At 75.5% G+C, this 56,326-nt stretch carries 45 protein-coding genes and 9 pseudogenes (2 of these 54 running past the window's edge); 26 read left to right on the plus strand and 28 right to left on the minus strand.

The window, feature by feature from the left end:
* A protein-coding gene (locus tag QMQ26_RS02690) for a hypothetical protein (protein WP_282204627.1) crosses the window boundary here: on the plus strand, positions 1-248 show its 3' portion. 235 nt of this gene lie to the left of the window's left edge; the window shows 248 of its 483 coding nt (coding positions 236-483); its start codon lies off the left edge, out of view; it ends in the stop codon at positions 246-248.
* 255 nt (positions 249-503) lie between these two features.
* Here the strand turns inward: QMQ26_RS02690 and QMQ26_RS02695 are convergent, their stop codons facing one another.
* The 6 genes and pseudogenes from QMQ26_RS02695 to QMQ26_RS02720 form a co-directional block, all read right to left on the minus strand.
* Positions 504-1,073, minus strand: coding sequence for a flavin reductase family protein (locus QMQ26_RS02695; RefSeq protein ID WP_282204628.1), 570 nt, complete (start codon positions 1,071-1,073; stop codon positions 504-506).
* Positions 1,074-1,078: 5 nt separating this feature from the next.
* Entirely contained in the window at positions 1,079-1,555 is a 477-nt protein-coding gene (locus QMQ26_RS02700) for an acyl-CoA thioesterase (protein ID WP_100834709.1), read from the minus strand.
* Positions 1,552-7,351, minus strand: a pseudogene (locus tag QMQ26_RS02705) (type I polyketide synthase). The gene QMQ26_RS02700 and the pseudogene QMQ26_RS02705 overlap by 4 nt, the downstream one beginning before the upstream one ends.
* 71 nt (positions 7,352-7,422) lie before the next feature.
* Positions 7,423-7,842, minus strand: coding sequence for a hypothetical protein (locus tag QMQ26_RS02710; protein ID WP_282204629.1), 420 nt, complete (start codon positions 7,840-7,842; stop codon positions 7,423-7,425).
* A 32-nt stretch (positions 7,843-7,874) separates the two neighbouring features.
* The gene (locus QMQ26_RS02715; protein WP_282204630.1) at positions 7,875-8,438 is read right to left on the minus strand and encodes a hypothetical protein; all 564 of its coding nucleotides are present in this window, start codon (positions 8,436-8,438) and stop codon (positions 7,875-7,877) included.
* Positions 8,435-10,470, minus strand: a pseudogene (locus QMQ26_RS02720) (ASPIC/UnbV domain-containing protein). The gene QMQ26_RS02715 and the pseudogene QMQ26_RS02720 overlap by 4 nt, the downstream one beginning before the upstream one ends.
* 292 nt (positions 10,471-10,762) lie before the next feature.
* Here QMQ26_RS02720 and QMQ26_RS02730 point away from each other — a divergent pair.
* From QMQ26_RS02730 to QMQ26_RS02750, 5 genes are all read left to right on the plus strand, one after another.
* Positions 10,763-12,310 carry a GMC family oxidoreductase gene (locus QMQ26_RS02730; RefSeq protein ID WP_282204633.1) on the plus strand — a complete coding sequence of 516 codons (1,548 nt, stop codon included), beginning with the start codon at positions 10,763-10,765 and terminating at the stop codon, positions 12,308-12,310.
* Between the two features lie 222 nt (positions 12,311-12,532).
* On the plus strand, positions 12,533-13,168 hold the full coding sequence (locus QMQ26_RS02735) for a carboxymuconolactone decarboxylase family protein (protein WP_100834712.1): 636 nt from the start codon (positions 12,533-12,535) through the stop codon (positions 13,166-13,168).
* Complete coding sequence (locus QMQ26_RS02740) at positions 13,165-14,043, plus strand: SDR family NAD(P)-dependent oxidoreductase (protein ID WP_199846898.1); 879 nt, start codon at positions 13,165-13,167, stop codon at positions 14,041-14,043. Before QMQ26_RS02735 ends, QMQ26_RS02740 begins: the two co-directional genes overlap by 4 nt.
* Positions 14,044-14,356: 313 nt before the next feature.
* Complete coding sequence (locus QMQ26_RS02745) at positions 14,357-15,484, plus strand: carboxymuconolactone decarboxylase family protein (protein ID WP_199846899.1); 1,128 nt, start codon at positions 14,357-14,359, stop codon at positions 15,482-15,484.
* Positions 15,485-15,863: 379 nt separating this feature from the next.
* Positions 15,864-16,613, plus strand: a complete 750-nt coding sequence (locus QMQ26_RS02750; protein WP_282204634.1) for a helix-turn-helix transcriptional regulator — start codon at positions 15,864-15,866, stop codon at positions 16,611-16,613.
* 204 nt (positions 16,614-16,817) lie between these two features.
* Here the strand turns inward: QMQ26_RS02750 and QMQ26_RS02755 are convergent, their stop codons facing one another.
* The 6 genes and pseudogenes from QMQ26_RS02755 to QMQ26_RS02775 form a co-directional block, all read right to left on the minus strand.
* Positions 16,818-17,609 carry a maleylpyruvate isomerase family mycothiol-dependent enzyme gene (locus tag QMQ26_RS02755; protein WP_282204635.1) on the minus strand — a complete coding sequence of 264 codons (792 nt, stop codon included), beginning with the start codon at positions 17,607-17,609 and terminating at the stop codon, positions 16,818-16,820.
* A 94-nt stretch (positions 17,610-17,703) separates the two neighbouring features.
* Positions 17,704-18,795, minus strand: coding sequence for an NAD-dependent epimerase/dehydratase family protein (locus QMQ26_RS02760; RefSeq protein ID WP_282204636.1), 1,092 nt, complete (start codon positions 18,793-18,795; stop codon positions 17,704-17,706).
* Positions 18,792-19,127, minus strand: coding sequence for a hypothetical protein (locus QMQ26_RS02765; protein WP_282204637.1), 336 nt, complete (start codon positions 19,125-19,127; stop codon positions 18,792-18,794). Before QMQ26_RS02765 ends, QMQ26_RS02760 begins: the two co-directional genes overlap by 4 nt.
* A gap of 66 nt (positions 19,128-19,193) precedes the next feature.
* A pseudogene (locus QMQ26_RS37885) lies at positions 19,194-19,313 on the minus strand (AarF/UbiB family protein); the annotation flags it as partial.
* Positions 19,314-19,453: 140 nt separating this feature from the next.
* A pseudogene (locus QMQ26_RS37890) lies at positions 19,454-19,963 on the minus strand (AarF/UbiB family protein); the annotation flags it as partial.
* Positions 19,964-20,254: 291 nt separating this feature from the next.
* Positions 20,255-21,052 (minus strand): TIGR03084 family metal-binding protein, encoded by a 798-nt coding sequence (locus tag QMQ26_RS02775; protein WP_100834716.1) that lies wholly within the window; start codon positions 21,050-21,052, stop codon positions 20,255-20,257.
* A gap of 506 nt (positions 21,053-21,558) precedes the next feature.
* Here QMQ26_RS02775 and QMQ26_RS02780 point away from each other — a divergent pair.
* The gene (locus QMQ26_RS02780) at positions 21,559-22,278 is read left to right on the plus strand and encodes a helix-turn-helix transcriptional regulator (RefSeq protein WP_282204639.1); all 720 of its coding nucleotides are present in this window, start codon (positions 21,559-21,561) and stop codon (positions 22,276-22,278) included.
* A gap of 307 nt (positions 22,279-22,585) precedes the next feature.
* Here the strand turns inward: QMQ26_RS02780 and QMQ26_RS02785 are convergent, their stop codons facing one another.
* Positions 22,586-23,305: a peroxiredoxin-like family protein gene (locus QMQ26_RS02785; RefSeq protein ID WP_282204640.1), complete on the minus strand. Its 720-nt coding sequence runs from the start codon at positions 23,303-23,305 to the stop codon at positions 22,586-22,588.
* A gap of 132 nt (positions 23,306-23,437) precedes the next feature.
* On the opposite strand from QMQ26_RS02785, the gene QMQ26_RS02790 reads away from it, so the two are divergent.
* Positions 23,438-24,031 (plus strand): TetR/AcrR family transcriptional regulator, encoded by a 594-nt coding sequence (locus QMQ26_RS02790; protein ID WP_282204641.1) that lies wholly within the window; start codon positions 23,438-23,440, stop codon positions 24,029-24,031.
* Between the two features lie 72 nt (positions 24,032-24,103).
* Here QMQ26_RS02790 and QMQ26_RS02795 read toward each other — a convergent pair whose 3' ends face one another.
* Positions 24,104-24,985 (minus strand): helix-turn-helix transcriptional regulator, encoded by an 882-nt coding sequence (locus QMQ26_RS02795; RefSeq protein ID WP_282204642.1) that lies wholly within the window; start codon positions 24,983-24,985, stop codon positions 24,104-24,106.
* A gap of 103 nt (positions 24,986-25,088) precedes the next feature.
* Here QMQ26_RS02795 and QMQ26_RS02800 point away from each other — a divergent pair, with 103 nt between their 5' ends.
* Positions 25,089-26,504 carry an MFS transporter gene (locus QMQ26_RS02800; protein WP_100834720.1) on the plus strand — a complete coding sequence of 472 codons (1,416 nt, stop codon included), beginning with the start codon at positions 25,089-25,091 and terminating at the stop codon, positions 26,502-26,504.
* A gap of 341 nt (positions 26,505-26,845) precedes the next feature.
* Positions 26,846-27,727, plus strand: a complete 882-nt coding sequence (locus QMQ26_RS02805) for an alpha/beta fold hydrolase (protein ID WP_100834721.1) — start codon at positions 26,846-26,848, stop codon at positions 27,725-27,727.
* A gap of 175 nt (positions 27,728-27,902) precedes the next feature.
* On the opposite strand, the gene QMQ26_RS02810 is transcribed toward QMQ26_RS02805, so the two are convergent.
* A complete protein-coding gene (locus QMQ26_RS02810; RefSeq protein ID WP_100834722.1) occupies positions 27,903-28,604 on the minus strand; it encodes a DUF899 domain-containing protein in 702 nt (233 codons plus the stop codon).
* 243 nt (positions 28,605-28,847) lie between these two features.
* On the opposite strand from QMQ26_RS02810, the gene QMQ26_RS02815 reads away from it, so the two are divergent.
* Positions 28,848-30,029: an acyl-CoA dehydrogenase family protein gene (locus QMQ26_RS02815; protein ID WP_282204643.1), complete on the plus strand. Its 1,182-nt coding sequence runs from the start codon at positions 28,848-28,850 to the stop codon at positions 30,027-30,029.
* Between the two features lie 105 nt (positions 30,030-30,134).
* Here the strand turns inward: QMQ26_RS02815 and QMQ26_RS02820 are convergent, their stop codons facing one another.
* A complete protein-coding gene (locus tag QMQ26_RS02820; RefSeq protein WP_159072951.1) occupies positions 30,135-30,935 on the minus strand; it encodes an SDR family NAD(P)-dependent oxidoreductase in 801 nt (266 codons plus the stop codon).
* A 313-nt stretch (positions 30,936-31,248) separates the two neighbouring features.
* On the opposite strand from QMQ26_RS02820, the gene QMQ26_RS02825 reads away from it, so the two are divergent.
* Together QMQ26_RS02825 and QMQ26_RS02830 are read left to right on the plus strand one after the other, a co-directional pair.
* Positions 31,249-31,797 carry an ArsR/SmtB family transcription factor gene (locus tag QMQ26_RS02825; protein ID WP_282204644.1) on the plus strand — a complete coding sequence of 183 codons (549 nt, stop codon included), beginning with the start codon at positions 31,249-31,251 and terminating at the stop codon, positions 31,795-31,797.
* Entirely contained in the window at positions 31,794-33,119 is a 1,326-nt protein-coding gene (locus QMQ26_RS02830; RefSeq protein WP_282204645.1) for an MFS transporter, read from the plus strand. Before QMQ26_RS02825 ends, QMQ26_RS02830 begins: the two co-directional genes overlap by 4 nt.
* Positions 33,120-33,146: 27 nt before the next feature.
* Here the strand turns inward: QMQ26_RS02830 and QMQ26_RS02835 are convergent.
* Positions 33,147-33,934, minus strand: a pseudogene (locus tag QMQ26_RS02835) (phosphatase PAP2 family protein).
* Positions 33,935-34,166: 232 nt separating this feature from the next.
* Between QMQ26_RS02835 and QMQ26_RS02840 the strand changes: the two are divergent.
* Positions 34,167-34,766, plus strand: a complete 600-nt coding sequence (locus tag QMQ26_RS02840) for a TetR/AcrR family transcriptional regulator (RefSeq protein WP_282206393.1) — start codon at positions 34,167-34,169, stop codon at positions 34,764-34,766.
* A gap of 100 nt (positions 34,767-34,866) precedes the next feature.
* Here the strand turns inward: QMQ26_RS02840 and QMQ26_RS02845 are convergent, their stop codons facing one another.
* The 3 genes from QMQ26_RS02845 to QMQ26_RS02855 form a co-directional block, all read right to left on the minus strand.
* Positions 34,867-35,529, minus strand: a complete 663-nt coding sequence (locus tag QMQ26_RS02845) for a fasciclin domain-containing protein (RefSeq protein WP_282204646.1) — start codon at positions 35,527-35,529, stop codon at positions 34,867-34,869.
* 74 nt (positions 35,530-35,603) lie between these two features.
* Positions 35,604-37,268, minus strand: a complete 1,665-nt coding sequence (locus QMQ26_RS02850; protein WP_282204647.1) for a molybdopterin-dependent oxidoreductase — start codon at positions 37,266-37,268, stop codon at positions 35,604-35,606.
* A gap of 88 nt (positions 37,269-37,356) precedes the next feature.
* Positions 37,357-37,974, minus strand: a complete 618-nt coding sequence (locus QMQ26_RS02855) for a TetR/AcrR family transcriptional regulator (RefSeq protein ID WP_282204648.1) — start codon at positions 37,972-37,974, stop codon at positions 37,357-37,359.
* Positions 37,975-38,044: 70 nt separating this feature from the next.
* Between QMQ26_RS02855 and QMQ26_RS02860 the strand changes: the two are divergent.
* A pseudogene (locus QMQ26_RS02860) lies at positions 38,045-38,937 on the plus strand (NADP-dependent oxidoreductase).
* Positions 38,938-38,988: 51 nt separating this feature from the next.
* Here QMQ26_RS02860 and QMQ26_RS02865 read toward each other — a convergent pair.
* Positions 38,989-39,396, minus strand: a complete 408-nt coding sequence (locus tag QMQ26_RS02865) for an SRPBCC family protein (protein ID WP_282204649.1) — start codon at positions 39,394-39,396, stop codon at positions 38,989-38,991.
* Between the two features lie 317 nt (positions 39,397-39,713).
* Between QMQ26_RS02865 and QMQ26_RS02870 the strand changes: the two genes are divergently transcribed.
* On the plus strand, positions 39,714-40,904 hold the full coding sequence (locus tag QMQ26_RS02870) for a PfkB family carbohydrate kinase (protein ID WP_282204650.1): 1,191 nt from the start codon (positions 39,714-39,716) through the stop codon (positions 40,902-40,904).
* Here the strand turns inward: QMQ26_RS02870 and QMQ26_RS02875 are convergent.
* The 3 genes and pseudogenes from QMQ26_RS02875 to QMQ26_RS02885 all read right to left on the minus strand — a co-directional run bounded on the left by QMQ26_RS02875 (position 40,841) and on the right by QMQ26_RS02885 (position 43,401).
* Positions 40,841-41,374: a TspO/MBR family protein gene (locus QMQ26_RS02875; RefSeq protein WP_282204651.1), complete on the minus strand. Its 534-nt coding sequence runs from the start codon at positions 41,372-41,374 to the stop codon at positions 40,841-40,843. The genes QMQ26_RS02870 and QMQ26_RS02875 overlap by 64 nt on opposite strands.
* A gap of 10 nt (positions 41,375-41,384) precedes the next feature.
* Positions 41,385-42,511, minus strand: a pseudogene (locus QMQ26_RS02880) (carboxylate-amine ligase).
* A 305-nt stretch (positions 42,512-42,816) separates the two neighbouring features.
* A complete protein-coding gene (locus QMQ26_RS02885) occupies positions 42,817-43,401 on the minus strand; it encodes a hemerythrin domain-containing protein (RefSeq protein WP_100834736.1) in 585 nt (194 codons plus the stop codon).
* Positions 43,402-44,456: 1,055 nt separating this feature from the next.
* Here QMQ26_RS02885 and QMQ26_RS02890 point away from each other — a divergent pair.
* Positions 44,457-44,594 (plus strand): hypothetical protein, encoded by a 138-nt coding sequence (locus QMQ26_RS02890; RefSeq protein WP_282204652.1) that lies wholly within the window; start codon positions 44,457-44,459, stop codon positions 44,592-44,594.
* A gap of 62 nt (positions 44,595-44,656) precedes the next feature.
* Here QMQ26_RS02890 and QMQ26_RS02895 read toward each other — a convergent pair whose 3' ends face one another.
* The 3 genes and pseudogenes from QMQ26_RS02895 to QMQ26_RS02905 all read right to left on the minus strand — a co-directional run bounded on the left by QMQ26_RS02895 (position 44,657) and on the right by QMQ26_RS02905 (position 48,133).
* Positions 44,657-45,151 (minus strand): SRPBCC family protein, encoded by a 495-nt coding sequence (locus QMQ26_RS02895; RefSeq protein WP_282204653.1) that lies wholly within the window; start codon positions 45,149-45,151, stop codon positions 44,657-44,659.
* A gap of 87 nt (positions 45,152-45,238) precedes the next feature.
* Positions 45,239-46,859, minus strand: a pseudogene (locus QMQ26_RS02900) (phytoene desaturase family protein).
* 257 nt (positions 46,860-47,116) lie between these two features.
* Positions 47,117-48,133 (minus strand): ROK family protein, encoded by a 1,017-nt coding sequence (locus QMQ26_RS02905; RefSeq protein WP_282204654.1) that lies wholly within the window; start codon positions 48,131-48,133, stop codon positions 47,117-47,119.
* 464 nt (positions 48,134-48,597) lie between these two features.
* On the opposite strand from QMQ26_RS02905, the gene QMQ26_RS02910 reads away from it, so the two are divergent.
* Genes QMQ26_RS02910 through QMQ26_RS37205 form a run of 3 tightly spaced genes read left to right on the plus strand, consistent with a single transcriptional unit; the run spans position 48,598 to position 51,739 of the window.
* Entirely contained in the window at positions 48,598-49,419 is an 822-nt protein-coding gene (locus QMQ26_RS02910) for a hypothetical protein (RefSeq protein WP_282204655.1), read from the plus strand.
* Positions 49,380-51,512 carry a type 1 periplasmic-binding domain-containing protein gene (locus QMQ26_RS02915; RefSeq protein WP_282204656.1) on the plus strand — a complete coding sequence of 711 codons (2,133 nt, stop codon included), beginning with the start codon at positions 49,380-49,382 and terminating at the stop codon, positions 51,510-51,512. The genes QMQ26_RS02910 and QMQ26_RS02915 overlap by 40 nt, the downstream gene beginning before the upstream one ends.
* Positions 51,513-51,568: 56 nt before the next feature.
* The gene (locus tag QMQ26_RS37205; protein ID WP_318552177.1) at positions 51,569-51,739 is read left to right on the plus strand and encodes a hypothetical protein; all 171 of its coding nucleotides are present in this window, start codon (positions 51,569-51,571) and stop codon (positions 51,737-51,739) included.
* A gap of 257 nt (positions 51,740-51,996) precedes the next feature.
* Here the strand turns inward: QMQ26_RS37205 and QMQ26_RS37210 are convergent, their stop codons facing one another.
* The gene (locus QMQ26_RS37210; RefSeq protein WP_318552178.1) at positions 51,997-52,323 is read right to left on the minus strand and encodes a hypothetical protein; all 327 of its coding nucleotides are present in this window, start codon (positions 52,321-52,323) and stop codon (positions 51,997-51,999) included.
* A 238-nt stretch (positions 52,324-52,561) separates the two neighbouring features.
* On the opposite strand from QMQ26_RS37210, the gene QMQ26_RS02925 reads away from it, so the two are divergent.
* From QMQ26_RS02925 to QMQ26_RS02950, 6 genes and pseudogenes are all read left to right on the plus strand, one after another.
* A complete protein-coding gene (locus tag QMQ26_RS02925) occupies positions 52,562-52,786 on the plus strand; it encodes a DUF6458 family protein (RefSeq protein ID WP_282204657.1) in 225 nt (74 codons plus the stop codon).
* A 153-nt stretch (positions 52,787-52,939) separates the two neighbouring features.
* Positions 52,940-54,206: pseudogene (locus QMQ26_RS02930) on the plus strand (FAD-dependent oxidoreductase).
* Between the two features lie 174 nt (positions 54,207-54,380).
* Positions 54,381-54,743: a hypothetical protein gene (locus tag QMQ26_RS02935; protein ID WP_282204658.1), complete on the plus strand. Its 363-nt coding sequence runs from the start codon at positions 54,381-54,383 to the stop codon at positions 54,741-54,743.
* Between the two features lie 166 nt (positions 54,744-54,909).
* On the plus strand, positions 54,910-55,572 hold the full coding sequence (locus tag QMQ26_RS02940; protein WP_282204659.1) for an ATP-binding cassette domain-containing protein: 663 nt from the start codon (positions 54,910-54,912) through the stop codon (positions 55,570-55,572).
* Positions 55,569-55,976: a YhgE/Pip domain-containing protein gene (locus QMQ26_RS02945; RefSeq protein WP_282204660.1), complete on the plus strand. Its 408-nt coding sequence runs from the start codon at positions 55,569-55,571 to the stop codon at positions 55,974-55,976. The genes QMQ26_RS02940 and QMQ26_RS02945 overlap by 4 nt, the downstream gene beginning before the upstream one ends.
* A 29-nt stretch (positions 55,977-56,005) precedes the next feature.
* A protein-coding gene (locus QMQ26_RS02950; RefSeq protein WP_282204661.1) for a YhgE/Pip family protein crosses the window boundary here: on the plus strand, positions 56,006-56,326 show its 5' portion. 1,185 nt of this gene lie beyond the right edge of the window; only the first 321 of its 1,506 coding nucleotides appear in the window; it begins with the start codon at positions 56,006-56,008; its stop codon lies off the right edge, out of view.

A 56,326-nucleotide genomic window follows, 5' to 3' on the forward strand; every position in this document is an offset into this window, starting at 1 on the left:
GGTACCCCGTCCTGCTCGACGTCTGGCTCCGGCGCCGCGACGACCGGCGCCAACAGGCCGAAGCGAAGGCCCTGTTCGAACGTCTGGCACAGGCCAGCCCGCAGGCACCGACCCTCCTGGTGCAGGAGTTGGGCCTGCTCGTCGCCGCCCACCTCCCCGCCCGGGGGGTCCACGAGTTCCCCCCCGACACCACGGTGGACGCCGAGGACCGGGACGCCTGGGGAGACTGGGTGGTGCCCGGGACGTGAGGCCGGCGGTGCGGAGTTGGCGAGGTCGCGGACGCCGAACAGGCTGCCGAGGGCGTCGTGGTCCCGCGGTCGTGCCGACCGCCGGACCGCGCGCACCGGCGGTCTTCCGCCCTCGGGGAGCGTCGGGTCGTTGATCCACTGCCCGGTGTGAGCGACGGCCGGTGGTGCACTCCGCCTCCGGGCAGGAGGGGGCGGGCACGCCGGACGCCCGGCCGGGGGTATCCGGCCGGGCGTCGGTGGGGAGGTGGCGCGGCGTCAGCCGGCGAGGCGGGCGAAGGCGCCGCCGTGGTAGAGCAGCGGGTCGCCGCCGGTGGAGCGGCCCGCGCCCAGGACGGTGCCGACGAAGATGGTGTGGTCACCCCCCTCGTGGGCGTCGGCGAGGCGGCACTCCAGCCACGCCTGGACGTGGTTGAGCACGGGCGCCCCGGTGTGGCGGCCGCGGGTGTGGCCGATCCCGTCGAACTCCCGGGCGCCGCGCGGGCGTCGGCGGTCGGCGAAGTGCCGGGCCACCCACTCCTGGTCGCGGGCGAGCACCGAGACCGCGAACGCCCCCTCGGCCAGCACGGCCGCGTGGACCGCGGCCGACTTCACCACGCACACCAGCACCTGCGCCGGTTCCAGCGAGACGGAGGTGAAGGAGTTGGCCGTCATGCCGCACGGCGTCTCGCCCCCGGCGGTCAGCACGGTCACCCCGGTGGGGAAGCGTCCCAGCACCCCGCGCAGCGCCCGGGGGTCGTGGACGTCGGCCTCGGGCGCCTCCGCGGGCAGCGGGGGCAGGTCGAGCGAGCCGGGCAGCGGTGCGGAGGCGGGCGGGTAGGAGGACATCGCGATCACCCCACGGTGGTGGTGCCGGTCAGGGAGGGTGCCGTCGCGGGGACGGCGTAGGGCTCCAGGGCGAGCCGCAGCGGTTCGGGCACCCGGGTCGGGCGGGTGTCGGTGTTGGGGCCGCGCATGCAGGCGACCCGCTGCTGCCCGCGGGCGACCAGGTACTCGGTGCCGTCGGGGCCGAGCTTGACGTAGTCGAAGGTGAAGGCGACCTGGGTCTGGGTGAGGTCGGCGAGGCGCATCCGGATGGACAGCTCGTCGAAGGCGGTGATCTCGGCGAAGAACTCGCAGTCCACCTTGAGGGTGAACAGCTTGAGGTCGGCGCGGATGTCGGCGAGCACCTCGGGGGCCTTCTCCAGCAGGAACATCTCCCGGCAGCGTCCCTGCCAGCGCAGGTAGTTGACGTAGTAGACGTTGCCGACCAGGTTGGTCTCCTCGAAGCCCACCAGGTGGCGGTACTCGTAGTAGTCGGGCCCGGTCACCGGGCGCCTCCCGTCAGGACGGTGAAGGCCACCGGGTCGGCGGCGCCGTCCAGGGCCGTCACGAAGCTCACGATCCGGTGCGCGCCGCCCCGGAGGGCCACCCAGCCGGGCGGCAGGCCGGAGCCGTCCGCGAGGCTGAGCGCGGCCACCGCGTGGCCGGCCTTGCGCAGGGTCTCCACCGCGCCCCAGACCCGGGTCGCGGCGGTGCTCAGCGGCTCGCCGCGCTCGGCGGCCAGCAGGTGGGCCAGCCGTTCGGCGTCGGGGCCGAGCAGGCCCGCCCACTGTTCGGCGGTCCGTTCGGCGACCCGTTCGACGTCGCAGGCCAGCGGTCGGCCGGCGTCGGCGACGACGGTGAAGGTGACGCCCGCCGCGTGCGAGGAGGAGATCCGCCGCCCGTCGGCGAGTTCGGGTCGTCCGTCGGGGCGGTGGTGCACCTCGGTGGTCCGGCCCAGGGCCCAGCTGGCGGCCTCGGCGGTGCGCCGGCGCCGGTCGGCGACGGAGCCGTCGGCGTCCTCGCCGCCGGGCAGGACCACGCAGCGCACGCGGTGGCCGAGCGCCGCCTCGACCCGCCGTTCCAGGAAGGGGCCGAGCAGGGCGGGCAGCCACGGGCCGGAGCCGTCCTGCTTGCGGACGGCCCGCAGCAGCAGGCCCTCCCACTGCTCGACCGGGGAGCCCGCCGCGTCGCGGACGTCCAGGTCGTACAGGTAGCTGTCGCCGTCGCGGGAGCGCTCGCGGGCGTCGAGGAACAGCAGCCGTCCGGTGCGGGCGGCGGCGGCCTCGGCCAGGTGCAGGCGTTCGACGCTGACCGGCAGCAGGGTGGCGTCGGGGACGCACGCCTGGATGGAGTGCATCAGCGCGTCGCGGGTGCCGGGGTCGGCGAGCAGCAGTTCGCCGGGATGGTAGCCGGCGAACCAGTCGGTGCGCGGGGTGTCGTCGATCTCGGCCAGGCAGTGCGTGGCGGCGAGGTCGCGGTAGGCGAGCAGCCGCCGGAAGCGGTCGCCCTGGAACAGCACCGGCCCGTACAGCTGGGCGGGCGTCAGCGGCACCCGGGGCACCTCGTCGGTGACGGGGGCGGGCTCGTCCTCGGGCCGGGCGGCGCCGTAGCGCAGGGTGGCCCGGAAGTGGTCGGCCTGGAAGCCGGTCTCGCCGCTGCGCAGCACCGCCTGGACGGTGTCGGGGCCGGTGGCGAGGACGGCGGTGCGCAGGGTGGTGGCGCCGGTGACGGGGACGACGATGGGGCGCAGGAACTCCATGCCCTCCAGCACCGGGGTGTCCCGGCGGCCGGTCAGCGCGGTGGCGGCCTGGGTCATGGCCTCCATGCCGAGGACGGCGGGGAAGAGCAGGTCGCCGTCGAGCAGGTGGTCGGGCAGGTAGCGGTCGCCGCCGCCGGTGAGTTCGGCGTCCGCCACCAGTTCGATGCCGGGGTAGTGGACCTGCGGGCGCTCCAGGAAGCGCAGCAGCGGCAGTTCGCGCTGTTCGAGGGTGAGGGTGGGCAGGCCGCCGGCGCGGCCCATCACCACCAGGGCGGTGTCGGTGCCGGGGGTGGCGAGCAGCCGGCCGAGCAGGGCGACGCCGTCCTCGGTCGGGATCGGTTCGATGCCCTCGCGGACCAGCGCCTCCAGGACGCCGAGCCGCTCGCCCATGCCGGAGCCGGACCAGACCGACCACTCCAGGGCCAGGCAGCGGCAGTGCGGGTGGTCCTGCTGGAAGCGGACGGTGAGGTCGGTGAGCCAGTCGTTGGCGGTGGCGTAGTCGGCCTCGCCGCGCAGGCCGGCCCGGCCGATGATGCTGCCGAAGGTGACGAACAGGCGCAGCGCGGCGGTGTCGACGGCGGCCAGGACGGCCTCCACGCCGTCGATCTTGGTGGCGAGGGTGCGCCGGAAGGAGTCCTCGTCGAGGGTGGCCAGCGACTGCGGTTCGTTGCGGCCGGCGCCGTGCAGCAGGCCGGTGACGGGGCCGAGTTCGCGGGTGATCTCGGTGACGGCGGCCTTGACCTGGTCGGCGGAGGTGACGTCGGCGCGGGCGTAGTGCACCCGCATGCCGGCGGCCGCCATCCGGGCGAGGTTGTCGGCGAGTTCGGTGTCCCGGGCGGGGTCGGAGCGGCCGATCAGGCCGATCGCGGCGCCGTTGCCGCCGGCCAGGGCGAGGGCGCACTCGGCGGTGATGCCCTTGCCGCCGCCGGTGACCAGCAGGACGTCCCGCGGGCCGAGGGCCTGCCGCCCGGGGTCGGGTTCGAGCGGGACGGGGCGCAGCACGGGGACCCGGCGGGTGCCGTCGGCGTCGTAGTGGACCTCGCTGAAGCCGGTGGTGGCGGCGGTGTCGGCGGCGATCCGGGCGGCGGCCTGCTCGGCGGCCGGGGCGGGCAGTTCCCGGTCGAGGGGCAGGGTGACGACGGTGACCGGGATGTCGGGGGCCTCCAAGTGGAGCGTCTTGGCGAGGCCGGCGGCGCCGCGGTGGTCGCCGACGGCGACGAGCCGGGTGCCGGCCGCGCGGCGGGCCGGGTCGAGGGCGGCGCGGGCGGCGGCGAGCATCAGGCCGAGGTGGCGCTGGTCGCAGTCGCGGGGCAGGGCGAGCAGGACGCCGCCGCCGGGGGCGGTGGCGGTGAGCCGCTCGGCGAGCGGTCCGGCCAGCGGGTGCCGGTCGGTGGCGAAGACCTCCCAGCGGCCGCCGGGTCCGGCGGCGGGGGCGGGCGGCGGGGTCTCGGTGAGGTCGATCCGGAAGGGCCGCACCCAGGGGGCGACGCCGGCGGCGGCGCCGGGGCGGGTGTCCTGCGGCGACTGCTGGGCCAACTCGTCCAGCAGGTCGGCGAGTTGGCTGAGCGTGGAGGTGGCGAACGCGGTGGTGACCATGGGGGCGGAGATGCCCAGTTCCTGGGCGGCCTGGTTCATGATCTGGCCGACGGTGATGGAGCTGAGGTGCAGTTCGTCGAGCGGGTTGGCGGCCGGGTCGACCGTCTCGGCGGGCAGTTCGGCCCGCTCGGCGGCGAGCCGGATCAGCACCTCCAGGCTGGTCGCCTCCCCGGCGGCGGGCGCCGCGGCGGCGGCCGGCCGGGGCGCGGCGGCGGTGGCGGGGGTCGCTCCGGCGTGCTCCAGGACGAAGTCCTCGCCGCCCGTCTCGCAGGGGCTGGCGAAGAACCGGAACTCCTTGTCGAGCGGCAGCGGCCGGGTGAACCGGTCGGCGAACAGCCGCTCGTGGCGGACCGGCGCGCCCATCGTCCAGGCGGTGGCGGCGGTGGCGAGCAGCCCGGCCAGCGAGAGCGCGTCGGCCTCGGTGGCGACCGCGGGCACGGCGGGCAGCACCTCGGCGGCCAGCGTCCGCAGGATCTGGCCGGGGCCGACCTCGATCAGCAGGTCGACCTGCCCGTCCATGGCGCGCAGCGCGTCGGTGAAGCGCACCGGCTGGACGACCTGGCGGGTGAGCAGGTCCACCACGTCGGTGTCGGCGGGCAGCGGCGCGCCGGTGACGGTGGAGACCAGGCCGGGGCCGACCGGGCCGAAGCGCTCCCCGGCGAGGTGTTCGGCGAGTCCGGCGGCGGCCGGGGCGACGGCCGGGGAGTGGAAGGCGTGCGAGACGTTGACCCGGCCGACGCCGATGCCCTGCCGGGCGGCCAGCGCGCAGACCCGGTCCACGGCGTCGACGGGTCCGGAGACGACGGTCTGGGTGGGGCTGTTGAGGCCCGCGACGACGACCGGTTCGCCGACGATCAGCGCCTCGGCGAGGGCGGGGGTGGTGGCCAGGGCGGCCATGGTGCCGCCGCCGTCGCCGGCGGCGGCCATGATCCGGCCGCGGGCGGCGGCGGCGCGCAGCACGGTGTCCTCGTCCATGGCGCCCGCCAGTGCAGGGCGGTGAGTTCGCCGAGGCTGTGGCCGGTGGCGAGGTCGGCCTGGACGCCCAGCAGGTCCAGCACCCGCAGGCCGGCCACCGAGGCGGCGACGATCCGGGGCTGGGCGACGTCGGTGGCGACCTGGTCGCCGTCGGCGGGCAGGTCGAGGTGCGCGTACAGGTCGCGGACGGCGGTGAAGCGGCGGCGCAGCGCTCCGCCGTCGCCGCGCCGGCCGGCGCCCTGGCCGGGGAAGAGGAAGCCGATCCGGGGGGCGCGGCCGGCGCTGCCGAGGAAGACGCCCTGGGCGGGGCTGAGCAGCGAGCGGGCCCCGGAGTCGAGCAGCCGGGCCAGTCCGGTGAACCGCTGGGCGGCCTGTTCGGGCGAGTCGGCCAGTACGGCGGCGCGCAGCGGCCGGTCGGCCAGGTCGCGTTGCAGGGCGGCGGCCAGGTCGCCGAGTTCGGCGTACGACAGTTGGGCGGCGAACGCGGCCAGCCGGGTCGCCTTGGCGTGCAGTTCGGCCGGGTCGGCGCCGTCCAGCAGGAGCAGTTCGGCGTCCTGCCGGGAGGCGACCAGCCGGTGGGCGACGGCGGGCACGGCGGTGCGCCGGACGCCGTCGGCGTGTTCGACGACGACGTGCGCGTTGATGCCGCCGAAGCCCATCGAGGAGATCCCGGCCCGGATCGGCGCGCCCGCGGGCCACAGTTCGGCCCGGTCGGGGACGCGCAGCGCCGGGGCGGGGCCGGTGAGTTCGGGGTGCGGGTCGACGTGGCTGGTGGCGGGCGGGATGACCTGGTGGCGGACGGCCAGGATCGCCTTGAGCAGTCCGGCGACGCCGGCGGCGGCCTTGGTGTGCCCGAAGTTGCCCTTGACGGTGCTGAGCGCGCGGGCGCGGCGGCGCCGGCGGCCCGGCGGGCCTCGGAGAAGGCGCGCAGTTCGGTGGCGTCGCCGACGGCGGTGCCGGTGCCGTGGCCCTCGAAGTAGCCGACCGTCTCGATGCCGAAGCCGGCCGCCCGGTAGGCGCGGGTCAGGGCGAGCCGGTGGCCGCTGGCCTCGGGGCGGGTGATGCCGCCCCGGCCGTCGGAGGAGTAGCCCCAGCCGGGGATGGTGGCGTAGCGGAACCGGCCCTGGGCGCGGGCGTCCTCGTCGCGCATCAGGACGACCATGCCGCAGCCCTCGCCGGGCCAGAAGCCGTTGGAGCCCTTGTCGTAGACCCGCATCTCGGCGGTGGCGAGCGCGCCGGTCTTGGCGAAGCCGATCACCTCGAACGGGTCGATGCTGAGGTCGACGCCGCCGGCCACGGCGACGTCCATCCGGCCGCCGAGCAGGGCGTCGCAGGCGGTGGAGACGGACAGCAGCGAGGAGGAGCAGGCGCCGTCGACGGTGAAGCCGCCGCCCTTGAAGTCGAAGTGGTTGCAGATCCGGCCGGCGATGGTGTTGGCCAGGCCGCCGGCCAGGGTGTCCTCGCCGATCGGCGGGAAGGCGCTCTTGTAGCGGCCCTCCAGGCCGTCCAGGAAGGCACCCAACTCGGTGTCGCCCCAGCCCTGTTCGCGCAGCGCGGCGCCGACGGTGCGGCGCACGTAGGGCCAGCGCAGGCGCATCAGGTTGGCGCGGCTGAACTCGCCGGTGAGGGTGTTGCCGATGACGACGCCGGTGTTGGCGTCGGCCAGGCCCTCGCCGAACGGGAAGCCGGCGTCCTCCAGGGCGCGGGCGGCGGTGTCCAGGGCGAGCCAGTGGGTCATGTCGGTGGCGCGGAAGGTGCTGCCCGCGACGCGGTGGCGGACCCGGTCGAACTCGAAGCCCTCGATGACGGCGGCCTTGGCGCTGTAGAAGCGGTCGGGCGCGGCGGGGTCGGGCGAGTAGTAGTCCTCGGCGCGCATCCGCACGTCGGGCAGCCGGCGGAAGGCCCGGCGGCCGGCGAGCACGTTCTGCCAGAGCTGTTCGGGGCTGTCCGCGTCGGGGTAGCGGCAGGCCATGCCGACCACCGCGATCCGTCCCCGGCCGGTCGGCTGCCCGCCGTCCCGGGCCGGTCGTCCTGCGCCGTCGCTCACGCCGCCACCGCCTCGTTGCCCATGGGCCGCTCGGGCGCGCCCGACTGACCGGAGGGGACCTCGACCGGCCCGCCCCCCTGCTTGCGCCTGTTCCGGAAGTGCGCCACCCACCAGCCGGCGCCGCGCAGGCCGCAGACGATGGTGGTGGCGAAGAACAGCGTGTAGACGACGTTGAAGAGCATCAGCACGCCGTAGACCATGGCCACCGAGGAGCCGAACATGAACTGGTTGCGGCCCTTGGACGGGGTGGTGCCCGGGTCGGTGATCATGTAGTTGGTGTAGAGGACGAAGGCGACGCCGCTCATCGGGCCGAGCGCGGAGAAGATCGCCACGTCCCAGATCCAGTGCCGCAGCAGGGCCTGGATGACGAAGCCGCCGAGCCAGCCGACGATCAGCGGGACGCGCTTGGTGAGCATGGCGTTGATGACGGTGCCGGCGGTGGTGATGATCAGCGGGATGCCGATCCGGAAGAAGGTGTTGGCGTTCTCGGTGAACTCGTACGGCGGGCGATGCTGATCCAGGAGCCGAACAGCACCAGCGCCATGGTGATGCCGAAGTTCGACGGGTTCATGAAGTGCCGCATCCGGCCGTACACCGGGGCCTGGAGGACGTGCTTGGCGGCGACGCCGATGAACACGGCGAGCAGGATCGGCAGCAGCCGGTCGTTGGCGTAGAGCAGCATGTTCGCGGCGAGCGCGGTGATGTGCGAGGGCAGCAGGAACTCGTACAGGCCGCGCGGGCCGTTGCCGAGGAAGCGCGGGGTGCGCTGCTGCGCCCAGGCGCTGATCAGCTCCAGCACGATCTCGACCACGTAGCCGAACGGGGCGCAGATCAGCGGCCAGAGCCAGGGCTGTTCGAAGCCGAGCAGGGTGTAGCCGAAGATGTTGAAGACGCTCATCGAGAGGGCGAAGTTGCGCAGGGCGAGGTAGCGCGGGTCGCGGTTGGGCTGCTTCTTGGCGGCGTGGGGGCGCACGGCGCGGGTGGCCACGCCGGAGATGTCGGTCGCGGTCATCGGGCCGCCACCTCCTGGATGTCGTCGGTCAGCATGAGGGTGTGGCTCCCGCCGAGCTGCCGGGTCTCGGTGTGCAGGCCGCCGGCGTTGTCGCGCCAGGCGAGGTCGACGGTGACCGGGCCGCTCTGGGTGCCGAGGCCGAAGCGGACGTCGAAGCTGCGGAAGCCGCCGTGGCCGCCGCCGCCGTCCAGTTGGCCGATCTGCTTCCTGCCGTCGGGGGTGGTGACGCAGACGGTGGCGCCGTAGGCGGGGGTGCCGGTGGTGGCCAGGCCCGGGCCGGCGGTGGCGTCGGTCGCGGCGGCGTCGGTCGCGGTCGCGGCGGTGCCGGTCGCGGTGGTCGCGGTGTCGGTGGCCGGGCGGTACAGGCGCAGGGTCAGGTCGTGGCCGAGGTTCGCGGACTGGTTGGCGTAGAAGGCCGGCGGGCCCCACTGGCGGGCGATGGCGAAGTCCAGGGCGCCGGTGCCGGTGGTGTCGGCGGTGGCGATGCCGCGGGTCGGGATCGGCACGTCGAGGCCGAGCTGTTTGCTGATGTTGGCGAACTTGCCGCTGTCGGTGCGGGCGTAGAAGGCCATCGTCTCGTCGCCGGCCAGGTCGTCGCCGGGGCCGACGTTCGGCCAGAGCTTCGGGTTGGAGAGCAGGTCGTCGTTGGTCATGGCCATCTCCTGCAGCCAGGGCCAGCGGTCGATGTTCCCCTTGACGAAGCCGTCGGCCTGGAGGATGTCCTGCTGCCCGCTGTTGCGGAAGTCGCCCATCTTGGCGTCCCAGCCCCAGCCGGTCCAGGCGACGCCGTGGTCGGCGGCCTCCTGGGTGAACGGGGCGATCCGGTCGGTGAGCTTGCGCTTCATCTCGGCCGGGTCCTTGGCCTGGTTGATCCAGAGGAAGTTGCTCTCCTCCAGGCCCCAGGCGACGGTGATGTTGCTGACCATCATGTCGAAGCTGCCGTTGCCGTCGACGTCGCCGAAGTCGACGCCCATGCCCTTGAAGGAGCCCTTGCCGAGCACGAAGGACTTCGGGGTGGTCGGGGTGCGCTCGCCGGTGGCCTCCTCGAACCGGATGCGGCCCGGGGTGGAGACGTTGTGCAGCAGGTGGGCGTGGCCGAAGTCGTTGGCGATGTAGACCTCGGGCAGGGCGTCGCCGGTCAGGTCGGCGCCGGCGATGGCCAGCGTCCAGCCGGTGGAGGCGTCGAAGGCGATGGCGTCCTTCTCCTCGACGAACCGAGCGTCCGGTGCGGCGCCGGCGGTCGAGGAGTGGAAGCGCAGCACGTGGTCGCCGCCGGCGTTCTTCGCGCTGGACAGTGAGTCGTTCATCTGGACGTTGCGGATGCCCTGCGGGTCGAGCACGTCGGAGTCGGGGAAGTAGTTGCCGATGATGATCGACGGGTGGCCGCTGCCGTCCAGGTCGCCGACGTACGCGGCGTCGGTGTTCCAGCGCGGGCCGTGGTAGCGGCCGTCCAGGCTCTCCGAGGCGACCAGTTCGCGCGGCACGTACGACTCGGCGGCGGGTGCGGCGGCGTCGGCCCGGGCCATGAACAGGACGGGCGTGCGGCCCCAGTAGGTGACCAGGAAGTCGTTGCGGCCGTCGCCGTTGAAGTCGCCGGGGGTGCAGCCGGTGGGCGCCATGGTGTCGTCCATCGGCAGCGGCCTGCCGTCGAGCACGAACGGGGTGAACCGGTCGGCCTCGGGGCGGTCGGGGTCCAGGTGACCACGACGGAGTCGGTGCGGGTGTCGACGATGCACATGCCGTCGGCCAGGCCGTGGCCGGTGACGTCGTTGATGGCGATGCTGGCGCCGACCGAGGAGATCCAGGCCCGGATCTTCTCGTACGCCGGATTGACCTTGCGGATGGTGTTCATCGGCCGCGACTCGTAGCCCGGCGGCATCGCGATCGGGAGTTCCTTGAACCTGTAGGCCGCTGCCGCGTCATCACCACCGGCGACCGCCACCGAGGACCGGATGACGAAGAACATCGAGGCGGCCACCAGTACGGTGACCAACCCGGGTACGAGTCTGCGGAATCGTCGTCGTGGCGACATTTCAATTCCCTCCCGTGGATGACGGAGAATCGGCCGTCCGGGGCGGCTGCAAAAGAATTCTTCACCCATCCGCCGCTATCCCGCCGCCGAACCTGACACTTGAGGATGTCCCGGGCCGTCAAAGCGTGCTTCTCTGACGTTGCCGGGGTTCGGCCCGGCCGTTCGGCGCGACGGGGGCGGGGATTTCCCGGAGTACCGGAATGAGCATTCTCGGAGAAGACCCGGCGGCGGCCCGCTGCGAAACTCGGCTGAGATCGGCCTCTTCGAATCCCCGTCTGGCGAGGTTTAATCCATGGTGCACACGTATGACGTGATAGTCGTCGGGTCCGGTTCGGCCGGCGCGGCCCTCGCGGCCCGGTTGAGCGAGGACCCCGGCCGTTCGGTGCTCCTGCTGGAGGCCGGTCCGGACTTCCCCGACCGGGCCGACATCCCGCACGAGATCACCGACGGCAACGCGATGTCGATGCACGCCCACGACTGGCGCTTCCGCGCCGAGATCCTGGACGGCCGGCGGATCATCTTCCCGCGCGGGAAGATCGCCGGCGGCTCCTCCGCGGTCGGCGCGACGATCGCCCTGCGCGGCGTCCCGGAGAACTTCGAGCGGTGGGCGGCGGCCGGGAACCCGGCCTGGACGTACGAGCAGGTGCTGCCGTACTACCGCCGGCTGGAGGACGACCTGGACTTCTCCGACCGCTACCACGGCAGCGGCGGCCCGGTGCCGATCCGCCGCTTCACGCCCGCGGAGACCACGCCGCTGCAGACCGCCTTCACCGAGGCGAGCCTGGCGGCCGGGTTCCCCGAGGTCGCCGACCACAACCACCCCGAGGCCACCGGCATCGGCCCGATCCCGTCCAACCGCCGCGACCCGCGCTTCCGGGTCTCCAGCGCGATGGCCTACCTGACGCCCGAGGTGCGGGCGCGCCCCAACCTGGCGATCCGCGGCGGCGTCCTGGTGCACGAGGTGCTGTTCGACGGCGACCGCGCGACCGGCGTGCTGGCCGCGGCCGGCGGCGGGGTGCCGGAGGAACTGCGGGCGCGCAAGGTGGTGCTGTCCGCCGGCGCGGTCAACTCCCCGACGCTGCTGATGCGTTCGGGCATCGGCCCGGCCGGGGACCTGACCCGGCTGGGCATCCGGGTGCGGCTCGACCGGCCCGGCGTCGGCGCCCACCTCCAGGACCACCCGCGCACCGGCGTCTTCCTGCGGCCCAAGGACGGCGAGGTCTCCACCGACGTGCCGTTCCTGCAGACCATGGTGCGGACCACCTCCAAGGGCTCCGCGGACTTCAACGACCTGCAGTACTACATGGTCAACCACTTCGACCTGACGCTCTTCCCCGAGCTCCAGATGCTCGCCCAGGCGCCGATGATCTTCGGCGTGATGGTGGTGGACCAGCAGCCGGAGTCGGTGGGCCGGCTGCGGCTGGCCTCCACCGACCCGGCCGCCGGACCCGACATCCGGCTCGACTTCCTCTCCACCGACCGCGACCTGGAGAAGCTGGTCGAGGGCGTGCGCACCTGCTGGGAGCTGGCCAACCACCCCGGCATCGCCTCCCGCGGCGACGGCTACATCGTGCTGAGCGACCGGCTGGTCGAGAAGGACGCGATGGTCGAGCAGTACGTCCGCACCAGCCTGGACAGCGGCTACCACCCGGTCGGCACCGCCCGGATGGGCACCGCCGAGGACGAGGGCGCGGTGGTGGACCAGCGGCTGCGGGTGCACGGCGTCGAGGGGCTGTACGTGGCCGACGCCTCGGTCATGCCGCAGATCGTCAACTGCAACACCAACCTCACCTCGACCATGATCGGCGAGCGGCTGGCGGACTGGCTGCGCGCCGAGTGACCGACCCCGCACCGCGACGGCCGCCCCGCTCCCCCGGGGCGGCCGTCGCCGTTCCCGGGCCCGGCCCGCCCAGGGCAATCTGGGAGACGAGAGCCCGGGACCGTTCCTGCCACCATGGGAAAACCGCGCCGCCGCCCGCCGGGAATGCATTTCGCGCATTCCTCCGGCATTTCGGGGAATTCCGCCGGGCGGCCGCACCGTCGAAAGGGAGGGCGATCACCCATGACCGATCCGAACGTGCTGAGCACGGTCCGCGTCCCACTGGTCGAGGAGGCCGAGGCCGAGGGCCGCACGAAGGAGCTGTACGACGCGATCAAGTCGCGGATGGGCATCCCCTTCGTCCCGGACATGTTCCGGCTGGTCTCCAGCCGCCCGGACCTGCTGGAGGTGGTGATCGCCGGCTACGGCGGGGTCTTCAACGACGGGGTGCTGCCGCGCGCGACCCGCGAGATGATCTCCGCCTGGAGCTCCCGGGTCAACGGCTGCCCCTACTGCGTGGGCACCCACAACTGGTTCCTGGCCCAGTTCGGCGGCCCGCAGGAGCTGACCGACGCGATCGAGGGCGCCGCCTCGGTCGAGGAGCTGCCGATCGACGAGCGGACCAAGGTGCTGATGCGCCTGGTCACCAAGGTCGGCACCGGCGCCTTCCGGATCACCGACGAGGACTGGGCCGCCACCGAGGCGGCCGGCTGGAGCAACGGGGAGATGCTGGAGGCGGTCTTCACCGCCGCCCTGTTCGCCTTCATCAACCGCCTGGTGGACGGCCTGGGCCTGGGCAACTCGGTGTCCCGCAGCCGGATCGCCTCCCAGCCGGAGGACGCCACCGTCTCCGCCGAGCGCCTGGCGGAGGGCAGGTGAGCGGCCGCTCGCGGGCGATCCTGCTGACCGGCGCCTCCTCCAGCACCGGCATGTCCTCCGGCACCGGCCGGGCCGCCGCCCTGCGGCTGCACCGGGCCGGCCTGCCGGTCTACGCCACCGCCCGCCGCCCCGAGGCGCTGGCCGACCTGGCCGCCGAGGGCATCCGGGTGCTGCACCTGGACGTCAACGACGAGGAGTCGATGGCCGCCGCGGTGGAGAAGATCAGCGCCGAGCACGGCGCGGTCGGCACCCTGATCAACAACGCCGCGTACAGCCTCAACGGCACCATCGGGGAGACCCCGATCGACGAGGTGCGCAGCCAGTTCGAGACCAACCTGTTCGGGCTGTGCCGGCTGACCCAGCTGGTGCTGCCCGGGATGCGGGCGCAGGGCGGCGGCCGGGTGGTCATGATGTCGTCCATCTTCGGCCAGTTCGCCACCCCCGGCCGCGGCTACTACCAGGCCACCAAGCACGCCCTGGAGGCGGTCAGCGACTCGCTGCGCCTGGAGGTGGCCCGGGACGGCATCAAGGTGGTGCTGATCGAGCCGTCCCCGGTGCTCGGCGGGTTCGTGCCGACCTCGGTCGCCGACCTCGGCATGACCGGGCAGGAGCGGACCGGCCTGTACGACGAGTTCTGGCAGTACTTCGTCGACTGGCACGGCGCCTACCGGGAGACCGAGAACCCCACCGGCCGCGGCCGGATGGCGGTGCGCGCGGAGACCGTGGCGAAGGTGATCGAGAAGGCCGTCACCAGCGACCGCCCCCGCATCCGCTACCGGATCGGGATGCCGTCCCGGCTGCTGCCGCGGATGCGCTGGACCATCGGCGACGCGTTCTTCGAGCGCTTCGTCCGGGCGTTCTTCCCGATCCCCTAGGCCGCGCCCGCCCCGGGCCCGGCCGGTCCTGCCCCGGGCCCGGCCGGTGCCGGCCCGGCGCCGGCCGGTCCTCGCCGCTCCGGCCCGCCCCGGCCCGCTCCGGGGCGGGCCGCGGGGTTCGACCGGCCCGGGCCGGGGCACAGCGCAAGGACGGAGAAGGAAGGACCCGCTCCGAATGCCACGATCGGGTGGAGCACCGACGGAAGAGACCCACGCACGAGGTCGACGAGCCGAAGGAGGACTCGCGGATGCCTGCGGGTGACGAGGCAGCGGCACACCCCGGCGGCCCGCGGGCCGGATCGGGGACGAACCCGTGAGCGGCGGACGGCGCCTCGTCCAGGCGCCGCTCCGGGGGCTCTCCCTGCTCCAGGTCCGGCACCTGTCGACCGTCGGGTTCGGCGAGGCCGCCGGCGACACCGCCCGGGTCTACCGGGAGCTGGAACGGGACTTCGGGGTGCTGGCCCCGCCGGTGGCGCTGCACGCCCCGGTGCCGGAACTGCTCGCCGCGTCCTGGACGACGCTGCGCGAGACGATGCTGGTCGCGGGGCGCGCCCCGCGGACGGCCAAGGAGGCGGTCGCGGCGGCCGTCTCGGCGGACAACCGCTGCCCGTTCTGCACCACCGTGCACGGCACCATGCTCGACTCGCTCTCGCTGCGCCCGCTGCCGGGCCGCCGGGACGGTGCCGGACGGCCGGAACGGGACGGCGGGCGGCCCGGCCCGGACGGCTCGCGGCCGGAGCCGGACGGCGGGCGTCCCGGGTCGGACGGCGGGCGACCCGGCCCGGACGCCGAGCGGCTGACCGCGTGGATCACCACCGGGGGCGCGCCGCCGTTCCCGCCCGAGCTGCTCCCGGAACTGGCCGGGACGGCGCTCTGCCTGCAGTACCTCAACCGCGTGGTCAACGTCTTCCTGGGCCCGCACCCGCTGCCGCCGAACGCCCCCGTGCGGGCGCTCGGGCCGGTGATGCGGGTGCTGGTCGGCCTGATGCGCGGCTCCGCCCGGGCGGACGCCGCGCCGGGCGCCTCGCTGTCGCTGCTGCCGCCGGCGCCGCTGCCGCCGGACCTGGCCTGGGCCGCGGCCGACCCGCGGATCGCCGACGCGCTGGCCCGCAGCGCGGCGGCCGTCGACCGGGTCGGCACCGCCCTGCTGCCCGCCCGGGTCCGGGCGGTGGTGGCCGAGGCGCTGGCCCGCTGGGACGGCGCCGACCCCGGCCTCGGCCGGGCCTGGCTGGACGCGCCACTGGCGGAACTCCCGCCGGGCGAACGCCCGGTGGGCGAACTCGCGCTGCTCACCGCGCTGGCCTCCTACCGGGTCGACGACCGGGCGGTCGCCGCCGCCCGGCAGGCCGGCGCGGGCGACCGGGAGATCCTCGCCGCCTGCGCCTGGGCGAGCGAACGGGCGGCCCGGCGCCGGGTCGGACAGCTGCTGTCCGACGGCTGAACCGGGCACCCGACCACCGGTCCGCACCGCCCGTCCACCGATCCGTACCGACCGTCCACCGCACCGAGCGCCGAACCGAGCACCGACCGACCGCCGGACGGATTTCCCGGTACCCGGGAATTCCGGCGGTCGGGCCGCGGGACCCGCTCGGCCCGGCGGTTTCTCCACGCGCCGGGAGGCGCGGTCCCACCGATGTCCGCACCCCCGGGTCCGCCTCCGGAGAACGGCACCGAACCGGCCGGAGGAGAGCTTTCGGATTCCTTCGGATTCCCCCGGAATTCTCCGGATTCCCCGGAGTTTCCCGGGCCGCCCCCCCCGAACCCGTCGACGAACTTGGAGAGACGCTGTGCAGATCGCTGTTGAACGCGCGATAGCGACCATGTGGGACAGATACGAGGAGCCGCTCTCGCTGGACGAGATCGCGAACACCGCGATCCTCAGCAAGTTCTACTTCTCCCGGGTGTTCCGCAATCTCACCGGCACCTCGCCGGGGCGGTTCCTCTCCGCCGTCCGCCTGCACCAGGCGAAGACCATGCTGCTGGAGACCGACTTCAGCGTCACCGAGATCTCCTACCGCGTCGGGTACAACAGCCTGGGCACCTTCACCAGCCGCTTCACCCGCAGCGTCAGCCTCTCCCCGGCCCGCTACCGGGCGCTGGCCCGGGCCGGGCTGACCGAGGGCGCCGGCACCGCGCAGCCGGGCGGCGAGCGCCGCAGCTGCACGGTGCAGGGCAGCATCCGCTCGCCGGAGACCGGCTGTGCGGTGCGGATCTACATCGGCGCGTTCCGCGAGCCCATCGTGCAGGGCCGACCGGTGGCCTGCGAGGTCCTGGACGGGCCCGGCCCGTTCACGCTGCGGGTGCCGGAGGGCGTCTGGTTCCTCCGGGCGGCGGTGGTCGCCGCGAGCGACTTCCCGGCGCCGCCGTGGGAGCGGCGTCCGCTGCTGGTCGCCTCGGGCCCCGAGCTGACCGTGCGGCACGGTCACGAGAACGCGCCGGTCCGGCTGGTCGCCCGTCCGCTCACCGCGCTGGACCTGCCGATCCTGCTGGCCCTGCCGGGGCTGGACTCCCCGCAGCGCCCCGGGCCGGACGGCACCGCGCTGCGGGTGCCCTCCCTGACGGGGAGGTGAGGGCCGACGGGGAGGTGCGGGCTGACCGGCCGGTGCGAGCCGACCGGGCGGTGCGGGCCGACCGGGACGCGAGGGGCCGCCGCGCGGCGAGAGGGGCGGGACCGCCGGACAGCGGTCCCGCCCCTCCGTCGTGCGCGCCCCCCTCCGGCGCGCACCCTCCCCCGCGCCGCGCCCTCCGCCGCGCCGCGGGTGGTCCCGTCCCGCTCAGCGTCCGACGAGCGGCTCCACCTCGGCCGCGGGCGGCGCGAACGGGCCCCAGGCGAACGCCTGCGCCCACTTCCCGGCCGGTTCGCCGGACCACTCCAGGTCCTCGATCTGCGGCCGGGTGCGGCGGCCGGTCAGCGAGCGGAACACGTCCACCGCCGACCCGCGCACGGTCGCGGCGGGGTCGCCCTCGCCCACCACCCAGGCCCGCCCGGGGGTCTCGATCCGCAGCGCCGGCAGCCCGCCGCCGTGCACCGCCAGGCCGAAGCCCATGGTGGACAGGTCCAGCGCGCCGTCGAAGGCGGGGTGGGCGGTCGGCTCGGCGGGCACGTCCAGGCCCAGCCGCAGGTCCAGCTCGTGCGAGAACACGTCGAGCAGCAGGATGCGTCGGCGCAGCTCCGGGGTGCGTTCCAGGGCCGCGGGCAGTGCGCCGTCCAACTCCTCCCAGCGGTCGAGCAGTTCGGCCGTCGGAGCGCCGGTCAGCGGGGCCAGGTCGATCTGGCTGTCCTCCAGGGCGACGAAGGACTCGCAGATGTGCACCAGGTGCCCGATCAGGTCCCGCACGCTCCAGTCCGGACAGGCGGGCACCCCGACGGCGGCCGGGTCCGGCAGCCCGGACGCCAGGCCGGCGATCGCCGCCCGGCTGCGCCGGTAGGCCGCGAGCTGCTCGGCGGGGTCGTGCGGGGCCGGGGCGGGCGAGGACGAGGCGTGCAGGGTCGGGGCGGGCGGGATCGGGGCGGGCGGGGTCTGGGCGGGCACGGGTGCGTCCTGCTGGGTCGGTTCCGCTGTCACGGTCGTCTCCTCGGAGTGGGGGTGGGGCGGCAGGGGCGGACACCGGAGTGGGCGCGGGGGCGGACGGCGGGGCGGGCGCGGTGCTGCGCCGCCGTCACGGTCCGGTCCGTTCGGCCGCCGAGCCCGCCTGACGGTACGTCAGAAGACCCGTCCGGTACAGCCAGTGGGCGGTTTCGGCCATCGTCTCCTCGACCGGGCGGGGCGCCGGGCCGCCGAGGGGAGCGGCCGGGGCGACGGGCGCGGCGTGGACGCAGGTGTAGGCGGCGCCGTACTCGGCCGGGATGTGCCAGGGCCACCAGCGCTGGAGGAGGTCGGCGAGCCGGGCGGCCGGGAGCATCGCCCGGCCGGGCAGCCGGACGGCGGGCAGGGCGCGGCCGGTGGCCGTGCGCAGGGCCGCCAGGTAGTCGGCGGTGGTGAGGTAGCGGTGGGGGGTGAAGACCCGGTCGGGGGTGTCGGGGGCGGTCGCGGTGGCGAGGGCGGCCAGCGCGGCGGCGGTGTCGCGCACGTCGCCGAGCGGGAAGCCGCCGGTGGGCCAGAGCGGCATCAGGCCGCGCAGGGTGTCGCGCAGCCGTCCGGTCTGGTCGCCGAGCCCGGGGTCGTGCGGGCCGAGCAGGGCGGGCGGGTAGGCGATCCGCACCGGGGCGCCCCCGTCCCGCAGCCGCCGGGCGATCCGTTCGCACTCCGCCTTGCTGGCCAGGTAGGGCTCGGCCGGGCGTCCGACGGGGCTGTCGGCGCGCAGTTCGGGGTCGGCGCTGGGGATCAGCGCGCCGACGGTCGACACGTGCACCACCGCCCCGGCGCCGGAGCGGACCGCGGCCCGCAGCACGGTCTCGGTGCCGAGCACGTTGGTGCGGGCGATGTCGGCGCGGCGGCGGCGGTCGAAGGAGTAGACCGAGGCGAGGTGGAGCACCGCGTCCGCGCCCGCGCACAGCCGGGCCGCCGCGGCCGGGTCGGTGGCGTCGCCGGTGACGGTCCGGACGGTGTCCGGGTGGACGCCGAGCGGGCCGAGCGCGGGGGCCGTCCGGGCCGGGTCGCGGACCAGCAGCCGGACCCGGGCCCCGGCGGCGGTGAGGGCGGCGACGGTGTGCGCGCCGAGGAAGCCGGTGCCCCCGGTGACGGCGACCAGCGGGCCGGCCGCTCCCCCGGCCCGTCCGGCGGGGCCGGTGCCCGGCTCCGCGGGGCTCACGCCCGGTCCTGCGGGGTGCGGGCGGCGTCCAGCTCGACGTCCTTGGCGAAGGAGGCCATCAGCACCGGGACGGCCTCGGCCTGGAAGTCGACCTCGGAGTCGAACTCCTTGATCATCCCTTCCAGCACCAGCAGCGACAGCAGCGGGAAGGCGAACTCCGCGGCGGCGAACACCCCGAAGTCGCGCTGGAGCTTGAACAGCCGGGGGGCGAACGCGGCCAGCTCGAAGTCCTTGGAGAGCGCCCCGAAGGCCTCGTCCACCAGCGCGGTCACCGCGGTCCGGAAGCCCTCGCGGTCGAGGTCGGCGGGCAGCCGGGCGGCGCTCGCCAGCACGATGTCGGCGCACCTGGGGCCGTTGCCCTGCGCCATGTTGAGGAAGAAGCCCGCGAAGGAGCGCCGGACCGGGTCGGGCAGTTGCACCACGAACCCGGCGTCCAGGACGACCACCCGGCCCTCGCCGTCCAGGCAGAGGTTGCCGGGGTGCAGGTCGCAGTGGACCAGGCCGTCGACGAAGAGCATCCGGTAGACGGCCCGGAGCACGTCGCGGACCACTTCCCGGCGGCGTTCGGGGTCATGCCCAGCGGCCGGAAGCGGCCGAGGCCGGGGACGAACTCCATGGTGAGCACGCCGGGTGCGCACAGGCCCTCGACGGGGGCCGGGATGCGCAGGTCGGTGTGGCCGCCGAGGTTGGCGCGCAGCAGGAGCAGCGCATCGCGCTCGGCGGTGAAGTCGAGCTGGTGCAGGACGGCGCCGCCGAGCTGGCCGATCATCTCCTCGGCGGGCAGGTCGCGCATGCCGGGCAGGACGCGTCCGGCCCGGGCGCCGAGCAGGGCCAGCCGCAGGTCGGCCTCCAGGACCGGACGGATGCCGTGCCGCTGCACCTTGACGGCGACCTCGGTCCCGTCGGCGAGCCGGGCCCGGTGGACGCTGGCGATGCTGCCGCAGGCCACCGGCTCCCAGTCGAACTCGGCGAAGGCGTCGGTGAGTCCGGCCCCGGCGAGGGTGCGGGCCACCGCGGCGCGGCGCGGCGGGCGCACCTCGTCGGCCAGTTCGGCCAGCGCGTCGCACCAGCGTTCGGGGAGCAGGTCGCGGCGGGTGCTGACCAGTTGTCCGGCCTTGACGAAGAACGGGCCGAGCGCGGTCAGCAGCCGCGGCGTCCGGTCGGCCATCCGGGCCCGACCGCGGCGGGTGGCCAGCAGCGGCAGGGCGGCGATCAGGTGTCCGGCGATGATGGCGGTGGTGGCGCAGGCCCGGCCGATCAGCAGCCACCCACGCGTGCGTCGTTCCGGCACGGTGCCTCCAGGTCCCTCGTGGCGGGTGGGCCGTACCGGGGTCCGTCTTCGCACCCCCGGCGCGGCCCCGCGGTGTCCGGTGCGTGCCGGGTGCCGTGGGGCGGGCGGGGGTTCGACGACGGGCCCCGGGGCCCGACAGCGAGGAAACCAGGCCGCCGGCCGGGCCTGCTATCCGCGATATTGCCCAATGCGCGCGCGGCCCCCGCCGGGCGGGCCGGGGTGGGTCTGGGCGATGCCCAGCCAGTGGTCGGCGGCGGCGCCGACGGCGCTCAGCGCGAGGTCGTCGCGGTGCCGGCGCCGGGTGACGAGCAGGCAGAAGTCGGCGGCGGGGCCGCTGATCCGCTGGTCGGCCTGCTCGGGGCCGAAGGCCCAGGAGGTGCCGGAGGGGGCGGTCAGCTCGAACCGGAACGGCTCGGCGGGCGGCTCCAGGCCGCGGACCCGGTAGGCGAGGTCCCTGGTCCTGGTGCCGAGGAAGGCGACGTGCCCGATCCGGTCGGTGAAGCGGTACGGGACGCCCAGGGCGTCGTGGACGTCCTGGCCGTGGGCGAACAGCTCCGTCAGCGCGACCGCGGCGAGCACGCCGACCGGCAGCGGGTCGGCCAGCCAGGGCACCGTCCGGTGCCGGTCCGCGGCGGCGAGCCCCCGCTCGGCGGCGGCCCGCCACTCGGCCCAGTGCCGCAGCAGCTCGGGGACGGGCTCGGCGAGGTGCCGGGCGAGCAGGGCCGCCATGCCGGCCTCGAAGTCCGCCCGGACGGGGGCGCTCTCGTCCGCGAAGGCGGCCGGGTCGCGCACCGCGAGGTCGACCAGCCGGGCGACGAGCGCCAGGTGCGCGACCTGGTGCCGGACCGTCCAGCCCGCGGCCGGGGTCGGCGCGGACCACCGGCCGGGCGGCAGGCCGGAGACCAGCCGGGCGAGTGCGGACCCCTCCGCCGCCAGGTCGGCGCGGACGTCCTGCATTGCGGTCATGTCAGCATTCCCTTCCCCGGTGAAGCGCGTTCAATCCGGTCCCGCGTTCATTTTCCGGGGACGCCCCGGGGCGGGCTTCTCCGTGCGTGCCGCCGGTAGTCGGCGGCGGGCGTTCGGGGGCGTATAGGGCACCGCCGGCGGTGGCTGAATTCCGCCGCTTGACCCAGACCGCAATCCAGGAGGTGCAATAGTCACGCATTGGCAAAACGATGTGTCTGGACCAAAGCCGGCCGAGTGCTTCGCGGCCGGTTCCGACGAGCGGTTCCGACGGGCCGGGGAGGAACGTGCCGAATAAGGGAGCCCCCGGGCCGTCCGGCCCCCGAGGCGCCAGTTCAGCGCGGACCGGGCCACCCCGTCCGCCCCGCACCCGGGGCGGTTCTGCCGTGTCCCCGTCAAGGTCCGAGCCGGACCACCGATCCAAGGCAAGGCGAGCGAGCGGACAACGAGCCCAGGTGAGGGATATCCGAATGTCGATTGCGGCGGCAATAGAGCGGAGCATAGGAACGATGTGGCAGAATCATGCAGATCCGATTTCCCTTGAGGAACTGGCCGAAATCGCTTCCTACAGCAAATTCCACTACTCCCGGATCTTCAACCAGTTGACCGGAACCTCGCCCGGCCGATTCCTCACCGCGATCCGCATCTTCATGGCCAAGCAGCATTTACTGGAGACGCAGGACAGTGTCACCGACATCACCTACCGGGTGGGCTACAACAGCCTGGGCACCTTCACCAGCCGCTTCACCCGCAGCGTCGGCGTCTCGCCGACCCGCTACCGCGCGCTGGCCCAGGACGACGACCTGCCGCCGCTCGTCCCACCGACCGCCCGCGCCGGGCACAGCCTGTCCTCCGTCACCGGGCAGCTGCACTTCCCCTTCGAGGTCGGCCCGGTCCGGGTCTACGTGGGCGCGTTCAACACCCCGATCGTGGAGGGCTACCCGCAGGCCTGCGACATCCTGGACGAGGCCCGGCCGTTCCACCTGCACGTCCCCGACGGGCTGTGGTTCATCCGGGCGGCGGCCGTGGCCACGGACGACGCCTTCCCCCGGCACCAGATCCGTCCGCCCAGACTCGTCGGCTCGGGCTGGGCGGTCAGAGCCAGGGGCGGGCGGGCCTACAGCACCGACGTCCAGTTGCGCGAGGTGACCCGGCTCGACCTGCCGATCCTGCTGGCCCTTCCGGAGCTGGACGGGGCCAGGCGCCTGAGCCGGGCCGGCACCCGCTAGAAACCACCGGACCGGTCGAACAATCACCCGGTGCCCGCCGGTTCCCCCCGTCCCGCCTCCCCGGTACCGTCCGGACACGACCGGAATCCCCGCCCCCGGTTCCCGGCACTCCGGAATGGCCTCGACGCACACTCCGTCGACCGGGCCGCCGGCCGGCCCCGCGGGCACTCGGCCGGGGCTTCCCGACCGAGTGCCCGATCACCCGGAGTTCGCCTCCGGATGCGGTCGGTCGCCGCCGGTAGGACGTGGACGATGCGACGGCGGCCGGCCGATCGCGCCGATCGGCCCCGCCGATCGCTCCCGCCGGTCAGTCCCGTCCGCCCGGCCCCTCCGCCTCCTGCGGCCCGTCGAGGCCGTCGAACTTGTCGAGCCCGTCGAGCCCGTCGAGCCCGTCGAGCGCCGCCAGGACGTCGGCCGGCTCGGCGCGGGCGGTGTAGTCGGCGTCGACGAAGGCCCAGCGGATCGTGCCCGCGCGGTCGATGACGTAGGTCGCCGGGATCGGCAGGGTGCGCGGGTGGCCCGCGTGGGAGCGGTCCAGGTCGATGCCGACCCGGACGTAGACGGCCGCGAGGTCCTCCGGCAGGTCGAAGGCGAGGCCGTACCGCCGGGCGGTGTCGCAGCCGAGGTCGCTCAGCACCTCGAAGTCCAGCCCGTTCTTCTCGGCCTGCGACAGCGACTCGTCCGGGATCTGCGGCGAGACGGCCACCAGCCGGGCGCCGCGGGCCGCGATGGCCGCGTGGTGCTGCTGGAGCGCGCGCAGGGCGATGTTGCAGTAGGGGCACCAGGCGCCCCGGTAGAAGGTCAGCACGACCGGGCCGTCGGCCAGCAGGGCGGCCAGGTCGACGCTCCGGCCGGTGGCCGAGGGCAGGGTGAAGGACGGCGCCCGCGCCCCGGCGGCCAGCGCCCGGTCGGCCTGCCCGGAGGCGGCCAGCTCCCGGGTCGCCCGCTGCATCACCTCGCTCACCTCGGTGGGCAGTTGCTCCTGGCGGCGCTCGTAGAAGGCGCGCAGTTCGGCGTTGACGCTCATCGGTCCCCTCCCGCGGTCATCCCCGTGGTCATCCTGGAACAGCCGTTCCAAGATAGCGGCAGGGGCGCTCCCCCGGTCAAGGGCGGACCCGGATATCTTGGAACCGACGGTTCGAGACGGGGTGGTGGGAACATGGCGGACGTCAAGCACTTCGATCCGGACGCGGCGCTCGACACCGTGATGCGCCTGTTCTGGCGGCAGGGCGTGACCGCCACCGGCATCCAGGACATCGTCAACGCCACCGGCCTCAACCGCTCCAGCCTGTACGCCACGTTCGGCGGCAAGCAGGAGCTCTACCGCGCCGCGCTCCAGCGCTACGCCCGGGAGCGCTCCCGGCTGCTGCTCCGCCCGCTGGAGGAGGGCGACCGCGGCCTGCCGGCCGTCCGCGAGTTCTTCGCCGGGCTGGTCGAGACCCGCTGCACCGGCGAGTTCGCCCGGTGGGGCTGCATGTTCTCCAACGCCCACGCGGGCAGCGAGAACGCCGACCCCGCGGTGCGCGCCGTCCTCGACCGGCAGCACCAGCGGCTGCGCACCGCCCTGCACACCGCCCTGGTGTCGGCGCAGCGGCAGCACCAGCTCGCCGCGCACACCGACCCGGGCCCGGCCGCCGACGTCCTGGCCCTGCTGGCCCACGGGGTGAACCTGCGCTCCCGCGCCGGGGCGGACGCCCGACAGTTGCAGGCCACCGTCACCGCGGCCATCACCGCGGTGGCCCGCCCCGCCTGACGGACCGTCACCGGGTCTCTTCCGCCGGGGAGTTCAGCCCGGGAGTTCAGCCGGTGAGTTCGGCCGGGGAGTTCAGGAGACGGCGACCCGGTGGTCCGCGCGGCCCGCGGTCAGCGCGCCCAGCAGGCGCAGCGCCGTCTCGGACGGGGAGCCCGGCTCGACGGTGAAGGCCACCACCATGAGCTCCGGCTGCTCGGTCCGCAGGACCTCCTGGAAGAGGGTGAGCTCCCCCACCTGCGGGTGGCGCAGCACGTTGGTGAACGAGTCGCAGTTGGCCACCGAGTGGTCCTCCCACAGGGCGGCGAACTCCGTTCCGGAGGACAGCAGTTCACCGACCAGCGCGCGGACCCGGCCGTCGGCCGGGAACCGGGCCGCCACCATCCGCAGGTGCGCGACCACCGAGCGGGCCTTGCCCTCCCAGTCGGCGAACAGCGCCCGGGTCGGCGGGTCGAGGAAGATCATCCGGGTCATGTTGGGCAGCCCCTCGTGCCCCGCGCGGTCGTCCCGGTCGTCGCGGTCCCCGTGGTGCGCGCCGAACACCGCGCGTGCCAGCGGGTTCCAGGCCAGCACGTCGGAGGTCGGGGAGAGCACCATGACCGGCACGTCGCCCATCATCGCCATCAACCGCTGCAACCCGTCCGGGAGTTGGCGGGCCACCCGGGCGGCGCAGCCGGCCGCCGCGCGGTTGGGGCGGGCCAGCGCGAGCAGGTGGGCCCGCTCGGCGTCGTCCAGGCGCAGCGCCCGGGCCAGCGAGTCGAGGACGGCGTCGGAGACGTTCTGCCCCAACCCCTGCTCCAGCCGGGCGTAGTAGGAGGCGCTGACCCCGGCCAGCTGGGCGAGCTCCTCCCGGCGCAGCCCCGGGACGCGGCGGCGCCCCCCGTAGCTCCCGAGCGCGGTGTCCGCCGGATGCAGCCTGGCACGACGGGACTTGAGGAATTTCCCGAGCTCATCCATGCGTCTCATTATGCTGAAAGTCGCACTGCCAAGCCTAGCCTTCGCAGTGGGACGAACAGCAGGTGTCTGGCTAGCCGGCGGGTGATCTCCCACGCTTGCTGGCATGACCACGATTCCCGACCCGCGGAACCGCATGAGCACCCGGCTCAGACTGACCCTGTTCGTGCTGCTGGGCGCGCAGTTCATGCTGTCCGTCGACTTCTCGATCCTCAACGTCGCGCTCCCCCAGATCGGTTCCGGGGTCGGGATATCCTCCGACGACCTGCCGTGGGTGGCGTCGGCCTACGCGCTGCCGGCCGCCGGCTTCACCCTGCTGTTCGGCCGGATCGCCGACCTATTCGGCCGCCGCCGGCTCTTCCTCGCGGGCATCACGCTGCTCACCGTGGCCTCGGTGCTCGGCGGCGTCTCGGACAGCGGCGGCCCGCTGCTGACCGCGCGCGTCCTGCAGGGTCTGTCGACCGCGATGGCCGCCCCGGCCGCGCTGTCCCTGCTGACCACCTCGTTCTCCGAGGGCGCGATGCGGGAGCGGGTGCTGGGCCTGAACGGCGCGCTGCTGTCCGGCGGGTTCACGGTGGGCGCCCTGGTCGGCGGCACCCTGGTCGGGCTGCTCAGCTGGCGCTGGGCCTTCCTGATCAACGTCCCGGTGGCCGTCGCCATCCTGATCGCGACGCCGCGGCTGATCGCCGACAGCCGGGCCCCGGAGAAGGTCCGGCTCGACGTGCCCGGCGCCGTCTCGGTGACGGCCGGCCTGCTCGCGTTCACCTACGGCATCATCGGCAAGAACCTGCTGGTCGCCGCCGTCGGCGTGGTGCTGCTCGGCGTGTTCTGGGCGATCGAGCTGCGCGCGCCCGCGCCGCTCGCCTCGGTGCGCATCCTCAAGCGCCCCACCGTGAAGTGGGGCAACTTCGCCGGGCTCGTCGTCTTCGCGATGGAGAGCGCGCTGATCTTCCTGATGACGCTGTACCTCCAGGACGTGCTGCACTTCGCCCCGCTGACCACCGGCCTGATCTTCGGCGTCCCCGGGCTCGCGGCGGTGGCCGCCGGTGTCATCGCGGGCCGGGTGATCGGCCGCTTCGGCACCCGGGCCGTACTGACCGTCGGCCTGTCGGTGCAGGGGCTGGCCACCGCGCCGCTGGTCCTGCTCGGCACCGACCGGGTCATGCTGGCGGTGCTGCTGCCCGCCCTGTTCATCAGCTTCTTCGGGCACGTGACCTCGATCGTCGCCTACACCGTGACCGCGACCTCCGGCCTGCCGGACTCCGAGCAGGGGCTGGCGACCGGCCTCGCCGCGCTCAGCCAGCAGGTGGCGGCCACCATCGGCATCCCGATCCTCAGCGCCGTCGCGGCCTCCCGCGCCGTGCAGCTGGACGGCATCCGGCTCGCGCTCGGCGTCGACGTGATCGTCACGCTCCTCGCGGTGGGCCTGGTGTGGGTGGGCCTGCGCCCCCGCGCCGAGGCGCCGCCCGCGACCGCGGCCGACCCCCGGGTCGAGGTCGAGGAGCAGCCCGCGGGCCGCTGACCGGCCTTACGGGGCCGGCCCGACCGGTCCGACGGGCCGGTGCACGGCGGGCCGACGGGCCGGTGCACGGCGGGCCGACGGGCCGGTGCACGGCGGGCCGACGGGCCGGTGCACGGCGGGCCGACGGGCCGGTGCACGGCGGGCCGACCCGCCGCGGGAAAAGACGGCACCCACGGAGAAGAAGGTCCGGGGGAATTGCCGGGACCATCGGAGGGCGATCGGCGGGACGGACCGGCGGATGTCTCCGCGGGGCCGTTCCGCCGCCCGCCGGCGCCGGGCGGCCGAATGCGATGCGGCCGCCGCGCGCGTTCCCTTTCCCCCGCGAGGAACGGACCCCGACCGTGACAGTGAAGAGAACCACCGTCAACGCCATCGAATTCGCCTACCTGGAACAGGGCGACGGACCACTGGCCCTGCTCATGCACGGCTTCCCGATGTCCCCGGCCACCTACCGCCACCTGATGCCCGCGCTGGCCGCGGCGGGCTACCGCGCCGTCGCCCCGTACCTGCGCGGCTTCGCGCCCTCGACGCTGCCGCCGGACGGCTCCTTCGCGATCGCCGACCTGGTGTCCGACATCAACGGCCTGCACGAGGCGCTGGGCGGCGACGGCGACGCCGTCCTGGTGGGGCACGACTTCAGCGCCCCCGCGGTGTGGGGCGCGGCGCAGGACGGGGAGCGCTGGTCGCGGGCGGTGGTCTGCGACGTGCCGCCGCTGCCGGTGTTCGGGCCGATGGTCCTGACGCCCCGGGGCACCGACGCGCTCAGCCACTTCTGGTTCTTCCAGACGGCGGTGGCCGAGCAGGTGGTCGCCGCGGACGACCTCGGCTACCTCGACTGGATCTACCGGAAGTTCACCGCGGACGGCTTCGACGCCACCGAGGACCTCAAGCACGCCAAGGACGCCCTGCGCGCGCCGGAGAACCTGGCCGCGGCGCTCGCCCTGTACCGGACGGCCTTCCCGCCCGACCGCTTCGGCACGCCGGAGTGGGTCCAGGAGCACGCCGCCGTCTGGGGCGCCCCGCCGAGCCGGCCGGTGCTCAACCTCTTCGGCTCGGAGGACCCCAGCTTCGTGATCACCGAGGCGGTGCTGGCGGACATCGTCGCGGGCCTGCCCGCGGGCTCGCACGCCGAGGTGGTCCGGGGCGCGGGCCACCTCGGGCTGGTCGAGCGGCCCGCCGAGGTCAACCGCCTGGTGCTGCGCTTCCTGGCCGGGGAACTCTGAGCGGCGGCGCACCGCGACGGCCCGGGTGGCCGGCCCGCTGCGGGCCGGCCACCCGGGCCGTCCGGTCCCGGCGGGTCCGTGCCCGTGTCCGCCGTCCGCGGACGGGCGCGCGGGCACGCGAGTGCGCGCGAACGCCCGGGGGCGCTCGCGCGTGCTCGCGGGCGGGCGGGGCCGGTCAGGAGCTGAACTTGTCCTGGCCGTTCCACCAGTTCTCGCCGGGCCCCTTGGCGCTCTCGTCGTCGTAGCGGTCGTGGTGCCGCCACCAGTCCCAGGGGCGGGCCAGGCCCTCCTCCTGCCGGCCCAGCAGGGTCATCTCCAGGTAGTTGTAGGTGTTCAGGGTGACCTCGCTGCCGCGGTCGTACACCGAGTTGGTGTGGAAGACCTCGTCGCCCTCGCGCAGGAAGGAGCTCACGCCGGGCAGTTCGCCCTTGTCGGTGGTCACGTGGAAGTCGTGGTTGAAGTCGTTGCCGTGGGAGGAGACGAAGGGGAGGTCCCAGCCCATCCGCTGCCGGAACGCCTCGATCTTGGCGATCGGCGCCCGGGCCACCATCACGAACGAGGTGTCGCGGTTGTGCAGGTGGGCCAGGTGCCCCACCGAGTCGGCCTGCATCGAGCAGCCGGGGCAGCCCTCCTCCCAGGCCGGGTCGAACATGAAGTGACGGACGATCAGCTGCCGGCGGCCCTGGAACAGGTCGAGCAGCGTGGGCGAGGCCCCGGGCGCCTCGAAGACGTACTCCTTCTCGATCCGCACCCGGGGCAGCGCGCGCCGGGACGCCGAGACCGCGTCGCGCAGGCGGGTGAGCTCCTTCTCCTGCTCCAGCAGGTCCTTCCGGGCGGCGAGCCACTCGTCCTTGGTCACGATGGGCGACAGATCCACACTGGCCTCCAGGTACGGCACCGCCGCCGGGAATCGGCGGGCGGGAACGATGCTGGGACCAAGGTGGCACGCGCGGCACGCCTTTCCTTCTCCGCGGTTGCTCAACCGGGAAAGCCCTCCGCCGGGACCAGGCAATTCAGAAGAGGACGCGTCGGCGGGCCCGGTGGAATCGTTCTCCGGTGACCACGTGAATGGGAATTCCGGTCCGGTCACCCACTCAATCGAACCGTCCAGGAGGAAATGATGTCGTCCACTGGAATACCGACCCGGGAAGAAATCGTCGAACGGGTCTCCGCGCTGGTGCCGGCCCTCCGGGAGCAGGCGGCCTGGTCGGAGGAGAACCGCCGGCTGAGCGAGGAGACCGTCTCGGCGCTCACCGAGGCCGGCGTCTTCCGGCTCCGGACGCCGGTGCGCTACGGCGGCTACGAGTGCGACACCAGCACGCTGGTGGAGGTCGCCATGGAGCTGGGCCGGGCCGACGGCGCCATCGCCTGGACCTCCTCGGTGTTCTGGATACCGACCTGGATCGCCGGCCTGTTCCCGGACGCCGCCCAGGACGAGGTCTTCACCTCCGCGGCCCCCCGGGTCTGCGGCACCAACAGCCCCACCGGCACGGCCGTGCCGACCGAGGGCGGCATCGTGCTCAACGGCTCCTGGAAGTTCGTCAGCGGGGCCTGGCACGCGGGCTGGCAGGAGATCGCCGCGATCCTGCTCCGTCCGGACGCCGAGCCCGAGCCCGTCATGGGGCTGGTCCCGATGGCGGACCTGAAGATCGTCGACGACTGGCACACCAGCGCGCTGCGCGGCACCGGCAGCGTCACCACGGTGGCGGAGGAGCTGTTCGTCCCGGAGCACCGGATCATCCCGATGGGGGCCGCGATGCGCCCGCAGGGGCTGTCCCGGGCCAACGCCGACTCCCCGGTCTGGCGGACCCCGGCCTCCCTGGTCGCGGCGGCCTCCGGCGTCGGCGTGGCGGTCGGTCTGGCCAAGGCGGCCCGGGAGGTGTTCTTCGAGCGGCTGCCCGGCCGGAAGATCACCTACACCGACTACACCGTGCAGGCCGAGGCCCCGATCACCCACCTGCGGGTCGCCGAGGCGGTCAACAGCATCGACCAGGCGGAGTTCCACGCCCGGCGCGGCGCGGCCACCGTGGACGCCAAGGCGGCCAGTGGCGAGGAGTGGAAGCTGGAGGAGCGGGCCCAGGTCCGCAACGACCAGGGCGAGGCGACCCGGCTCGCCAAGCACGCCGTCGACCTGCTGGTGAGCATCAGCGGCGGCAGCTCGATCCACCTCGACGTCCCGCTCCAGCGGATCGCCCGGGACATCCAGGCCGTCGCCCTGCACGCCCTGATCAACCCGGACACCAACACCGAGCTCTACGGCCGGGCCCTGTGCGGCCTGGAGCCCAACACGCTGTACATCTGAGGACGTCCGGGCGGCCGGATCACGGACGGCGGGCCCGTCGCTCCCCCACCGGGGGCGGCGGACCCGCCGTGCGCGGTCCGGCCGCCGTGCGCGGTCCGGCCGCCGTCAGCGGCCGACCATGCCGCCGGTCAGGTCGACCGTGGTGCCCGTGGAGACGGGGGCCAGGTCCGAGGCCAGGAACGCCGCCATGTTCCCGACGTCCGCCAGCGCGGGCCAGCGGCCCAGCAGGTTGCGGGCGGCGGAGCGCTCCTGCCAGCCCGCCTGCCGGGCGGGCAGTTCGGGCAGGCCGGTCGCCATCGTGCTCTCCATGCTGCGGGCCGCCTCCGGTGATCCGGCGGAGTGCAGGCAGAGCACCCGTACGCCCTGCGGCCCGAGTTCGGCCGCGAGGGTGCGGGCGAAGCCCTCGACCGCCGCCCAGGCCGGGCCGAACCCGGCGGTGTAGGGGTAGGGGACGCGCGCGGGCGCGGCGGTCATCATCATGATCGCGCCCCGCCCGCGCGGCACCATCCGGGCCGCCGCCGCGTTGGCGGTGACGAACTGGGCCTTGGTGAAGTCGATGATCGGCAGCGCGAAGTCCTCGAAGGACAGCTCGCCGAGGGCCGCGCCCTGGGCGCCGCCGGGCCGCCGGGTGGAGGTCGCGCAGAACGAGACGTCGAGGCCACCGGTCCGCTCGACCACGGAGTCCAGGAAGCCCTCGACCGCGTCCCGGTCGAGCGCGTCGACCTGCGCGGTGACCAGTGAGCCGCCCTCGGACTCCACGTCGTGGGCCAGTTGCTTGAGCCCGGCCTCGCCCCGGCCCGCGACGAACACCCGGGCCCCTTCGCGGGCGAAGGCCCGGGCCACCGCGCCGCCGACCGCCCCGGCGCCGTAGACGACCGCCGTCCGGTCCGTCAGCAGACTCTCCATCAGGTCTCCCCTTCCCCTGCGGCGGGACCGGACAGCACCGACCCGCGAAACTCCGGCACCGCCCGGCGGACGGGCGCACCCGGCCCACGGTAGGCACCCCCCGGACGGCCCGCGCGCCGAGCGGCCCCGCCCCCCCGGACATCACCGCAGGTCGGAAGGGTTCCCTTCCCCCCGCCCGGAGGGGTGGGCACCGGCCCGCCGGGCTGACGCACGCGCGTTCGCCCCGGTCGGCGTCCGCAGGCCGGGCGACGGATCGCGGAAGTTCGGGCGAAACCCCTTGCGCAATGGTCAAGAAACGTTGACCATTACTTCCGTGCCCACCGACGAAGATCTTCCCGAGACGTTCCACGTCACGACGGACGAGCAACTGCGCGCCGTCTCCAACCTCACCCGCCACCGGATCATGGCCGTGCTCCGCTTCGAACCCGCCACCATCACCCAGGTCGCCGAGCGGGTCGGCCTCGCCAAGGGGAGCTCCAGCTACCACGTGCGGCTGCTCGAACGGGCCGGCCTGGTGAAGGTGGTGCGGACCAGGAAGGTCCGGGGGGTCACCGAGCGGTACTACGCCATGGCCGCCCGGTCGATCGTGCTGCCCGACCCGGGCGAGGGCGGGCCGGACGTGCTGATGCGCCACGCGGTGGCCGACCTGGAGTCCGCGCCCGCGAACAGCGAGCGGTACGTGCGGATGGCGCACCTGCGGCTCACCGAGCGGCAGTTCGCCGAACTCGGCGCCCGGCTGGAGGCGTTGGCGGACGAGTACCGCGCCCTCTCCGACCCCGCGCTGCCGGACGCCTCGCTGGTCCTCGCCCTGTTCCACCCGGCGCCGCGCGCCCGGGCCGAGGCCGAGGAGGGCTCCGCATGACCACCGGCGCAAGGAGGTTGCCGTCCGGCTTCGGCCGGCTGTGGACCGCCCAGACCGTCTCCTCGCTCGGCGACGGGGTGATGCACGCCGCACTGCCGCTGCTCGCCCTGACCCTGACCAGGAACCCGCTGGCGCTCGCCGTCGTCACGGCCGCCGGGACGCTGCCCTGGCTGCTGCTCGGCGTGCTCGGCGGCGCGCTGGTGGACCGCTGGGACCGCCGGCGCACCATGTGGATCGCGGACGCCGCCCGCGCGGCGCTGCTCGCGGCGGCCGCGGCGGCGGCCGCGCTCGGCCTGCTGAGCGTTCCGCTGCTCGCCGCCGTCGCCTTCCTGCTCGGCGTCGGGGGGCTGTTCTTCGACACCGCCGCCACCGCCTACCTGCCGGAGCTGCTCCGGCGCGACCCCGCACTCCTGGAGCGGGCCAACTCCCGGCTGCGCGGCGCCCAGACCGCCATGTCCGGCTTCGCCGGGCCGCCCGCGGGCAGCGCGCTGCTCGCCCTGGGACGGGCGGTGCCGCTGCTGGCCGACGCGGTGTCGTTCCTGCTCTCCGCGCTGCTCGTGCGCACCCTGCCCGCCGGGCCCCGGCCGGCGCCGGCGGCCCGCGAGTCGCTGCTCCGGCAGGCCCGGGCCGGTGCCTCGTACGTCTTCCGGGACCGGGTGCTGCTCGGGCTCGCGCTCCGCCCGGCGGTCGGGAACGTCGCCTTCCTCGCGGTGGAGACCGTCCTGGCCCTCTTCGCGCACGACCGCCTCGGCGTCGGCACCTCCGGCTTCGGCCTGCTGCTCACCGCGGAGGCCACCGGCGGTCTGCTCGGCGCGGCCGTCGCCTCCGTCCTGGGGCGGCGGCTCGGCACCGGCACCGCGCTGACCTGCACCGCCGGGCTGGAAGGTCTCGCCGTCCTGGGCCTGGCCGCCGCGCCGAACCCGTACGCGGCCGGGCTGGCCCTCGCCCTCTGCGGCGCCGGGATGGGCGCCACGATGGTGCTCGCGCCCTCCCTCCGCCAGGCGATCGTGCCGCCCCACCTGATGGGCCGGGTTGCCTCCACCTCCCGGATGCTGGCCATGTGCGCCGCGCCGCTGGGCGCCTTCCTCGGCGGCTGGCTGGCCACCTCCCACGACGTCCGCACCCCGCTGTACGCCGCCGCGTTCCTGCTGCTCACCATGACGGCCGTCACCGCCTCGATGACCAGTAACCGCCGGGTCGAAGCGGCCCTGCGCGCCGCCGCCGCGGCCGCCGGGGGCCACGGGCCGGAGCAGCCCGAACCCGCCCCGGCCGAGGGCGGGTTCGCGCCGGAGCCGACGCTCACCGCGGGTGGCGGCCGCTGAGCCGCCGGGACCGCCGGGCTGCCGGAGTCAGTGGGCGATCGGGACCAGGGCGCGGTCCTCCGGGGGTCGGGGGCGGCGGGTCCGGCAGTCGGTGGTGGGGGCGGGGGCGCGGATGAAGGTGAAGGCGAGCAGGAACATCAGGGTGGCCGCGATGGAGTCCAGCCAGTAGTGGTTGGCCGTTCCGACGATCACGGTGAGGGTGACCAGGGGGTGCAGCAGCCAGAGCCAGCGCCAGCGCGAGCGAGTGGCCGCGATCAGGCCGACGGCCACCATCAGGGCCCAGCCGAAGTGCAGGGAGGGCATCGCGGCGAACTGGTTGGAGAGGTGGTCGGCGGTGGGCGGGCCGTAGACCGCGGGCCCGTAGAGCCGGCCGGTGTCCTCCAGGCCGGTGGAGGCGAGCATCCGGGGCGGGGCCAGCGGGAAGGCGAAGGGCAGGATCAGGGCGGCCGAGGTGACGGCGGCCAGCACCCGGCGGGCCCAGACGTAGTGGGCGGGGCGGCGGAGGTAGAGCCAGACCAGGAACAGCGCGGTCGCGGGGAAGTGGACGGTCGCGTAGTAGACGTTCGCCAGGTGCACCACCGTCTCGTTGCGCAGCAGCAGGTCCTGCACGGCGCCCTCGCCGGGAGGTGGACGGTGCGCTCCAGGCCCCAGACCCGGTCGGCGTTGTGGAAGGCGGCGGCGGTGTGGCCGATGGCCAGTCGGCGGCCGAGTTTGTAGACCGTGAAGAGCCCGAGGACGAGCAGGAGTTCCCGTACCACCGGGGGCCGGGGTATGTCTCCGGCCGGGGCTCCGGCGGAGTCTGTCGCGGTGCGCAACCGCTCCCCCTTACTGGCGGGCGGCCCGGTTCCCGGGTCCCGCGTGCGAGTGCCGATACGCTGACGTATCGATACAGTCGCGTATCGATACGTTGGTGGAGTGTACATACGGCCGTCGCCGCCCCGACACCCCGGGGACGGCGGGACGACACCGCGCCCCGGACGGGGCGGGCAGGAGGTGCGGGAGGTGGAGGGCGTGCGGGAGGTGGAGGGCGTGCGGGACGAGGAGGGCGTGCGGGACGGGGAGCCGGGCTGCGGCTCGACCCGGTCGAAGATCACGTCCGAGCGGGAGCGGGAGTTCTTCGAGGCGGTGCTCGACGAGATCCGCACCGGCGGCTACGAGGCCGTCACCATGGAGGGCGTGGCCGCCCGCACCCGGTGCGGCAAGTCGACGCTCTACCGGCGCTGGCGGACCAAGGCGCGGTTCGTCGCGGCGGCCCTGCGCGCCCGGCGGGAACCGCGGTGCGCGGGCATCGACACCGGTTCGCTGGCCGGCGACCTGCGCCGGGTGGCCGCGGCCACCGGGACGTGGTCCGAGCGGGACACCGCCCTGCTCCAGGCGCTCGGCTACGCGGTGATGACCGACAGCGACCTGCGGGACGCGGTGCGGGAGACGGTGATCGCCCCCGAGGTCGCGGCGCTGGAGGAGATCCTGCGGCGCGGCGTGGCCCGCGGCGAGGTGCCGGCCGACCACCCGGCCCTCGCGTTCGTACCGGACATGATCTTCGGCGCGACCCGGATCAGGCCGCTCCTCTCCGGCCGCCCCGCCGACGCGGACTACCTGCGGCGGTACGTGGAGTCCGCCGTCCTGCCCGCGCTCGGCCTGTCCTGACCCGGAGCCGCACGGGGCGGGCGCGGGGCGGACACGGAGCACCCCGGCCCGTCCCGGCGCGTGGTCGCCGGGACGGACCGGGGTGCGGTCCGGTGGTGGGTCAGGAGGTCGGCATCAGGACGGTGTCGACGATGTAGACGGTGGCGTTGGCGGTCTGGACGTTGCCGCACAGGACCTTGGAGTTGCCGTTGACGGTGAAGTCCGGCTGGGCGCCGGCGGCGGTGAGGTCGCCGCCCTCCAGGGACTTGTGGGTGCCGGTCAGCGCGTTCGGGGCCAGCCGCTCGGGGGCGACGTGGTAGGTGAGCACCTTGGTGAGCTTGGCCTTGTCGGCGAGCAGCGCGTCCAGGTCGGCCTTCGGGATCTTGGCGAAGGCGTCGTTGGTGGGCGCGAAGACGGTGATGTTCTGCGCGGAGTTGAGGGTGTCGACCAGCCCGGCCTGCTTGACCGCCGTCACCAGCGTGGACAGCAGCGGGTTGTTGGAGGCCGCGGTGGCCACCGGGTCCATGGCCATGCCGGAGAACGACCCGGCACCGTCCTTCGGCACGGCGGCACAGGCCGCGCCGAACGGCTGGCCGGCCATCGCGGCGGCCGAGGCGGTGCTGCTGTCGGAACCGGACATCGGGGCGGACGAGGAACTCCCGGCGGTGGCCGAGGCGGACGTGGAACTCGTCTCGCCGCTGCTGCTGCACGCCCCCAGGGTGAGGGTGAGGGCACCGGTGGCGAGCAGGGCGGTCAGGGTACGGCGACGGGTGGTGAAGGACATGGCGGAACGCTCCTCGATACAGGTGAAGTGGTAGTGATGGAAAGGTTAATGACGGTTCGTCAGGTACGTGATGGTCAGGTGACGGTGACGACGGTGCTGTGCCAGCCCGTCGCCCCGGCGGGGAACGGCGCGGCGCGCTGCTCGGGCTGCACGGCGCCGGCGGCGTCGGTGGCGCGCACCTCGATCCGGTGGGTGCCGGGCGGCGCGCCGCGCCAGCGGTACGACCACTGCCGCCACAGGTCGGGCCCGGCGTCGGCGGCCAGGTCGGTCTGCTGCCACGGGCCGCCGTCGACGCGGACCTCCACGGCCGCGACGCCCCGATGGGTGGCCCAGGCGGTGCCCGCGACGTCCACGTCCCCGGCGGGGACCTTCGCGAACGGGGCCGGGACCTCGATCCGGGAGGCGGTGCGGACGGTGCCGGTGCGGTCCCAGCCGCGCCGCACCCAGTACGGGTCGAACGCGGCGAAGGTGGTGACCTCCAGCTCGACCAGCCACTTGGTGGCGGAGGCGTAGCCGTAGAAGCCGGGCACCACGCTGCGGCAGGGGAAGCCGTGCGCGACCGGCAGCGCCTCGCCGTTCATGGCGACGGCGAGCAGCGCGCGCCGCCCGTCCAGGACGGACTCCAGCGGGGTGCCGATGGTCATGCCGTCCTGCGAGCGCCCCACCAGCTGGTCGGCCCCGGCGCGGACCCCGGCCCGGCGCAGCAGCGCGGGCAGGGCGGCGCCGAGCCAGCGGGTGGTGCCCACGTAGGGGCCGCCGACCTCGTTGGAGACGCAGGACAGCGTGTGGTCGAGCTCTTCGAGCGGTTCGCGCAGCAGTTGGTCGAAGGTGATCAGCTGCGGGTGGTCGACCAGGCCGTGGATGCGCAGCGCCCAGTCGCGCGGGTCGATCCGGGGCAGGGTGAGCGCGGTGTCGACCCGGTAGAAGTCCGCGTTCGGGGTGGTGAACGGGGACAGGCCCGGGACCTCGGGGTGCAGGGCGGCGGGCGGGGGCGGCAGCCGACGGGCGGGCACCGGGAGGCGGACGGCGTCGCGGGCGGCGGTGACGTCGAACCGGCGGTCCGTCAGGACCCGTCCGCCGACCCCGGCCAGGGCGCCCGCCGCGAAGGTCGCGGCGGTGGCGGTCAGGACGGTGCGGCGACCGGTCAGCGCGGTCGCGGACACCTGGTCCTGGCCCGGGCTCGTGGTCGCCCGCTCCACCGGCTCCCGTTCCGCCGTCTCCCGTTCCGCCGCCGCCGGGGGCGGTGCGGGGGTGGTGCGCCGCCGGAGCCGGGCCAGGATCAGCACGGTGGCCGCGCCGACCAGACCGGCGGCCAGCGACGGGTCGCAGTCCGCCGCCGCCGCGCCGGGACGGGAGAGCGCGGCCCAGGCGCCGAGCCCGCCGAACGCCCCGAACACCGCGGCCCCGGCGAGCGGGCGGCGCACCGCCAGCAGGCCGGCCAGCGCGGCGAGCAGGGCCATCGTCAGGTAGATGCCGCCCAGCAGCACCGGCTTGTCGTGGGTGCCGAAGGTGCGGACCGCGTACTCCTTCAGCGGAGTGGGCGTCAGGTCGATCGCCGCCGACCCGACCGCGATCACCGGCGCGCTCCGCGCCCCCACCGCGTACGCGGCCGACTCGCCCGCACCCAGCGCCGCCACCGCAGCGGCCAGGCCGATCGCCGCCGCGCCGAGGGTGCGGGCGACGCGGCGGCGGCGCGGGTGGCCGGACGGTGCGGCGGCGGGGGTCGGGTGGTTGGTCACATCCCCCGTTCGGGGCCCCGGTGGCCCCGGATTGGTCGGACTGGCCCACTCGCCCGATCGGGTGAACCGGGCGCGCTGCCGGAACGGTTCAGCGCGAGGCCGGTTCAGCCGTTCCGACCTGCGGATTCCCGGTCGCGGGCGCGGCCTGCCAGGCGGCCTCGATCATCCGGAAAATCTCGTCCAGGGCGGCGTCCGGGTCGGCGGCCGTCCTGGCCAGGGCGTGGGCGTCGACCGCGAACCGGGCGAGGGCGCGGACGGCCGTGGTGCTGCGCGGGGGGCCGGGGTCGGCGGCGATGGCGGCGGCCAGCGACTCGGCGTGGCGCAGCCGCATCGTCTCCTCGTACTGCCGCAGCGCCGGCGAGGAGTTGATCATCCGCCAGATCGGCGCGGTGCCGTCGGCGGTGCAGTGCCGGACGAGGGCGCGGACCTCGCGGTGCAGGGCGGGGACGAGCGGTTCGCCGGGGTCGCGGTCGGCGACCGCCCGGACGAGGCGCTGCTCGAAGTCCCGGTCCTGTTCGAAGACCAGGGCCTCCTTGGCCGCGAAGTGGGAGAAGACGGTGGTCACGGCGACGTCGGCCTCGGCGGCCACGTCGCGCAGGCCGACGGCGTCGTAGCCCTTCTCCAGGAAGAGCCGCAGGGCGGTGTCGGCGATCTTCTGGCGGGTGGCGGCCTTCTTGCGTTCGCGGCGGCCGGTCGGCTCGGTCATGCCCTTACCCTAGCAGCTAGCAAATAACAACTGTTTCAAAAAGCTAACGGTTAGGGTTAGTGTCGTCCGCATGAAGAAGATGGTCTTCGCCGAGTTCGGCGGCCCCGAAGTCCTGCACCTGGTCGACGCGAGGAGCCCCACCCCGGGCCCGGCCTGCTCCGGATCGCCGTGCGCGCTGCGGGCGTGAACCCCGTCGACTGGCGGATCCGCGAGGGGCAGGCGCTCAAGGCCCACCCGCTCCGCCTGCCCTCCGGGCTGGGGCTGGACGCCGCGGGGGTGGTGGACGAGGTCGGCGAGGGCGTCACCGGGGTCGCGGTCGGCGACCGGGTCTTCGGCGAGGGCAGCAGCACCTACGCCGAGTTCGCCGTGCTCTCCGCCTGGGCCCCGGTGCCCGACGGGCTGACGTACGAGGAGGCGGCCGGCTACCCGTCCGTGGTGGAGACCGCACTGCGGGTCCTGCGCGAGGTCGGCATCCGGCCCGGGCAGCGGCTGCTGGTCAGCGGCGCGGCCGGCGGGGTCGGCTCGGCCGTGCTGCAGATCGCCCGCGACCGGGGCATCGGGGTGGTCGGCACGGCGGGCGCCGACAACCAGAACTACCTGCGCTCCCTGGGGGCCGCCGCCACGACCTACGGCGACGGCTGGGTCGAACGGGTGCGCCGGCTCGGCCCGGTCGACGCGGCCCTCGACCTGGCCGGTGCGGGCGTGGTCCGCGAACTCGTCGACCTGACCGGCGACCCGCGGAAGGTCGTCTCCATCGCCGACCTCGGCGCGCCCGAGCACGGCGTCCGGTTCTCCGACACGGCCGGCAGCGTGCCGGAGGCGCTCGCGGTGGCCGCCGACCTGATCGCCCGGGGCCGCCTCCGCATCCCCGTCGCGAAGGCGTACCCGCTGGCCGACGCGGCGGCGGCCCACGCCGACAGCCGGGCCGGCCACACCCGCGGGCGGCGGGTCCTGGTGGTCTGAGACGCTCCGGGCCCCGGGGCCGGGTCCGCACCGGGCCCCGGGGCGGGGCGGTCAGCCGCCGTCGACCCGGAGCCGGACCTGTTCCTCCAGCCGGGCCAGGCTCTCGTCCAGCTCCCGTTCGACGGTCTCCGGCGCGGGCCCGGCGCCGTCCTCGAAGAAGGAGAGGTGGATGGTGACCTCGCTCGTCCCGGTGTCCAGCCCGGCGACCTGGAGCCAGCCGGCGTACCGGCCGGCGTCGCGGGTGCCCCACTCCATCCGCAACTGGTCCTGGCGGGTGCGCAGCAGCCCGCGCTCCTCGGTGCCGCTGCGGTCCTCGTGGACGGTCACGGCGGGCGGGTCGTCGACCCGCACGTGCAGCTCGCGGGGCATCCAGGCGTCCAGCCGCGCGGGGTCGGTCGCCTCGTCGAAGACCGGCTCCGGGAGGGCCGGCATGGTGCGGGAACGTTCGTACTCGGTCATCGGCAACTCCTCGGGTGGTGTCCGGGCCGGGGCCCGGGGGTCGGTCGTCGGGATCAGTCCGGCGGTTCGTCCCGCCGTCGGCCTGGGTGGTCTCCGCGGCCTCGCGGTCCGGGTCGGAGGTCGGCTCCTCGGTCGGGTCGCGGCGCTCCTCGCCGCCGACCGGGACGATGTCGGGCACCTCGATGCCGTCCGGGGGCGGCAGGTCGGGCGTCTTGGGTGCTCGATCGGGGTCGGTCACGGCGGGTTCCTTCCGGTCCGTCACGTCCGCCGGTCCTTCCGGCTCCCCGCGCGGATGCCCCGACACGGACGGTCCACTCATGATCCGCGCCCACGGACCCGACCGCAGCCCCGGCGGCGGGGGCCCGCGGTACCGCACGCCCGGCTCTCGGCGGGCCGGGCGTTTCGCCGCCCGGCGCGCCGGGCACCCGCGACCGGCCGGACGCGGGCGGCAGCGGACCGGCGGACCGGCGGACCGGCGCATCGAGGAGGCGCGGTGGACGGGCGGGAGCGCGGGGGCGGGCGTCGTGGTGGTCGGGCAGATCGGCCGGGACCTGGTGCTGCGGACGGACGGGCTGCCGGAGGCCGGCGGGTCGGCCGACGTCGCGGAGCGGTGGGAGGGCCTGGGCGGCAAGGGCGCCAACCAGGCCGTCGGCCTGGCGCAGTCGGGCGTGCCGGTGCGGCTGGTCGGCGTGGTGGGCGAGGACCGCGCGGGCGCCCTGGTGCTGGCCCGGGCCGACCGGGACGGCATCGACACCGCCGCGGTCGCCCGGCGCGGACGGACCGCCCTGCTGGTCGACCTGGTCGACGCGCCGGGCAGCCGCCGCCTGCTGGAGGACGTCCCGCCGGAGAGCCTGGTCACCGTCGCGGACCTGGACCGCGCCCGGTCGGCCCTCGCCTCCGCCGACACCGTCTCCCTGCAACTCCAACAGCCCTCGGCCACCCTGCTAGCCGCCGCCCGTCTCGCCCGGCGGCACGGCGCCCGGGTGGTGGCGGACGGCGCGCCCGAGCCGGAGGTCCGCGCCGAACTGCTGCCCCTGCTCGACGTGTTGCGCGCCGACGCCGCCGAAGCGGAACTCCTCGCCGACCGCCCCGTCGACTCCGCCCGGGACGCCCGCGCCCTGGCCCGCCACCTGCTCACCACCGGCCCCGCCCTGGTCGCCCTCGCCCTGCCCGACGAGGGCGACCTGCTGGTGTGGCCGGACGGCGAACACCTCTTCCCGCCGGCCGACGTCCCCGTCACCGACCCGACCGGCGCGGGCGACGCCTTCGTCGCGGCCTGGTCGCCGCCCTGCGCCGCGGCGCCGACCCGGTCACCGCGGGCCGGCTGGCCACGGCCGCCGCCGCCGCGACCGTCCAACGCCTGGGCGGGCGACCGGACTTGTCCGGATTGGCCTAGCGCCCGCACCTGCCCGGCGCGCACCGAGGTGGTCGGCCGGACCGGCGGTCAGGGGTTGCGGCGGGCGAGGGAGGTGCTGAGGGCGGTGGCGAACAGGCACCAGGCGGCGTAGGGGGCGAGTGCGGCGGCGGCTGCGGGGTCGTGGCGCGCCGTCCGCCGGATCAGGTGCAGGTTGTCAGCGTCGAGCAGCAGGCTGCCCGCGACGCCCGCGGCCGGGCTGCGGAGGCCGAAGAAGAGCCAGGTCCAACCGGCGTTCAGGGCCAGGTTGGTGCCGTAGGCGGCGGCCAGGGCGGTGCGGTCGCGGCCGGTCGTGCGGTTGAGGGCGTGGCCGGCGCTCCAGGTGAAAGAGGCGTACAGCGGTGTCCAGACCACCGGGAAGGCCCAGGACGGCGGCTGCCAGGCGGGTCTGTCCAGCGAGCGGTACCACCGGCTCGCCGGGCCGGTGGCCCGCGCGCCCGTCCAGGCCGCCGCCGCGGTCGCCGCCGTGGCCGCCGCGTACGGAGAGCGCGTGCCGGGCCTTCGCCATCCGGGTCGTCCAGGTCTGTCGCATGGTCTCCGTATGTCCGGCCGGGCCCGGTCCACACGCCGGGTGCTACGGGGTCGGGTCGCCGTCCGGCTCCGGGTCCGCGCCCTCGGGGCCGCCGCTCACCAAAGCGACCAGTCCGGCCCGGCCGTTGCGGCGCAGTTCGCGGCGCTGGCGGACCGCGCCGTTGCCCTCGGTGAGGAGCCGTTCGAGCAGCGGGACGACCCGGGAGGTGTCGTCCGCCTGCCGGAGGGCGGGGGTGAGTGTCTCCAGGACCTGGTCGATGACCGTCGGCGGGGAGTCGAGGGTGCCGGTGAGGGGGTTGTGGAGCCGTTCGGTGCAGCCGTGGCGGGCGGCGTGCCAGACGGCGGCGGCCAGCGCCTCGGGGTGCGGGGCGGGGCCGGCCGGGAGCTTGTCCGGGTCGGCGAGGATGGTGGTGGCGACCGCCCGGAGCAGGCCGGTCAGCATCACGGCCTCGTCGGTGCGGAGTTGGACGTCCATCGCCCTGACCTCCACCGTCGGGTAGCGCTCGGAGAGCCGGGCCTGCCAGTAGAGCTGGCCCACGTCGCCGATCAGTCCGGTGTCGACGAGCGCGTGGATGCGCGCGTCGTAGTCGGCGGCGCCGTCGAACAGCGGGGGCACCCCGCTGACCGGCCAGCGGCTGAAGACCACGGTCCGCCAGGAGGAGAACCCGGTGTCCACGCTGTTCCACATCGGCGAGTTGGCCGCCAGCGCGACGATCAGCGGCAGCCAGCGGCGCAGGCCGTTGAGCAGGGCGACGCCCGCAGCGCGGTCGGGCACGCCCAGGTGGACGTGCATGCCGGTGATCAACTGCTCGTCGGTCAGCTGGGCTGCGTGCGCGCGCAGGGCGCGGTAGCGGGGGTGTCGCTGACCGGCACCGACAGCCGGTCGGCGAAGGGCGCGGCACCGGAGGCCGCCAGCAGGCAGCCGTGCTCGTCGGCGGCCGCCGAGAGCGCGCGGCGCAACCGTTCCAGGTGCGCGGCGACCTCGTCGAGCGTCCGGCAGACCGGGGTGGCGACCTCCAGTTGGGCCTGGAGCAGTTCGCGCTGCACCTCCGACCCGTCCAGCTCCGGTTGCAGGTCGGCCAGCTGCCGCACCTGCTCCGCCCGCGCCACCGGCACGCCGGTGGCGGCGTCCAGCAGCAGGTACTCCTCTTCCACACCCACGGTCACCATGGACAGCGGCTACCCCCGTGGGGGGCGTCCACGCACCGCTCCCGGGGCGGGAATCCGCAGCACGAGGACGGTCCGGGCGGGGGGACGGAACGGCCCCGGTCGGCACGGCGGCGCGAGGGACGATGGCGCGGTCGGGAGAGAGGCGCCGCCGCCATGACGACGGCACGGCCTTGGCGCGGCACCGGCACCGGCACCGGCACCTCCCGGGTGAACGCCCACGCGGTCTTGGTGGCGGCGCACGGCCGCGAGCGGCGGCCCCTGTCGGTCCGGGGCCGCCGCTCGCGGCGGTGGGGGGTGCGGGTCGGTCAGTCGCGGTGCTGGGTGAAGGCGTCCTTGGCCCGGTCCAGCAGGGAGGCGAAGGGGCCCACCGTCCACTGGAGGGCGGGCTTGCCGGCCGTGCCGGGGTGGGGGTGGGTCGGCGCGAGGCGTTCGGCCGCGAGCAGGCGGCGGCCCATCGTCCGGCGCTGCTCGACGTCGTACGCGGCCCGCAGCGCCGGGAACTCCTCCGTCTCCTCGTGCTGCGCGTGCGCCTCGACCGCCTGCTGGAAGTCGATCAGCCGGGCGTCGAACTCGGCGCTCGTCACGTCCAGCTTCTCCAGCTCCAGCAGGGCGCGGTTGGCCTCGGCCTCCTCCGCGTTGCGGGCCGCCGCCTCCGGCTCCCCCGCCGCGCGCTTGGCCGCGGGCCGCACCACCATCTCCTCGCCGGTCTCGTGGACGGCCAGCAGCGCCCGCAGCTCGTCGAACGCCTGCTGCCGGTGCTCGCCCCGGGCGTCCCGCACGTCCGCGAACAGCCGCCGAATCCGCTCGTGCTGCGCCAGCAGGACCTCGACGACGTCCTCCCGCGGCTGCGTCGTTCCCGCCCCGGTGCCGGTGATCGTGTCGGTGGTCATGGTCTGACTCCTCTCGTGGCCGGACTCTGTCGGCGGTCGTCTCACCCGTGGACCCCCGATCAAACGGCCGTCGATCGGGTGACGGCCGCCGCAGTGCGCCGACGGGCCCTCAGAACCGGTGCGGCGAACCGGAGTCGGGATCGGCGGCATTCTCCGCGCGGCAGGGGGAGACGGGGGGCGCGCGTGCCGAACGTGCGCCCGTCGATCCCGTCCCCGGGGAGCCCACGTGTCCGTCCACTCCCGTCTCGCCATCCTCGGCGCCGGCACCGTCCTGGGCGGTGTCCTCACCCTCGGCGCCGGGGCCGCCCCCGCCCTGGCCTGCGAAGCGGCCCCGGCCGCCGCCGCCGACGCCCCGTCCCCGGCGGCCCCCTCCGCGCCCGCCTCCGACTCGCCGGCCGCGTCGGCACCGGCGTCGGCCTCGGCCTCGGCGTCCGGCGGCGAGTCGGCCGCCACGGTGGCGCTCCTGCCGCCGCCGACCGGACGCTCGTCGCGGGCGGCGCCCCGGCCGAGTTCACCGCGGAGATCGGCAACACCGGCACCGCCGCGCTCACCGCCGCCGCCCCGCTGCCCGCGCTGCGCAACGACGCCGCCCAGGAGGCGGGCCAGGCCCTGCGGGCCGACGAGCTGCTGCTCCAGGTGGCGACCCCGGCGGGCTGGGAGCCCCTCCCGCTCTCGACCGGCTGCGACGGGGTGCTGCACGGCGACGGCGGCTCCCTGGCCACCGACATAGCGCCGGGCCGGGCCGTCCGCTACACCTTCCGGCTCTCGGTGACCGCCCGGGACGCCGCCGTGCAGCAGGTGGACGTCCGGCTCGGCCTGCGGTCCGGTGCGGCGGGCGCCGCCGGGTCCGTCCCGCACGCCAGGTTCCTGGTCACCCGCCCGGCCCCGCCCACCGCCGAGTCCGCCCCGACCGCGTCGACCGCCCCGGCCGCGACCGCCGCCGGGGCGGTCCCCGCACCGGGACGCTCGGCCTCGACTCCCGCCCCGAACCCACCCGGAGCGGCACCGCCACGCCGACGGCCACCGGGACCCCCTCCGCCGTGGTCGCGGCAGGCGTGTCCGAGCACCTGCTGGCCCCCACCGGCGGCGGCCGTCCCCCGGTCTCGCTGCTGATCAGCGGGGTCGGCCTGATCACCCTGGGGGCCGTCGGCCTGGCGCTGGTGCTGGCCCACCGGCCCGCACGCCACCGCTGAACCGCCGGCCGCTCCGGGCCGTCCAGCCCCGTCCTGCTCCGTGCGCCGGTGGGACGCCGTTCTCAGCGACGCCCGGCCAGGCCGCTCGCGGCGGAGTCCCGTCGTCCGGCGGAGTCCCGTCCGGCGTGGTCGCGGGTGGCGGCGCGGTAGAGGTTGCCGAGCAGGCGGCGGTTGCGCAGGTGGAGGGCCAGTTCGGTCAGCGGGTTCTCCAGCCGGGCGCCGAGGCCGCGCAGCGGATGCTCGTCCAGGAGCAGCAGGGTGTGGCGGCCCCAGGGGATGAGGGTGAACGCGATCCGGGCGGTGCCGAAGGGGGCGGCCTTGGCCTCCAGTTCGAGTCGGCGGCCGGATTCGCAGATCCGGACCACGCAGGTGTCCTCCAGGGTGACCGGGCCGATCCCGACCCGGAACCGGAGTTCGGCCCCGACCTCGGGCCAGCGGTCGTCCGCACCCAGGATGTCCTGGGTGCCCACCACCCACTGCGCGTAGCTGTGGGCGTCGGCCAGCAGGTCCCATACCTGTGCGGGCGGGGAGTCGATCAGTCGTTGGCGCTGTGCCATGGGACGGCCCTCCTTCGGGCTTCTTCAGGCTTCCTCGGGCTTCTTCGGCCTCTTCGAGCTTCCTGGGGCTTCCTCGGGACGGGCGTTTCAGCCGCGCGGGTCCTGGCCGGACGGCGGCAGGAAGCGCGCGGGCGAGCGGCGGTACGCGTTCAGGGCGGCGCGGGCCGCGTTGGCGCCGCACGCCCCGTGGACGCCGCCGCCGGGGTGGGCGGCGGCGGAGGCCAGGTAGAGCCGCTCGATCGGGGTGCGGGGGCCGACCGTGCCGGGGGTGGGCGCAGGAAGAGCTGCTGGTGGGGGGCGGCGGTGCCGCCGTTGAGGGCTCCGCCGACCAGGTTCCCGTCCAGCCCCTGGAGGACCGGCGGGGTGAGGATGCGGCGGGCGGTGACGCGGCTGCGGAAGCCGGGGGCGAACCGTTCGACCTGCTCCTCCAGCCGGTCGGCCATCGCCTCACCCTCCCGGGTGTCCCAGCGGCCGGTGATGCCGTCGGGGCGAGGTCGGCCTTGATGTGCTGCGGGACGTGGGTGTAGGCCCAGGCGGACTCGGTGCCCGCCGGGGAGCGGGTGGGGTCGGCGACGGTCATCTGGCCGAGCAGCGCGAAGGGGCGGGCAGGCAGCCGGTCGGTGCGGACCTGGTGCGCCCAGTCGCCGAGTTCGTCGAGGTCCGCCCCGAGGTGGACGGTGCCGGCCCGGCCCGCGGCGGACGCCTCCCACGGGATCGGCCCGGACAGCGCCCAGTCGACCTTGACGGTGGCGAAGTCCCACTCGAAGTGGCGGAGGTCCCGGCGCAGCCGGGCGGGAAGGTGCTCGGGGGCGACCAGCCCGCCGTACAGCGCGGTGGCGGCGGTGTCCGCGAGGACGGCCCGGCGGGCCCGGTGGCCGCAGCCGTCGGCGGTGCGCACCCCGAGCGCCCGCCCGTCCCGCACCACCACCTCGCGGACGGATTGGCCGCAGTGCACCTCCCCGCCCCGCGACTCCAGCCGGCGCACCAGCGCGTCGGTCAGCGCGGACGCCCCGCCCACCGGCACCGGCCAGCCGTAGCGCCGTCCGAGCATCGCCATCAGCCAGCCGAACACGCCGCTGCCGGCGGCCTCCGGCAGCAGGTCGGCGTGCAGGGCGCAGCCGGCCAGCAGCATCCCGGGGGCGTCCCCCTCGAACTCCTCCTCCGCCAGCCGCCGCACCGGCAGGGCCAGGAAGCGGGCCAGCTCCACCAGGCCGGCCACCCGCAGCCGGGCCGCGATCGCCGCGCCCGACCGCAGCGGCGGGAACGGGGAGAGCAGCGCGTCGACCAGGTGCGGCTCCAGCCGGTCCCACCGGTCGGTCAGCCGCTGCCAGGCCCGGGCGTCGTGCGCACCGAACATCCGCTCCAGCCGGGCCGCCTCCGGTTCGCCGTCGTTCCCGTCGCCGTCGCGGTGCAGCAGCCCGCAGCGCCCGTCGGACAGCGGGTGGGCCAGCACCACCGGGGCGTGGCTCCAGCGCAGCCCGAACTCCGCCAGGCCCAGCGAGCGGATCGCCGGGGAGGCGGCGGCCAGCGGGTGGAAGGAGCTGAACAGGTCCGAGACGTAGCGCGGGTCCACCCCCCGGTCACTGCGGACCGCGCCACCGGGCCACGGCTGTTCCTCCAGCACGACCACGTGCCAGCCCGCGTCCGCGAGCAGATTGGCCGCGACCAGCCCGTTGGGGCCTGCCCCGACCACGATCGCATCCGCCATGTCGGCCTCCTCGGGTCGTCGTCCCGCCCGCGCCTGCCCGGTTGCCGCAGGCGTACACGGAGCCGGGCGGGCGGCCGGACACCCGGAGCCCTCGCCCCCCCCCCCAGCACCACCGGGCCGTACTCCCCCGCCGGGGCCACCCTCAGGACGCCGCAGCCAGCCCCCGCGCAGCGAGCAGCCGACCCGCCCCGATCAGACCGGAGCCCTCGCCCCCGCCCCCAGCACCACCGGGCCGTACTCCCCCGCCAGGGCCGCCCTCAGGACGCCGCAGCCAGCCCCCGCGCAGCGAGCAGCCGACCCGCCCCGATCAGACCGGAGTCGTCGTCCTCGGCCCCCAGCACCACCATCGCGCGGATCTCCTCGCCGGTGAGCCCGAAGCAGCCGAGCCGTTCGAGTTCGGCGGTGAGGAGTTCGGCGTAGCGGGGGCCGATGGCGAGGGCGAAGCCGCCGATCAGGAGGTGGCGGCGGATGCCGATGGCGGTGAAGAGGGCGGTGATCGCGGAGGCGAGTGCGGTGATGCCGCCGTGGAGGGCGGCGGTGGCGAAGGGGTCCTCGGCGCGGACGGCGGCCACCAGGGTGTGGTTGTCGAGGAGTTCGGGGTCGGGGGCGGCGGCCGCCAGCGTGGAGCGGGCGTAGCCGGCGGGGTCGGTGCGGGCGGCGCGGCGGGTGGCGGCGAGGGCGCCGCGGCCGGAGGCGATCGCGCCGAGGTGGCCGCGTCCGCCGCAGTCGCAGGGCGGGGCCTGGGGGGAGGTGTCGACGGTCCAGTGGCCGAGTTCGCCGCCGTGGCCCTCGGTGTCGAGCAGGACCTCGCCCGCGCGGTAGACCTTGTTGCCGATGCCGGAGCTCACCGTGATCAGGCAGAACGGCCGGTCGTCGGCGGGGTCGACGTAGCGCCAGACGGCCGCCGTGAGGTCGTTGACGACGACGACGGGCAGGCCGAGGCGTTCTTCCAGCAGCTGCCGGACGGGCAGGTGCGCGCCGGGGCCGCCCCAGACGGTGGGGGCGGCGAGGGCGCGGCCGTCGGCGGTGACGGGTCCGGCGAAGGCGACGGCGACGGCGGTGCTGCCGTGGCGTTCGACGGCTTCGGCGGCGAGCGCGGCGACCTGGTCGAGCACCCGGGCTTGCAGGGCGGCCACCGGCAGGCCGGGGTGGGCGGCTATGCCGTCGGTGGGGACCCGGCGGACGTCGGTGACGGTGTCGTCGTCCGGTGCGTAGCGGGCGGTCCGCAGGGTGGTGCCGCCGAGGTCGATGACGGTGAACGCAGGGTCGGACAAGGGTTGCTCCCCGGGCTTCGGTTGGTGCTTCGACGTCGCTTCGGCACTGGCGCGGGGCGCGGTCACTGGTCCGCGGCCGCCCGCCGCGGCGCGATCGTACACGGCCCGGCCCAAATATGGGAGCGCTCCCACATCGCCGCCACGCCGCCGCCACGCCGCCGCCACGCCGCCGCTCCGTCCCCGCCCCGCCCGGGAACGACGCTCCCCGAGGAGCCCGCCGACCGACCGCAAGCACCGAGTACCCCAGGGGAGTTGGCCCGGCCCGGAGCAGCCCCGCCGGGGGTCCGAAGAACCCCGTTACCGCCGCCGACGGGAAGGTCTACATTTGTCGTCTGACACTGGATCAGGTCAGGGCCGGGTCGGGATCGGGGTGAGTGCGGCCCGGGTCCGGCCGCGGGCGGTGGCGGCTACGGGGGTGGCGGATGACATCGGGTGCGGTGCGGGGCGGTCCGGGGATCGGCGGGGTGCGCACGACGGCCAAGTACGAGGTGGACGCGCTGGTCCAGGACCTCGTGGCGCAGTTCAGCGCGGCCCGGCTGCCGATGCCGGTGGTGGTGCTGTCCGCGCAGGAGGACGATCCGGAACTGGACGCCGAGGTGCGCGCGGTGGTCCGGGCGGTGCAGGAGGCGCAGGAGGGCGGCGACCTGCCGCACCGCTCGGTGCCGCACGTCTCCGACGGCGATCCGCACCAGAACGCGATCGCCGTGCTGGACGGGCTGGCGAAGGGCCCGTGGGCGCGCCGCGGCCCGTCCTGGTACCGCGGGTACCCGGCGCCGCGCTCCCGGCTGGTCGCCGCGATCGAGGCCGCCACCCGGCACGTGCTGGACGGCTCCCCGCTGCCCGCCGGGTCCGAGCCGCCCGCCGCACCCGTCGGGCCCGCCGCCGCGCGGCCGTTCGAGGATCTGGTGGAGGCGGTGCTCGCCCGGCTGCGCGACCTGCACTGGCGGCCCGAGCCGCGCACCGCCGGGGGCGAGTGGCAGCGGCTGCTGTCGCCGGTGCTGAACTCCACGACGCTGATCGGGGCGTTCGTCCTGGCGGCGCTCACCAGCCTGCTGACGCAGGCGAGTTGGCAGCTGGTCACGGGGGTGCTGCTGACTGCGGTGGTCGTGCTCGGGACGACCGGCTGGGTGCGGCGCAACACCGCGCCGCTGTCCTGGCTGGGCCCGGCCAGCCGCTGGTTCGCCACCACCACCTTCCTGGCGGCCTCGGGCCGGCAGGCGGCGGCCTGGTCGCTGTGGCGGCCCGGATGTCGTGGGACGTCACGCAGGCCCGGGCCCGCGAGGTGACCGGGGAGATCCTCAAGGCCCAACTGCCGGACACCCCGCCCGCGGAGCGGGACCGCGCCCAGCAGTTCCACCTCCAGCTGCGCACCCTGGCGCTGCTGGAGGACCTGCGCCGGGCGCACCGCTCCTGGGCACCGGACGCCCGGGCCCGCAAGCGCCGCGTCCCGCCGGTGGTCTTCGTGCCCCGGGCGGACGCCGCGAGCGGCGCGCTGCGGGTGCTCGGCGCGATCTCGGACGTGCGCAGCCGCCGCAGCGAGCAGGACCCGCTGCTGGTGCTGGCGGCCGTCGCGCACGCCGACGTGGCGGCCTGGCTGGAGGACGACCACCCGGCGCCGGTCGGGGTGCACGCCCTGGGGGCGCGCCGCGGCCCGTACGAGGACTGGGTGAGCGACCTGCGGGTGCGGCAGGCGCCGAGCCGGGGGCGGGCGCTGGCCTGGACGCTGCCGGTGCGGCTGACCAGGCTGCAGTTGCAGGCGGGCGAGACCACCCGGCTGGCGCCGGTGCCGGTGCGCCGCTCCTGGTGGTTCCTGTGGTCGCGCTGGTCGGTGCTGCTGGCGCTGGTGCTGGTGGCGGCCGGGGCGGGGCTGCGGGTGCAGCAGCTGTCCGAGAAGTACTGCGAGGCCCGGCTGGTGGGGTCGAACCCGGACGCGGTGTGGCGCACCGACCCGGGCGGGACGCGGGAGTGCATCGGCGTGGGCACCGGGTCGGTGACCTTCGCGGGCGACGCCGGCGGCATCCGGCTGAGCGGCGAGCTGCCGGGTGCGGGGGCCGACCGCACCGGGGCGGACATCGGCCTGCGGACGCTGGAGGACGCGATCCGCCGCGAGAACGACCGGGTGGCCGCGCTGCCGAACGTCCGCTACGTGACCGTGGTGTACGCGGGTTCGCTGACCACTGCGGCCGGGCAGGACGGCCGGGCGCTGAACAGCCTGAAGGAGCTGGCCGGCGTCCACCTGGCGCAGGTCCGCAACAACGCGGGCGACCCGTTGAAGATCAAGGTGCTGGTCGCCAACGGCGGGCAGGACATGTACTTCCAGACCGAGATGGTGCACCGGATCGTCGACCTGGCCGCCCGCGACCGCTCGATCGCGGGCGTGGTCGGCCTGGGGCGGGACACCTCGGACAGCGACACCGCGCTCACCCTGCTCCAACAGGCCGGACTGGCCGTGGTCAGCACCACCAACTCGGCCAGCTACCTGGCCCGCGGCCACGTCAACTACTTCGGCCTGGCCGCCACCGACCAGGAGGAGGCGGCGGCGCTGCGCCTGATCGTGGACGGTCTGGCCACCCCGCCGCAGGACCGCTGGGCGGCCGTCCTGACCCGCACGCCCACGCCGGACGACCGCTACAGCCCCGAGCACGCCCGGTACGGCAGCGCGATGCTCACCGACGCCGGGTACCGCCTGATCGGCGACCGTCCCCTGGAGTACGGCCTGACCCCCAACGGGGACCCGGACTACGAGGCGGCGCTGGCCACGGCCTGCCACGGCGACCACCCGCCCGCCGTGCTCTACCTGGCCGGCCGGGCCGACGACGTCGACCAGCTGATGCACCGGCTGGCCAGCGACAAGGGCTGCGCCCGGCCGCTGGCCGTGCTGACCGGCGACGACCTGACCAAGGCCCAGTTCCGCACCGGCGGGACGGCGATGGCCCCGCAGGCCACCCTGTACTACACGGCGCTGAGCGACCCGGCCGCGACGGCCCGCGGCTCGGACCTCGCGGCGACCGCCGCGAGCGTCCTGCACCTGGCGCCCGCGGGGGCCAACCCGTACGAGGACGACGTGTTCTCGGACGGTTCGCTGGCCCTGGCCTACGACGCGACCGCCGCGCTCCAGGCGGGGGCCGCCAAGGCCGGGGCCTCGCAGCTGACCGGGACGGGCTCGGTGATGGCGGCGCTGCGCGCGGTGCAGCTGAACAACCGCCCGACCGGGACGGTGGACTTCCGCGAGGTCGGCCCGCTGGCCACCGAGCCCCAGCCGGGGCACGGGCTGCACATCATCCGGGTGCGGCGGGACGCGCAGGGCGCGCCGGTCACCGACCACCTGTGCGGCCGCCCGGCCGGGGAGACCGCGCCGCTCACCGGGTGCGTGCCCTGACCGGCCGGCCGGGGCGCCCCGGGCGCGGTCACTCCTCGATCCGGACCAGCGCGAGCGTGATGTTTGTCCGGGCCGCCGGCCCGGATCGCGGCGCGCCACAGGTCGACCAGGGCGCGCTGGTCGTCGCCCTGCGGGTCGCCGTCGGCCTCGGCGGCGGCTCGGTGAGCAGGGCGGCCAGTTCCTCGGGGGCCACCGGGTCGGTGAGGCCGTCGGTGGACAGCAGGTAGCGGGCGCCGGGCCTCGCGGGCAGCCGGACCAGGTGGGGCCGGAGGTCCTCGGGGCGGTCGCCGCCGAGGGTGCGGGTGACCAGGTGGCTGGTGCGGCGGCCGGGGGCGGGCGCGGGCTGTCGTCGGTGCTGAGCAGGCGCAGGCCGAGGCCGTCGCCCTCGTCCGGGGTGATCTCGTGGACCTGGCTGTCGCCGACGTTGAACACCAGCACCTGCTCCCCGTCGAACACCGCCCCGGCGACGGGGTGGCCATGCCGGTCAGCGCCGGGTCGGCCTCGCCCGCCTCGCGCAGGACGCGTGGCAGGAGCGGAGCGCCTCGGTGACGTCCTGCTCGGTCCGCAGCCGCGCCCCGGCCTCGGCGAGGTGGCGGGCGGTCAGCGCGGAGGCGACGTCCCCGGCGGGGTGGCCGCCGAGCCCGTCGGCGACGGCGACCAGCACCGGGGGGCCGCCGAGCGGGAAGACCATGCTCTGCGGGCTGTCGGTGGAGGTGGCGCACAGGGTCCACGGGCCCAGCACCAGGCTGTCCTCGTTGTGGTCCCTGACCACTCCGTCATGGCTGAGCGCGCTGACGACGACGTACGGCACTCCACGGCCCTTTCCTCGAACCCCCCGACCCAACGTGTCACCCCATTCTCCCCACCGCCCGCCCGGCCCCGTCGGCAGGGCGGCCACTCGCGCCCGCTCCCGCCCGGCGGGGCGCGCCGACGGGACGTACCGACGGGACGTCAGGAGCCGGGCCGGGAAGGGGAATCCTCCGGGCGGTCGGGGTAGACGCCCTCCCGGCCCGGCCAGAGGGGCGGGCCGAAACGACGACGGAGGCATCATGGGTCTCGGTGGCTGCATCATCCTGCTGGCGGTCGGAGCGATCCTCGCGTTCGGCGTGCACTGGCACCTGGCGGGCGTCAATCTCACGGTGGTCGGTGTCGTCCTGATGGCGGCGGGCCTGATCGGTGTCGTGGTGTACGCCCGCGTGCTGGGCCGCCGCCGCTACCTGGGCGGGCGCGGTGTCGACGAGGTGGTGATCGAGGAGCGCCGCGACGTGCTCTGACGGCCGGGCGACCGCTCCACGCGCCGCGCGCCCGCCCGGCCTCCGCGCCCCGGCGACCCGTCCGTCCGGCGACCCATCCGTCCGGCGGGCCGGTTCCGAATGGGAACGCGGCCCGGTGCGGGGCCGCCGGTGCGGTCGTCGAGGAGGAGCGCGGTGAACACGAACGGTGCGGTGGACGTGGCGGTGGTGGGGGCCGGGGTGGCCGGGCTGGCCTGCGCGCTGGACCTCGCCGCGGCGGGGTGGCGGGTGCGGCTGCTGGAGGCGTCGGACGGGGTCGGCGGGCGGATGCGCACCGACCTGCGCGACGGCTTCCGGCTGGACCGCGGCTTCCAGGTGTTCAACACCTCCTACCCGCAGGTGCGCCGCCGCCTGAACCTGCGCCCGCTGCGGCTGCGCCCGTTCACTCCCGGCTTCCTGCTGGCCGGTCCGGCGGGCCGCCGCCGGGTCGTCGACCCGCTGCGCCGACCCGACCTGGCCGGCGACCTGCTGACCGGCCGGACGGTGCCGCCCCGGGACGCGGCGGCGCTGGCCGCGCTGACCGTGCGCGACGCCCTGCTGCCCGCCGCGCTGCTGCGCCACGGACGCGACGTGCCCGCGGCGGCGGCGCTGCGCGCCGCGGGCGTCTCCCGGGCGACCGTCGACGGGGTGCTGCGCCCGTTCCTGTCCGGTGTCTTCCTGGAGGACGAACTGGCCACCTCCAGCCGGGTCCTGCACCTGTACTGGCGCAGCCTGGTCCGGGGCACGCTCGCGCTCCCGGCGGCCGGGATCGGGGCGGTGCCGCGGGCGCTGGCCACGCTGCTGCCCCCGGGACGCTGGAACTGGGCGCCCGGCGGCGGAGGTGCACCGGGACGGGGTGCTGCTGGCCGACGGCCGGGAGGTCGCGGCGCGCTGCGTGGTGGTGGCCACCGAGGCGGCGACGGCCGCGGCGCTGCTGCCCGGCCTGCCGGTGCCGGAGACCCGCTCGGTGACGACCTTCTACCACGTGGCCGAACGCAGCCCGCTGGCCGAACCGACCCTGCTGGTGGACGCCGCCGGCCGGCTGCTGAACTCGGTGGTGCTGTCGGAGGTGGTCCCCGGCTGCGCGCCGCGCGGCCTGTCGCTGGTCTCCACCTCGGTGCTCGGCACGACGGCCGAGGAGGGCCCGGTCCGCGCCCGACTGGCCGAGCTGTACGGCTGCGACACCTCCGCCTGGCACCCCCTGGCCGCGTACCGCATCCCGGGCGCCCTCCCCGCGATGCCCGCCCCGCACCCGCTGACCCGCACCGCCCGGTGGGCCCCGGGCCGCTACGTGTGCGGCGACCACCGGGCGACCGGCTCGGTCCAGGGCGCCCTGGCCTCCGGCGCCCGAGCGGCCCGCGAGGTCCTGACCGACCTGGCCGACCCGGCGACCGCCCCGGGCCGCCGGGGCCCCGGCCGCTGAAACACTGACCGCCGAGGCCGGACCGCCGAGGCCAGGGCGACGGCCGCCCGCAGGAACCGCGCCGGGACCCGCCGCCCCACCGACCGCCCCCGGGACACGGATGCGAGACCCGCCCGCCCCCGCCCGGAACAATCCGCTGGCCCACAGCGGCGCACCGCCGGTACGTTCCGGCTCGTGTGCACCTACGCCTCGGGGCCCGACAAGCTGCACTACGCCTGTGTGCGGTGCCGGATCAGCTTCAAGCGGCACCACGCCGCCGCCGGGCACGCCTGCCCGGAGTGCGCCCGGCCGCTGCGCTGCGCCGGCCACGACTTCGCGGCACCACGCCGCCGGGACCGGAGGGCGTGGTCGGTGGTCGCGGTGGTCCTCGCCGCCGGGCTGCGGTACGAGGGCTTCGAGCCGTGCGGGTGCAGGCGGGAGCCGAAGTTCCGCCCCCGCACCCGCGCCCAGGTACGCGCCCGCCGCATCGTCGCCGCCCGAACGGGCGCCCCGCTCGCCGATCTGCTCGGCCGAGCCGACCCGCTGCAAGACACGTAGCTCCCCCGACCGGGCACCCCGCGCACCGACCTGCCCCGCCGGGCCGACCCCCTGGAAAACCCGTGGCTCCCCCGCCCCGGACCCCCGTCGGCATGGTCCGGCCGATTGCGGTTACCCGCCGGTAGTGATGGTGCATGGGGAAGCCGTGACGGCTCGGGGAATCAGTGTGCGGGGCCCGCGCGGGCCGGTGTTCGAGAACGTGGACGTGGTGGTGCCCGCCGGCGGGCTGCTGGTGGTGCACGGGCCCGCCGGGTCGGGGCGGACCAGCGTGCTGCTGGCGCTGGCCGGCCGGATGCGGTTGGGCACGGGCGCGCTGCGGGTGGGCCGCCACCGGGCGCCGGGCGCGGGGGCCGGGCGGGTGCGGCGGTCGGTCGCGGTGGCCCGGGCGGACGGCGCGGTCGCCGCCGAGGGCCGGTTGCGGGTGCGTGAGCTGGTCGCCGAACGCTGCTGGCTGGAGAAGGGGGTGACCCGGCGGCAGGTGGTCGAGGCCGCCCGGCTGCTGGGCCTGCACCTGCGCGGCACGACCCTGGTGGAGGACCTCCCGCCGCTGGAGGCGCTGCTGCTGGACGTGGCGCTCGCGCTCGCGGCCCGCCCGCCCGTCCTGGTCGTGGACGCCGTGGACCGCGACTGCCCGGACGGCGACCGCGCGCTCGCCTGGCGGGCGCTGGCGACGGTGGCGGCCACCGGCTGCACCGTGCTGGCCGCCGCCGCCCAACCGCCCTCGCCGCCGCCCCCGGGCACCGTCCTGCTGGCCCTGCCGCACCGGGCCGACCCGGACGCCCCCGCCGCCACCCCCGTCCCCGCGTCCGGTCAGGGGGTGGCCGCGTGACCGCCGTCCGGCTCGCCTGGCTCGAACTGCGCCGCTTCCGCGGCCCGCTGCGCCGGCTGGTGCCGCTGCTGCTGTGCCTGATCCCGCTGCTGTACGGGGCGATGTACCTGTGGGCGAACTGGGACCCGTACGGGAAGACCGACCGAATCCCGGTCGCCGTGGTGGACCTGGACCGGCCCGCCGTCGCCGAGGGGGGCCGGCCGGTGGACGCCGGGGCGCAGCTGGTGGAGCAGTTGAAGGCGTCCGGCACCTTCGGCTGGCAGTTCGTCGACGCGGGGACGGCCGACGCCGGGCTGCGCGGGGCCGGTACGCGTTCACGGTCGAGATCCCGGCGGACTTCAGCGCCCGGCTGGCGACCGCCACCGACGCGCAGCCGCAGCAGGGCGGCATCCTGCTGCGGCTGAACGACGCGAACAACTACATCGCGGGCGTGATGACCGAGGTGGTGCAGTCCAAGCTCCAGGCCCAGGTCGACTCGGCGGTGCACGAGGCGTACGTCCGCGCGGTCTACGGCGAACTGACCGACTTCCGCAAGGAGTTGGCGGTGGCCTCGGAGGGCGCCCAGCAGCTGGTCGGGGCGACCGGGACGGCGCAGCAGGGAAGTGCGGCGCTCGCCTCGGCGGCCGTCGGACTGCACGCGGGCACCGAGCGGATCGGTGCCGGGGCGCAGCAGATCAGCCAGGCCGTCGGGCAGGTCGACCAGGCCGCCGAGGCACTGACCAAGGCGGCGACCGACCGGCTGCCGCAGGCCGCC

Source organism: Kitasatospora fiedleri (assembly GCF_948472415.1).
Classification (GTDB): Bacteria; Actinomycetota; Actinomycetes; order Streptomycetales; family Streptomycetaceae; genus Kitasatospora; species Kitasatospora fiedleri.

What these genes read in the sequence shown, in the direction of transcription:
- QMQ26_RS02695 (WP_282204628.1), bottom strand. Translation starts at nt 1,073, where the DNA reads ATGTCCTCCTACCCGCCCGCCTCCGCACCGCTGCCCGGCTCGCTCGAC.
- QMQ26_RS02710 (WP_282204629.1), bottom strand. Translation starts at nt 7,842, where the DNA reads ATGCTCACCAAGCGCGTCCCGCTGATCGTCGGCTGGCTCGGCGGCTTC.
- QMQ26_RS02715 (WP_282204630.1), bottom strand. Translation starts at nt 8,438, where the DNA reads ATGACCGCGACCGACATCTCCGGCGTGGCCACCCGCGCCGTGCGCCCC.
- QMQ26_RS02730 (WP_282204633.1), top strand. Translation starts at nt 10,763, where the DNA reads ATGGTGCACACGTATGACGTGATAGTCGTCGGGTCCGGTTCGGCCGGC.
- QMQ26_RS02735 (WP_100834712.1), top strand. Translation starts at nt 12,533, where the DNA reads ATGACCGATCCGAACGTGCTGAGCACGGTCCGCGTCCCACTGGTCGAG.
- QMQ26_RS02750 (WP_282204634.1), top strand. Translation starts at nt 15,864, where the DNA reads ATGTGGGACAGATACGAGGAGCCGCTCTCGCTGGACGAGATCGCGAAC.
- QMQ26_RS02775 (WP_100834716.1), bottom strand. Translation starts at nt 21,052, where the DNA reads ATGACCGCAATGCAGGACGTCCGCGCCGACCTGGCGGCGGAGGGGTCC.
- QMQ26_RS02780 (WP_282204639.1), top strand. Translation starts at nt 21,559, where the DNA reads ATGTGGCAGAATCATGCAGATCCGATTTCCCTTGAGGAACTGGCCGAA.
- QMQ26_RS02785 (WP_282204640.1), bottom strand. Translation starts at nt 23,305, where the DNA reads ATGAGCGTCAACGCCGAACTGCGCGCCTTCTACGAGCGCCGCCAGGAG.
- QMQ26_RS02790 (WP_282204641.1), top strand. Translation starts at nt 23,438, where the DNA reads ATGGCGGACGTCAAGCACTTCGATCCGGACGCGGCGCTCGACACCGTG.
- QMQ26_RS02795 (WP_282204642.1), bottom strand. Translation starts at nt 24,985, where the DNA reads ATGGATGAGCTCGGGAAATTCCTCAAGTCCCGTCGTGCCAGGCTGCAT.
- QMQ26_RS02800 (WP_100834720.1), top strand. Translation starts at nt 25,089, where the DNA reads ATGACCACGATTCCCGACCCGCGGAACCGCATGAGCACCCGGCTCAGA.
- QMQ26_RS02815 (WP_282204643.1), top strand. Translation starts at nt 28,848, where the DNA reads ATGTCGTCCACTGGAATACCGACCCGGGAAGAAATCGTCGAACGGGTC.
- QMQ26_RS02820 (WP_159072951.1), bottom strand. Translation starts at nt 30,935, where the DNA reads ATGGAGAGTCTGCTGACGGACCGGACGGCGGTCGTCTACGGCGCCGGG.
- QMQ26_RS02830 (WP_282204645.1), top strand. Translation starts at nt 31,794, where the DNA reads ATGACCACCGGCGCAAGGAGGTTGCCGTCCGGCTTCGGCCGGCTGTGG.
- QMQ26_RS02845 (WP_282204646.1), bottom strand. Translation starts at nt 35,529, where the DNA reads ATGTCCTTCACCACCCGTCGCCGTACCCTGACCGCCCTGCTCGCCACC.
- QMQ26_RS02855 (WP_282204648.1), bottom strand. Translation starts at nt 37,974, where the DNA reads ATGACCGAGCCGACCGGCCGCCGCGAACGCAAGAAGGCCGCCACCCGC.
- QMQ26_RS02865 (WP_282204649.1), bottom strand. Translation starts at nt 39,396, where the DNA reads ATGACCGAGTACGAACGTTCCCGCACCATGCCGGCCCTCCCGGAGCCG.
- QMQ26_RS02870 (WP_282204650.1), top strand. Translation starts at nt 39,714, where the DNA reads ATGATCCGCGCCCACGGACCCGACCGCAGCCCCGGCGGCGGGGGCCCG.
- QMQ26_RS02885 (WP_100834736.1), bottom strand. Translation starts at nt 43,401, where the DNA reads ATGACCACCGACACGATCACCGGCACCGGGGCGGGAACGACGCAGCCG.
- QMQ26_RS02895 (WP_282204653.1), bottom strand. Translation starts at nt 45,151, where the DNA reads ATGGCACAGCGCCAACGACTGATCGACTCCCCGCCCGCACAGGTATGG.
- QMQ26_RS02915 (WP_282204656.1), top strand. Translation starts at nt 49,380, where the DNA reads ATGTCGTGGGACGTCACGCAGGCCCGGGCCCGCGAGGTGACCGGGGAG.
- QMQ26_RS02925 (WP_282204657.1), top strand. Translation starts at nt 52,562, where the DNA reads ATGGGTCTCGGTGGCTGCATCATCCTGCTGGCGGTCGGAGCGATCCTC.